Here is a 57671-nt window from a genome sequence, read left to right on the forward strand (position 1 = left end):
TCCTGAACTGCTTTGTTAGCACGTTAGCCGTGCCAGACAACGGGGACGAATATTAACGGCACATGACACGGCTGGCAAGGGGGATTGCCAAAAATTCCTCTTAAATTCACACGATTGCTGATGATATGCGCATCTGGGTGAAAAAAACGGCATCTAGGATGCCGTTGAATTGCCTTGATTAACGCGCTGCTCGCTGCAAGATCCATGCCGCGGGCTGATTTTGTAGCCAGCGGATACGCAGCGCCATCATTATAGCCGCCGATGTGAGACCGATGATAAAGCCCGTCCAGAAGCCGCTTGGCCCCATGGCGGGAACAATATAATCCGTCAGCGCCAGCACATAGCCGGTTGGTAGCCCTAAAATCCAGTACGCCGTAAAGGTAATAAAGAAAATCGAACGGGTATCTTTATAACCACGCAGTACACCGCTGCCGATAACCTGAACCGAATCCGAAATCTGATAAATTGCCGCTAGCAGCATCAAGTGCGATGCCATGGTGATAACTTCAGGGTTATCGTTGTAGAGCAGGGCAATGGGTTCGCGGAAAATTACGGTGAAAATAGCGGTACATGCCGCCATCGTCATTCCTACGGCAATACTGGTGCGCGCCGCGACTCTCGCATTTTCTGCCGAGCCTTCGCCCAAGCGGTAACCCACACGAATAGTCGCGGCCACGCCGAGTGACATTGGCAACACAAACATCAGCGAGCTGAAGTTCAGCGCAATTTGGTGTCCCGCAACGGAAACAATACCCAGCGGTGAAACCAGTAAAGCGACAACGGCAAACAGCGTCACTTCGAAAAACAGCGCTAAAGCAACCGGCATACCGATATTAATTAGGCGATGGATCGTGGCCCACTGTGGTGCTTCCATGCCTTTTTGACGTAAATCACGTAGGCTGGATGAGCGACGAACATACCAACGCATGATGAAATACATCACCCAATACACGCTGCCTGTAGCCACGCCACAGCCGACGCCACCCAGCGCTGGAGCACCTAATTTCCCGTAGATGAAAATGTAGTTAATCGGAATGTTTACCAACAGGCCGATGAAACCAATCACCATTCCCGGTTTAGTTTTCGATAGGCCTTCGCACTGATTACGCAGTACCTGGAAGAACAAATAACCCGGCGCGCCCCACATAATCGCGTGCAGATAGCCGATGGCCTTGCTCGACAAATCATGATCGATGTTATGCATCATATCGATGATATGTTTGGAATTATAAAGGACTATGATAATTAAAACCGACACGCCAAACGCCAGCCAAAAACCTTGTCGCACCTGATGTTCAATTTTATCGCGACGCCCCGCGCCGTTTAGCTGGGCGATGACCGGCGTTAAAGCCAGCAGCAAACCATGGCCAAACAAAATAGCCGGTAGCCAAATGGAGGTCCCAACGGCAACCGCCGCCATATCTGTGGCGCTAACGCCGCCTGCCATGATGGTGTCAACAAAACCCATGGCCGTTTGAGAAACCTGCGCAATGATAACGGGAATAGCCAGAGCTAATAAGCTACGCGCTTCTATCCAATACTTCTGCACGTATACACCTTTTTATTTTAAATGAGAGAGAAAACAGACAAGTAAACGCCTCTTCGCGGAAAGTCCTAAAGAGGGTAACGCGATACTCAGCATTCGATCACCGATGCGGCGTCAAACGTGATGAGTATAAACAGTGAGTGAATGATTCTACCTGCAGATACGGCACAAGAGAATGAAAAGTGTAGTTGATGAGTGGGGCATATGCTGTTTTTTGCCGGCTAGATTTGGATTTATCTATGGTTTGCGGCAAACTGCTAGATAATTGTTTTCGAAAAGACATTATTGCAGAGGCATCATTTATGTTTACCGGCATTGTTCAGGGCACCGCTCCCGTCGTGTCCATTGATGAAAAATCAAATTTTCGTACTCATGTAGTCAAATTCCCGCAGGAGTTATTGCCTGAACTTGAGCTCGGCGCATCCGTTGCTCATAACGGTTGTTGTCTGACCGTGACGAAAGTGGAAGGTGACCTTGTTAGCTTTGATTTGATGAAAGAAACGCTGCGTATCACCAATCTGGGCGATGTGACGGTGGGTAGCGTGGTGAATCTTGAGCGAGCAGCGAAGTTTAATGATGAAATCGGTGGGCATTTGATGTCGGGCCATATCATCTGTACGGCTGAAATCGTAAAAATCCTGACTTCAGAGAACAATCGCCAAATTTGGTTCAAAATGCCAAATCCTGAGCTGATGAAGTACGTATTGCATAAAGGTTTTATCGGCATCGACGGTATTAGTTTGACTATCGGAGAGGTAACGAAGAGCCGTTTTTGCGTACATTTGATCCCAGAAACACTGCAGCGCACTACGCTTGGCGTGAAGCGTCTGGGGGATAAAGTCAATATTGAGATCGATCCGCAGACTCAAGCCGTGGTTGATACGGTAGAGCGCGTGTTAGCCAGCCGTGACGCAACATTGCAAGCGGCCATGAATGTTGACTCCGTGGCTTAATATTGTAAAAAGCGCAGCCGGATGCTGTTTTCACCTCATCCGGCTTTTATCCTTATTTCAAATAGCCTTTAAACTGACGGTTTTCCATCAGCGCCACCTTTCCTTTGGTATAGAAAATCACCTGATAATTTCCCTGTGAATAGACGGACGCATCGGCATTTTTTTCATCTAATGCCGCAGGCTTACCATCAACGGTGACAATACCATCAGCACCACGCTTGACCGTTACGCCATAGCCGGTTTTGACCACAGGTTTATGTGTTGCTTGGCCATACTGTGCTTGCGCATTTTCTAGTGCCTGTTTCTCGGCCGCCGAGTTAATTGCGTTTTGTCGGCTTTGTTCGGCGATATAGCAGGCGTCTTTGCTGATCCCCTGAGACTCACATTTCGCCATGCGATCGGCTTGAGATGAGCAGGCCGCAAGCGAGCCAATTATCAGTCCTGCAACGATTACTCTTGGCATTTTCATTCTATTTACCTTACTTGTCAGGGAATAAGTCTTAATGTTAACCGTCGTCATTGCACCGCTTTTTTGCTCACCTAGGAATATATATAGATGAGTTTCATCAAGTGGGCGTTAGGGGGCGGCGAAAATACCCACTGTTTACATACTACAGTGGGCATTGTGTTAATTAGTATGAAAAACCGATGCCAACACCCGCGCCAAAATCTGACTGAGTATCTGCTGAAACGCCTGCTTTTATCACGGTATGATCGCCTGCATTGAATGAAGCACCGACGGCAACAGCGCTTTCGCTATTGAATGTACCAGCGCCTGCAGAGACCATAAATGAGTCACCAGACTTGACCTGCGGCATTGATGCAATGGCCGTTGCGCCAGCGATGCCTGCATTAGCCTCTTTGCGGTTATCATCTACCGAGTTTTTCAAGCTGCTGAAATTGCTGTTCAGCTTGTTGATAGACGCCGTGTTATCGCTTACACGCGATTGGGTTGAACGAATGGCTGAATGGGTATTTGTTGCCAAGTTCTGAATTTGCTCACCGTAGTAAACAGAATCAATGCGTTGTTGTTTGGTTAGCTTCTGAACACCGGCAGCATTCTTAGCGACACCATCACGGTTAGCTGTAATTTGTGTTGCGTGATCGGGCTGAGCAGATACAGAAGAAACTATGTTTTTAATCTGCTGCTGAGTGTCAGCCTGTTCAGCGTTGTGCTTAGCTGCAATCATTCCCTGCACGCGTGAACCGTTCTGAATGGCTTCCTTCTTCTGAATACCCGTTACAGTCGCTTTAGCCTGGTTGATTTGGTCGTGATTGCTTTTGGCATACTCGGCAACGGTTTCTAAATTAGATCCATTCTGTTCAATAGCTGCTGCGTTGGCCTTAATACCTTGCTCGTTTGCTGCAATGTGGCTTGACAGATTGAAGGTGTTTTTCAGCGCTTGATTCGCGTTGACATTGGCATGATCGGCTGATTGCTGCGCATGGTCTGCTTTATCGGTAGCTGTGTTAGCGGTCACCTGTGCGTGGTCTGCTTTGTCATTGGCGGTTGTTGCAGCGGTCTGTGCCTGGTCTGCCTTGCCATTTGCAATGTAGGCAACATCTAACGCGGTGGTAGCCTTAGTTTCTGCAAGGTTGGCTGTTTTAGTTGTGTCATCAAGCGTTGTTTTTACAGACGCTATTTCACTGGTGTTCGTTTTAATGTTGGCCGTGTTGGTGTCAACGTCTGCACCTATCACCATTGCTTCATGATGGACTGTGTCGGCATAGTTATAAGCAGAATTTGCTTTGTACATGGCCTGTGTTGCGGTGGCGTGTGCGTCATTGATTGCCAAGTCTTGACCGTTATCACGTGCGGTCTGTTCATCTGCTGTAATGAGTGGCGCGATGTGTTGCGATGCTGTGCGCACGACATTGGCGGCTGCTCTAGATTCACCACGTTTAGCTTCAATATCGGCTTTTAATTTGGCTGTTTTTAGTGCGGCAAACTGAGCTTTCAATTGCGCCTGTGTTGGCTGTGTTACAGGTGCTGCTGGGGCGACTGAAACCAATGGATGAAGCTGTTTTAACGTCGCTTCTTTGTTCCAACCTGCTGGCGTGATTGCGGTAGGTGCATCCGTTGAGAAATCGTTATACATACCATCAGAGATACCCGCGCGGCTATGTGTTTCATACACGATCAAACGGTCACGAGCGTTAAGATTTTGGTAAGCGTCACGCACCGCGGTGAAGGGGGTGCCTTGGGCAGTTGCTAACTTTATAAAGTTGTTTACGTCGGTATTTGTCGCGTTAGCTGCATGTGAGGCGGTCACTGCGGTTGCAACGAAAAAAGCTATGGAGGTGGTTTTCATCAAAGTTATCTCTAAAAAAAGTAATGTTAAATTATTGTGTCTACAGAAACGTCTTTGTGTCGCTTTACGCACATCTTAGGCGTGAATTATTATTCTGGTCTAGTGACTAAAATCACACTGTAATCGTTATCATGATAATAACCGCGCTTGCAGAAACGAATGTACGTATCTATTAGGTGCGTTAGTGGATTATTTATTTTCATTACGAATTAAGTTTTGTTTTGTAAATTGGTGTAAATATATGAATCATCGTGAGATTTGATTTTGTCGCAGAAAGCAACAATTTTGTGATGGGTGCAGAAAGTGGTAAAATCAACTTTAATTGATAATTATCAAATTTCTATAAAGGCGGTGAATGTAATGAGTGAAGCGTTTAGAGAAACATTTGAACGCATGGAGATTGAGCCAGCTTTACTTACGCTGCTGTGTCAGGTTCATAGATCAACAAGTCATAAGTGGTTAAGTGGTGATGTTAAAGAGATCCCTGCAGCGGCAGAAACGTTGATTAGGTTGCTTGAGTTTGTGCAAAAGAGGTCGCCTGAGCTTTTCTGTGAGTTTATGATTCTGCAAGATTTCCGCACACCTTCAGAGATTTACCTCAGCGATCCTGCTTGCTGGAAAAGCTACGAATTCTGCAAGCACAAAGTGACGCCAAAAGTTTTGGACTATCTTGAAAAACATCTACCTGAATAGCCATCTCAAGCGCTCCTTTCGTGGGCGCTTTTTTTTACTGAATTCTGCTGGTTCTTAAGCGTTCTATTTAAATTTTATCAAACCGCTATCATAAGAATGGTTCAACGTTTAAAGAGAATATGCTCTTACTTTTCAATCTATTGAGGTTTTTTGGCTGGCTGCGGGCTAGGTGGAATAAAGCAGGCTGGCTGTTTGGAGCGGAAATCCCAACGGGGCGGTTTTAGGCAAAACATGCCGTCAAAAACATGCCGTCATTGCGCAACATTATCAATGACGGCATGGTACAGCTTTAGTACGTTATTGAGCGGCTGGCTTTGGTTGGCGAATGCGTAGGCTACTGACAATCGCGGCACAAAGCGCGAATAGGGCACCCAGTAGCAACGATGAATGCGTACCCAGATCGCCAAACAGGTTGAACATCAGCGCCACTAACGCAGCTCCGCTGGTTTGTCCCAGTAGACGCGCAGTGCCAAGCATTCCACTGGCGCCGCCGCTGCGATGGCGCGGCGCGGAAGAGATCATGGTGTGATTGTTGGGGGATTGGAAAATACCAAAACCCGCACCGCAGAGCGCCATCCGCCAGATAATATCGATGTTAGTTGGATGGGAAGGAAGCAACGCCAGCGACAACAACCCAATAGCAAATAACATCAGCCCAATACTCCCCAGTAGCCCCGCGTTAAAGCGTTCAAGCAGTCGTCCGGCAATCGGTGCCATTATCATGGTGGCAATAGGCCAAGGCGTTAGCAGGAGCCCGGTCATCACTTCCGTTTTGCCGAGAACCGTTTGCAGGAAGAAGGGCAGTGAAACGAATGCTAGCATCTGTGCGCTGAAGGAACATATTGATGTTCCTACCGACAGCGAAAAGATTGGAATACGCAATAGATCGACGGGCAACAGCGGAAACTCTTGATTGAGCTGACGGCGCACGAAAAGTGTACCTACAATCAACATAACGACCAGTTCGCCCAACAATAAAAAGTTATTCTGGCGCTGGGCAAACCCGCTAATGGCCGAAATCAGCAGGCCGAAAGTGAGGGCGTTAAGCAACGCGCTGTAGCCATCAAACTTCGGTTTACCCACTTTGGGCGGATTTTCTGGAAGAAATTTCATGCCGCAAATAAAGGCGGCAATGCCAATCGGTACGTTAACGGCAAATAGCCACGGCCAACTACTCACGGAGAGAATTGCTGCTGCGACCGATGGCCCCGCCGCCGCCGAAACCGCGACGATTAATGCGTTAATCCCCATTCCTCGGCCGAGAAAACGTTGAGGATAAATTAGACGCACCAAAGCGACGTTCACGCTCATTACCGCCGCCGCGCCGAAGCCTTGCAGCACCCTAGCAAGGGTGAGCGTCCAGAGTGAGTCGGACATGGCGCAACCCAGTGACGTTACGCTGAACACCAACAATCCGGTGAGGTAAATTTTGCGGTAGCCGATGATATCGCCTAAGGAGGCCAGCGAGAGCAGAGAAATGGTAATCGCTAGCTGGTAGGCGTTAACAATCCAAACCGACGTTGCGGCAGAGGCGTTAAGATCGCGGGCAATAGTGGGAAGGGCGACGTTAGCAATCGCGCCATCAAGGACCGCGACGGTAATACCCAGTGCAATGGCTAAAATTGCGCCGTATCGTTGAGGCAGTGGAACGCCATCATTTATGGTTGATTTCATTCAGCAACAATCGTTAAGAGTTTATTAGTCAGTTGCGGAACTATAACTTTTATTATCACTTGAGACCACCGTCACATTTAGCTTTGTTTGTAACAAAGGATCTAGCGTGCGGAAACGGTTAACCACCTGATTAACCTGTTTAACAGGCTGTATTTCAGTAGCTGTTCCTTTTATAATGAAACATAGGTTCGATTTAATCATCTGATAGGGTAAAGAAATACAATGTCAACAGATATAGATAAACAACCCGATTCGGTCTCTTCTGTACTTAAAGTGTTTGGGATTTTACAAGCGCTCACCGAGGAGCGCGAAATAGGCATCACTGAGCTGTCACTGCGCGTCATGATGTCGAAAAGCACCGTTTACCGTTTTCTGCAAACCATGAAGTCTCTTGGCTATGTTTCGCAGGAGAGTGAATCAGAGAAATATTCGCTGACGCTTAAACTGTTCGAACTGGGCGCGCATGCTTTGCAAAATGTTGATTTGATCCGCAGCGCCGATATTGAAATGCGCGAGCTTTCGCGCTTGACGCGTGAAACTATTCACCTGGGCGCTTTGGATGAAGATGGGATCGTCTACATTCATAAAATTGACTCAATGTATAACCTGCGTATGTATTCGCGTATTGGTCGTCGCAATCCGCTGCACACGACCGCCATTGGTAAAGTGTTGCTGGCTTGGCGCGATCGTAGCGAAGCAGAAGAAATCATCAGCCAGATTGAGTTCAAGCGTAGCACCGATAAAACGATCCTTACCCCTGAAGCGTTGCTGGCAGCGCTAGACGCGGTGAAAGAGCAAGGCTTTGGTGAAGATATCGAAGAACAGGAAGAAGGGCTGCGCTGTATCGCTGTGCCTGTTTTTGATCGCTTTGGCGTGGTGATTGCGGGGCTGAGTATTTCGTTCCCAACGATCCGTTTCTCCGAAGATGCTAAACACGAATACGTTAAAATGCTGCATACCGCAGCGCGTAATATTTCTGAGCAGCTGGGTTATCACCACTATCCATTCTAAATAATCGCGTTCTAATTTATTGCGATAGATAAATATCAAAGGGAGCCAATGGCTCCCTTTTTTGCAAATAATATTCGCTAATTACTGATGTGCCAGCTCGGCTTCTTCTTCAGAGTCAAACACGCTCTTATCGGTTTGACGCAGGATCTGGCTGGTGATGGTGCCGGCCGCCATAGAACCATTCACGTTCAGCGCGGTACGGCCCATATCAATCAGGGGCTCAACGGAGATAAGCAACGCTACGAGCGTAACGGGTAACCCCATCGCGGGTAACACGATCAGCGCAGCGAAGGTTGCGCCGCCGCCAACGCCTGCAACGCCTGCCGAACTCACGGTAACAATACCCACCAGCGTCGCAATCCACAGCGGATCGAGTGGGTTAATCCCTACGGTTGGCGCAACCATCACCGCTAACATCGCAGGATAAAGCCCCGCACAGCCGTTTTGGCCAATAGTGGCACCAAAGGACGCTGAGAAGCTGGCGATAGATTCAGGCACGCCAATGCGACGGGTTTGTGCTTCCACGTTCAATGGAATACTGGCTGCGCTAGAACGGCTGGTGAAGGCGAATGTCAGAACCGGCCAGACTTTGCGGAAGAATTTCAGTGGGTTAATGCCGGTAAACGACAGCAATAAGCCGTGTACCACAAACATGATCGCCAAGCCAAGATAGGACGCAACCACGAAGCTGCCGAGTTTGATGATGTCGTGCATGTTCGAACCCGCAACCACTTTGGTCATCAGCGCCAGTACGCCGTATGGTGTCAGCTTCATAATCTGTCGAACCAGCTTCATCACCAGCGATTGCAGGGTGTCGATAGCGGTAAGAACGCGTTTACCTTTAACTTCATCATCTTTTAGCAGCTGCAGCGCCGCCGTTCCCAAGATCGCCGCAAAGATAACTACGCTGATAATAGAGGTGGGGCTCGCACCGGTTAGGTCGGCAAACGGGTTTTTAGGGATAAATGACAGCACCAGCTGAGGAACGCTTAGGTCTGAAACTTTACCCGCATAGTTGGTATTGATCGCGGCCAGACGCGCGGTTTCTTGTACACCCTGAACCAAACCTTCGGCCGTTAAGCCAAATAGATTAGTCACCAACACCCCAACTAATGCTGCGATCATCGTGGTGAACAGCAGAGTGCCGATAGAAAGGAAGCTGATTTTGCCCAGCGATGAAGCGTTATGTAGCTTAGCGACGGCGCTCAAAATTGAAACTAACACCAGCGGCATCACAATCATTTGCAGCAGTTGTACGTAGCCGTTACCGACAATGTTGAACCAGCTAATAGAGTCTTTGAGTACGGGGTTGTCTGAACCGTAAACCAGCTGTAGCCCTAAACCAAATAGGACACCCATAAATAAGCCGACTAAAACTTTTTTAGCGAGGCTCCATTTAGTACGACGCGTCTGTGCCAGCAGCAATAAAAGCGCCACAAACACCAGCACGTTAATCACGAGCGGTAGGTTCATCCCAATCTCCAAATTTCTAATATATGTTTTTATACGTTCCGGCGTGCCCTAAGGACGCCGCAGCCTCGTTGGGCCACGTGCTAACCTACGCTGAAACGTGATTGTCTTAATCAATGCTATATATGCTAACAGCACCCTACATGTGATGCTTATATCCAAAATGAATTTATTATAATTTTTGCATCGAGTTTGTGTGCTAAACAGTCAAAACGAAGGGTTTGTAACCAGTGCAGTGTGATTTCCGTCATAATTTATGACTTACATATCTGAGTAAATCGTAAAAAGGCATTAAATCACCGCCCCAATATAGTGCATAGCCCACCAGAGACATGCATAAGATCCGCTCTAACTGATTGCCTTTCTGAGAATTGAGTATCGGTAGCCGGAAACGCCAGCGAATGGGCCATAGCAAAGGCACACCGGCGGGGGTGAGCATATCGGCAAGCAGATGGCTTAGATATCCGATCACCATTGCGTGCATGGCGTCAACGGGGATCCCCATGTAGCTCGGCATTTCACAGTTCAGTAGAAAAACGCCGCCGATGACCGCAAGCAGGCTATGCGTAAAGCCGCGATGACCAAACATGCGCGCGATAGGTGACGACAACCATTTAAGGCGTTGCCCAAGAACTGATTTTGGATGATCGATATCTGGCCACAAGCAGGTGAGCAAGGCACCGGGAATGATATGCCACCAGTCTCCATGGGCGAGCGCAGGCGTCAATTCCGCTTTTTTAGCGAAAATGGCACAAGCGACAGAAAAAATAAGATGGCCTTCCGCCGTCATGATAAAACTCGCCGAGGGTACTGGTAATTTATCCAGCATATCGGAGTTTTCGCAGGAAGCAAGAGGTGACAGCGTAACAGATGACTGTTTGCTGTATAAATATACATAAAACGGAGCCTGAGGTAGGCTCCGCTTGGTTTTAACGTTGATTAAGGCTGAATATTCGCCGCAGTGAGTTCGTTGAGATTGTTTAACTTCACATCGGCTAATGCCCAGCGAGGATCGCTAATATTCTCCGGCGCGGGTACCACAATAGAGCGCATTCGAGCAGCTTTGGTGGCGATCATGCCGTTAAACGAATCTTCGAGCGTCACGCAGTTGAGGGGATCTACGCCAAGTTGCTGAGCGGCGTTAAGATAAACTTCAGGGTGCGGTTTGCTATACGGTAATGCTTCTGCCGAAACCACGGCGTCGAAATACTGGCTGATGCTAAACATGTCCAGCACTTCGTTAAGCATATAAAGCGGTGACGCCGAGGCTAAACCGATTTTCATTCCCTGCTGACGACACAGTTTTAACGCGTGTTCAACGCCGGGCAGCAACGGTTTGGTCTCACGCACCAGATCAATGACGCGGCGAATAATGCGCTCAGTCACTTCTTCTTGGCTTGCGCCTTGCCATGGCGTGCGCTGATACCAAAGTTTTACGACTAAATCGATGCGTAGGCCTAGGGTTTCAGGAACATTCGCTGCATCAACGTCGATGCCTAAGGAGGAAAATACATCGTGTTCTCCTTGAGTCCATAGTGGTTCAGAATCTATCAGTAACCCATCCATATCGAAAATTACGGCTTCAATGCGACTCACAGGCATTCCCTCATCTAGGTGGTTTAAGACCGCCTGAACCTATGTTCAGCGTCATAACTTTATTTGCTGCGGGTACTCTAACATTCACGCCGCTTTTGGTTAAGCCAGTTATACTAGACGAACCTAAAGTATCAGCAAACCTGACCAATCAATTCAATCAGTTGAGATTGCGATAACGGAAACAGCCACGTAGACTGCCGTTATTCAAGGCGATAATTACGCATCTAGCCAACGTAATTCGAGTTGCAGTGTGGCGGCAAATGAGCGCGGCCCACAAAGAGGCAGCTTGAAATATGACGGGTATTTCAAATTAAGGGGATGGCATGACCTACCAACAAGCTGGTTGGGTTGCGGTGGCAAAACGGATATTCGGGTGGATAGTTTTTATTCCAGCGCTGCTTTCAACCACGGTGTCGATACTTAACTTTCTCTATCAGCATAGCCAAAAGCAAGAAGGGCTTAATGCCGTCATGCTGGACTTCGTGCACGTGATGATTGATATGGTGAAGTTTAATACCCATTTTCTGGATGTGTTCTGGTTCAATTCACCGCAGCCGGTATTAGGGCAGGGATTTACCGGCGGTAATATCATGTTTTGGATCATCTACTGGCTGATCTTTGTGGGAATGGCACTGCAAGCCTCGGGGGCTCGCATGTCACGGCAGGTGCGTCATATTCGCGAAGGTATTGAAGACCAGCTGATTTTAGAACAGATGAAAGGGGCTGAAGGTCATTCACGTGAAGCGTTAGAAAAACGCATTGTGTTGCCGCGCCATACCATTTTCCTGCAGTTTTTCCCACTGTATATTCTGCCAATTATCGTGGCGGTGATCGGGTACTTTATTTTGAAGCTGCTCGGGTTGGTGTAACTCACGACAACGCGGGTAGGCTAATAAAAAAGCTCACTTTACGGTGAGCTTTTTTACAGGGAAGCAGAAAATCTACGCCACATCTTTCTCCATCAAACGGTCAATCGCTTGAATAGCGGTCTCCAAATGTGGCCCTGCGAACAGGTTGCACATATTCAATTGATGGTAAAGCTGGTACACAGGCTGACGCTCAATAAATGATGTCGGCAGCGGCCAAACGCTTTGATAACCGTCATAAATTTGGGCAGGCAGCAACGAAAATAGCGGCAGCATGGCTAAATCACATTCGCGGTCGCCCCAGTAGCAAGCAGGATCGAAAATCACCGGCCCTTGCGCACTGAGCCCCATATTCGCCGGCCAGAGATCGCCGTGCAGCAGTGAAGGCTGCGGCTGGTGGTTGTGTAAACGCTGCTCAACGGCGGTTACGATGCTGTCGATATCGCCGAAATGAATGCCTTTTTCCGCAGCGAGCTGCAATTGCCAGCCGATACGTTGTTCAGAAAAGAATTTGGCCCAGCGGCGCTGCCAAGTATTCGGCTGTGGGGAAGTGGAAAGGTGATTGTCGTAATCGAAACCAAATTGAGGCTGTTCGCTCCACTGATGTAAACGTGCGAGTTGCTGACCGAATAGATAGGCATTGTGGGCATCAAGTGGACGCACCGGCAAATATTCCAGTAGTAAAAAACTGGCCTCGCGCGTGGCACCAACGCCATAAACCTGCGGTGTTTTTACCGTATGGCTACGCGCCAAGCAGGCTAACTGATCCGCTTCGGCCTTAAAATCTTGTAGGAAGTCGGGGGTGTCACATTTGATAAAGACCTGATGTTCGCCATCGCTAACACACCAAGCCTGATGGACTTCGCCGCCAGGGAGTTCACGTTTTTCGCGGATGGTAAAGGCTCGGTCAAAGTGTCCGCATAATAACTGACTTACAGCTTGCCACATGGTGTACCCCCTATATACCCGTCATATTTCAAATGGCGTCTTTGCTGGTTGTGTTCATTACTCCGAACCTGATACCACCGCAATGCAACTCGAACTATTTTGGATAGCGTTCGTGAATGGAACTGGCATTATATTTCCCTTGAAATCATTCATGAGCGCGAATGTTCTAGGGCATATATATAGGTGAACATAGTTATGTGATGCTATTTTGACCGTAACCGCTGTGCTAATGAACGTAAAGTACAAAAAAGGGCAATCAGCTAATTTCTGTTAATTACTTGATCTGAAATAAAATAGGCAGCTAATGCTGCCCTTTAGATGGATTCCTTGTCGCCCAAAGCTGGGTGAAATATTCATCGCGCAAAACGGCTTCCACTTCGGGTTCTTGGCCCAATGCTACTTTTCCTAACGCCTGAGCAAGGCGCTCAACGTCGGTCTTATCCTGTAGGCTGGTGATGGCGTAGCTATTGGGTCCCAGTTCATGGGGAATACCGTCAGAATCCGCGACGGTAGTCGCAAACCCCTCCAACATGAGTTGGTTGTTGAGCTTGGCGGTTTCCGCAAGATCGGCCTGCGGATAACTGAAGGTCACTACATAGCAAGCAATAGCAGATTGACTCATGGAGTACCTCAATTGGTGCATTTAACTGAATAATCATAGCCTATAAATAGACGAAAAATGTGTGTAAAAGGGTGAATTGAGCAACAAATCGTAAAAATCAACTAGCCAAAGACCTTTTTTTCTGGCAACATCCACCACGGACCAACATACGCAGAGGATCTCGCAACGGTGAAGAAACGAATCAGTTGCATGTTGGCGGTATTGCTTTTGGCTGGGTGTGCGAAAGAGCAAACACCGCCTCAAACAGTAAAGTTAAACGTCAACAACAATGCTCGCGGTAGTTTTTTAGATGCACGAACGCCACCTGATGGAGAGTTTGGAACCTATATCCGAACGGCCTCAAACAGTTATGGCATTGATGAAACCTTAATAAAGGCCATTATTCAGGTTGAATCAGGAGGAAATCCTCACGCAGTCAGTACATCTAATGCCATCGGGCTGATGCAGTTAAAAGCTTCAACGGCAGGTAAGGATGCTTACCGCAAGAAGGGACGAGGCGGGCAACCAACGTCGCGTGAGTTAAAAGATCCTGCGGTTAATATTGATTTAGGCACTGCCTATCTCAATATCTTGCAGAATCAGCAGTTAGCCGGAATATCAAACCCTAAGACCATGCGCTATGCGATGATCGTATCGTATGCCAACGGAGCAGGGGCCATGTTGAGGACGTTCTCGCCAAACCGTAAGGTCGCGATCGACAAAATCAACAGCATGTCACCGGAAGCTTTTTATCAGCATATCCAAAAACGACATCCGGCAGCGCAGGCTCCGCGTTATCTGTGGAAGGTAAACACCGCGTATCTCGCGATGGTGCAATAAAACGCATTCAAGCAGTACATCAGGCCATGTCCTGACTGTGGTTAGCCCTTATAAGGCTGTAGGTTAACCACAGTCATCTCCCTCGTCGCCATTGAAACCACAGCAGCGTTGGCTGCATTCACTCGCCCAAATCACTGACTAATGTCAGCTCATTGGGATTCGCTCATTTGCCGCCTTGCTGTGATTCCAATGGCTTTGAGGGCTTTCGTATTGAAACCACAACTGTGTTGGCTGCATTCGCTCGCCCAACAAATCTGCCTGGAGCAGATTTGAACGCAGTTTACTGTGGCCCGAAGGGTGAAGCCCATGGATGGGCTGAATAATGTCAGCTCATTGGGACTCGCTCATTTGCCGCCTTGCTGTGATTCCAATGGCTTTGAGGGCTTTCATATTGAAACCACAGCTGTGTTGGCTGCATTCGCTCGCCAGAATAATCACTGACTAATATCAGCTCATTGGGACTCACGCATTTGCCGCCTTGCTGAGATTCTAATGGGCTTTGAGGGCGTTCATATTTTGAAACCGTAGCTGCGTTGGCGGCTTTCATGAACCAACGTTGGGATGGTCTAGCAGCAATTTTTGCGGTTTTTTGTGCTGTAAAATTCAACTTTTGTGACTTTTTTATCAAAATTCTTTATCCTTCTCTCCGCACTTATTCCGCAATCGTTTTGCTTTTTTGATAACTCATTGTTTTTAAACGTTCTTAGAACTAATGAGTGTCGCCTGCGGAATTGAACTCTGTGCTTCCTGCGCGATATGGCCTTAGGCCAGCTCATAACAGCGATCTACAAAAGTGCAGGACACATTTGGGCAGAACAGGATGTCTGCGTTGGCCCACGTTTCACAAAGAAGGTAAGTGAATTAATGAGTATTATTTCCCCTGATGCTGGTCGGGTAGCGACAGAACGCCCGTCCAAGTGGAATAAAACAGACACAGTCTGGATGTTTGGGCTTTATGCCACGGCGGTTGGTGCGGGTACGCTATTTTTGCCTATCAACGCCGGCTTGAACGGCCCGTTAGTCTTGATTTTGATGGCGATTTTGGCTTATCCATTAACCTATTTGCCGCATCGCGCACTTAGCCGCTTTGTATTATCAGGTTCAAGCCGTGACGGTGATATCACCGACGTGGTTGAAGAGCATTTCGGCATTTTGGCGGGTAAGGCCATCATGGTGCTGTATTTACTGGCCTTTTTCCCGATAGTTTTGGTGTACAGCATCTCCATTACCAATGCGTTGGAAAGCTTCTTGATAAACCAGTTCCACGTTACGCCGCCGCCGAGGATCTGGTTGAGCTTAGGCGTAGTAGCGGCGCTGAGTTTGATCCTGCGCACCGGTAAAGAGACGATTGTCGCGGCAATGGGGATTTTAGTCTTCCCATTGATTGTGTTCCTGCTGGGTATCTCTCTCTATCTGATCCCGTATTGGCACGTATCTGCATTTTTCACCGGCCTGCAGCAAACGTCGGTGAGCGACCCTCAATTATGGCGTTCACTCTGGCTGGCGGTTCCGGTGATGGTGTTCTCATTTAGCCATGCACCGATCATCTCTTCGTTCTCTTCCACCCAAAAGGGACTGTACGGCGAGGGGGCCGAGCGTCGCTGTGCGCGTATCATGCGCTATAGCTACATGATGATTTGTGTCAGCATTTTGTTCTTTGTCTTTAGCTGTGTGATGAGCCTGTCGCATGCTGAAATGTTGGCGGCACGCGATGAAAATATTACCGTGCTGTCGAGTTTGGCGAATAAATTCTCAAATCCATTAATCGCCTACTTAGGACCGGTGATGGCGATTTTGGCGATGTCGAAATCCTATTTGGGAACCTCGCTGGGCGTGACCGAAGGTGCCACCAGCTTGATTGACGGCGCGTTCCGCAGCGTGGGTAAGAAAGTGTCGTCCAATGTGACTCACAAGATCTCTGCGGTGTTGTTGTTTGCTGTAACGTGGTTGGTGACCTTCTTGAACCCAAGCGCGTTGCATATTATTGAAACCATCAGTGGACCACTGATTGCGGTTATCCTGTTCATTCTGCCAATTTATGCCATTCATAAAGTGCCAGCGATGAAAAAATACCGTTCAATCACCAATCCTTTTGTGTTGATAATGGGCCTGATTGCATTGTCAGCGCTGGTCTACAGCCTGATCTAATCTTACGAAAATGCTCAAGTGAAAAGCCGTGCTGTGAAGCGCGGCTTTTTTTGTTTTTATCGAGCCTATTCATACTTAGAAAAGCATTTCGTTTGTAATTACGGGCAAGATTCTTTATTTTTACGTGCAAATAAAACTTATTATCATTACCAATTGACCATTTTGGTCATTCCAGGAGAGCTTTATGGCACGTTCTTTCAATCGATTAGCGCTGGTATGTGCGCTGGCGGTATCTGCCCCCGTTATCGCAACGACTTATCCTCTGACCATCACAGACACATCCGGCCAGCGTATTACCTTGCAGCATGAGCCGAAGCGCATTGTGGTGCAGGATGGGCGTGACATCATGACGCTGGCATTGCTCGATCGTGCCGATCCGTTTAGCCGAATTGTGGCGTGGAACAATTTGCTGAAAAAAAGCGATCCTGAAACGCTTGCGGTGCTGAACCAAAAGTGGCCGGGAGAGGCAGATAAGATTCCTGATATGGGCTTTAGCGATAAGGGCGAGGTGAATTTAGAAAGCGTGATAGCACGTAAACCGGACTTAATGATAGCTCAACTGCGTGCCAAGCCTGCGCTAGCCGATACCGGAGTGCTGAAACAGCTGGCGGCACTGAACGTTCCCGTGGTGTTCGTGGATACCTTTTTACAGCCTATCGCCAATACGCCGAAAAGCATCCAACTGTTAGGTGAAGTACTTAATCGCGAACAGGAAGCGAAAGAATATACCGATTTTTATCAGCAGCACTTGCAGGCAATAACGTCGATAACCGCCAAAGTCACGCCAAAACCGCGCGTATTTGTTGAAGCAAAAGCGGGCGTTGGCGGGGCGCAAGCGTGCTGCTTTACCCATGCGCACGTTGGTTTTGGCGGTATGGTTGAGGCGATCGGCGCGGAGAACCTCGGGTCTGGGTTATTACCGGGCGCGACTGGTGAAATATCGATGGAGAAAATGATCAGCCTGAAGCCGGATGTTTACGTGGTTTCCGGTGCTCGCTGGAAAAATAAAGACAGTATTGCTATTCCATTCGGTTACGGTGTCACGTCGCAGCAGGTGGATGACCGTTTTGGTCAGTTGAAAGCCCGCAATGGATTCAACCAAATAAAAGCCGTGCAGGAAAACCATCTGTATGGCTTGTACCACAATTTCTATAACCATCCTTACAACATCGTAGGATTGGATTATTTAGCCAAGTTTATTTATCCGCAGCAGTTTACCGACCTTGAGCCTGCACAAACCTACCGCACCATCATTGCGAAATTTACCCAGATCCCACAGTCCGACGCTGTTTTTGGCGCAGAGGCTCCAGTGAATAAAAAATAAGTTGTAGAGTTTATGGTGTTGTTTACCAGACTCTTATTTTAGGGAGAGCACACCGATGGGGTCGTAGCGGCGCAAGCCCCGTGTATCTCGGTCGTATAAGCAAACGATGTTGGTCGAGTTTTGGTGTTTTTATCCATAACCCAATAACTACGCTATCACCTCGACGCGCGTGCAAATCTGCTCCAACAATGCCCGCTGATGACTAAAAATAATCATGCTCAGCGGGCGCTGCTGCGACTCAATGATCAGTTGCTGCCAGATATCCCGCTGAATATGAGGATCGAGCTGTGCGGTGACCTCATCGGCAATTAACACCCGCGTGCGGGGATCTAACGCTCTTAACAGCGCAATACGCGCCAGCTCGCCGCCAGAAAGTTGGTTGGGCTTACGGGTTAACCATTCTGCTTTGACGTGAAAACGAGAAAGTTGTTCAGCATCCGGGTGCCAAGCATCGCGCAATGCTTGCCCCGTGGTGCGGTAAGGGTTGAACGTCAGTTCAGGATGTTGAGGAACGAGCTGAACAGGGCAATATCCCTTGCAAGGTAACGCCGCATCGTCAAGCGTAATACTCCCTTGCTGATAAGGCTGCCAGCCGGCTAATACCCGTCCTAATGTTGTTTTTCCGTAGCCGCTAGGGGCTGAAATTCCTACCCGCTCTCCGGTCAAAACGTTGAGCGAAAAGTCATGCCATAGCTGGCGCTTATCTTGTTCTATGCTGAGCGCTGAAATACGCAACATTAAACGCGCCTCATTTTACAGGTTGCGAGATCATCAGCGGGCACGTGGGTAAATAACGGATGGTGCTCCGGCTGAGCGAGCCAGTGTTTTTGTAGCGTAGGGCTGCCGTGCCCGTTTTTTAGAGCGTCGATCGTGATGTCATCGCTGACCCGCCCTTCGTTGAGGGCGACGATACGATCGGCGAAGCGAGCGGCTAATGACAAATCGTGAGTCACCCACAAAACACCGGCGCCTTGTGCACTGAGATCGCGTAGCTGCTGCAACAGCTGGCAGGCCAGCGGCTCGTCGAGCCACGCGGTGATTTCATCGGCCAGAATATAGTGCGCGCCGCCCAATGCGGCATTACAGGCGAGCACTCGTTTGGCCATTCCACCAGATAACTGACGAGGATATTTCAGCAAAACGTCGGCTTGCAGTTGGTAATGTTTAATTTGCTGTTCGAGAGCAAGCGCACAGGTATGGCTGCCGCTCAGGTGCAGGCTGCGAGAGAGTTGAGTGCCAACGTTGAGCAGTGGATTGAGAGAGCTCACGCCCTGTGGCACATAACATAAGGTGTTACCGCGTAACTTTTGGCATTGCAGCGCATCAAGCGCTTCGCCGTTTAAGCGAATATCGCCGCGTTTGCGCAGGTTCTGCGGCAGTAGGGCTAAGGCGCTCTGCAGCAATAAACTTTTTCCTTCGCCGCTGCCGCCCACCAACGCGACCACTTCGCCACGGCGTAGCGTAAAATTAATATTGCTCAGGATGGGCGACCATCTTTTACGACCAAACCAGCTATAGCGAGCGCTTTCGATAGTCACATTGTCGAAATTCAGCATGATTGATTCCTTAGCCATAGCTGTTGAATCGCGCGAGCACATTGATCAAACAGCAAAACGATCAGCAGCAGAATCAGCCCCGGAAATACCGCCAGCCACCAGCAACCGTTGCTGAGAAAACGCAGTGCGTCAGACAACAAAATGCCTAACGAAGGCTCATGCGGCGCTAGGCCGAAGCCGAGAAAGCTAAGTGCCGCGCTGTGTAACACCGCATGCGGAAACATTAATAGCGTGCCAACAAACCATTGAGGCGCTAGAGCAGGCAAATAATGCGCTCGCCAGCAATACCAGCGGCTATTTCCTAAACGCTGGGCAAGCGTCATATAGTCGCTGGTGCGAATACGCTGTGCTTCGGCGCGCAGAATCAATGACAGCTTCGGCCAGTGGGTTAACGCCACGGCCAAAATAACGCCGTGTTTGCCACCGCCAACGGTAAAGCAGATGAGTATTAATAACAGCAGGTGCGGCAACGACAGCAGGGTATCAACGAGTAACCGCAGCATATGATCGAGCGCGGGATGCAGCAGTGTCAGGCTGGCAACCAGCATGGCGATGATCCCGCTACACAGCGCAGCGCCGATACCAATCTGCAGGCTCGTTAGCGCGCCTTGAAAGCAGCGCAACCACAGATCGCGCCCCAGATTATCAGTACCAAACCAGTGTACGGCGCTAGGCGCTTGATAGCGTGCCAGCAGATCCAATGGGATATCTGACGAGAGCAACGAAATCCCATACAGCGTGAGAGTCACCAGCACGAGGGCCGAAAGCACAAAGCGTAACAGCGACGGCGCGGGGTTATGCAGCATCATTGACGTTCCAAAATTCGATTCATTCTTGCCAACAGCACCGCGGCTAACGTATTTCCGCCAAAGACTAACAGGGTGCTGAATAATACGATGCCCATCAACAAAGGAATATCGCCGCGCAGGCCCGCATCAATTGTGGCTTGCCCCAGTCCGGGATAGGCAAAGATTTTCTCTGCCAGCAGAGAACCACCGAGTAATTCACCTACCGAGGCAAATTGAAGACACAGCGCGGGCGTCAGCGCGTGGCGAAATACCTGAATCCGTAATAGCGACCAGCCTGAATCACCTTGTGCCTGCGCGTAGCGTACGAAGTCACTGTGCATAACTTCGGCGACTTTCTCGCGGGTATGCAATGCGATCTGTCCCAAGCCCATCAGACTGAGCGCAATCATGGGCAAAATCAGGTGGCGAATGCGTTCAACGATCGTTGCATCCTGTGCGCTGCTACCCGGCTCCCAGGCACAGCATACGGGAAACCATGGCCAGTGGACGGCAAAAATAACCAGCAGTAAAAGCCCAACCCAAAAAGTGGGCAGTGATGACAACAGATAGCTGATACGGCAAATCAAGCGGTCGGGCCAACGGTTGAGATAGCGGCCCGCGCTAAAGCCTAGCAACATGCCTAAAAAACCGGATAACAACCATGCGCTGGCCAATAAGGCGAAAGAGGTGGCGAATCGCTCGCCGATCACGTCGGCTACGGGCGCATTATACAGCATCGAGTAGCCAAGATCGCCGTGCAGCACCTGTGAGAACCAGTGCCAAAAGCGCAGCCACAGCGGTTGATCTAATCCCCAACGGGCGGCAATCAACGGGTATTGCTGCGGGGGAACATGCAGCAAGTCATTGCCGATATAGGCACGAATGGGATCGATGGGGGAAAAACTGAGCAGCGTGAACGTGCCCGCCGACACCAGCGTCAGCAGGCAGGCTAAACGAAAGAGGGTATACACAGCCTGACGCAAACCGCGTAAACGCGTGAGTATCAGGCTGAGTTCGGCGAAGCGTTTTAATGGCACGTCCACTTCCAATCTTGCAGATTATTGAGAACGGACCAGCTACCGTGAATTTCAGGTGCCGCTTTACCTAAATCGACGCAGGGGTTGGCTAAGTAGGTATGCTGCACATTGAGCAACCAAGCCCAAGCCGCATCGCCTTGCACGCCCGCACCCGTTTTGCCATCCCATTCGACCTGTTGCCAGAACGGTACCGCTTTTTGCCACGTTGGCGCATCGAGCGCTTGCTGCAGGTGCTGATCGACGATCTTGTTGCTGTAATAGCCCGGATTGTAATACTCCACGCCGGCCGCTTTGCTGCTGTAATGATGATACAGCTCCATCGGATCTAAACTGCCCCAGCCAAACAGCGTTGGGTTTGCATGCATGTTGCGTTCGACGGTTTCCCAACTGCCGGACTGCAAATCCATTTTGATACCCAGTGGTTGAAGCATCGAGCGGACGGCCTGCGCCAGATCGCGGCGGGTGCTGTCGCCGCTGGTATACCACAGGGTTAATTCGGCTTTCTGACCATTTTTCACCCGCACGCCGTCACTGCCGACTTTCCAGCCCGCGTCGTCTAAAATCTGCTTGGCTTTGGCAATGTCACCGTCTTTAAACGCTGCGGCTTTGCTGTCCCAAGGTAATCCTTGAACCGCACTGTAGGCAGGGATCGCGTGGCCTTCCATCAGTTGATCGGCGAGCAGTTGGCGGTTAATGGCGTAGTTGATGGCACGACGAATGGCGATATCGGCGGTGACGTTATTGCCAATCGGATAACCATTGGCGTCTTTTTTCCCTGCCTGCGTGGTTGGGAATACGATGCCTCGATTTTCTACGCTTGATCGCACCCACAGCTTCAGGCCATTTTGTCCGCTTACCGACATAGATGGCGCAATACGCACCAAGCCAAGCTGACCGCTTTGTGCTGCCGCATAGGCACTGTCTTCATCTAAAAAGACAAAAACTAATTTATTGAAATCATTTTTGTGGCCGGCGTAATAAGGGTTTGCTTCAACGATGAGCTGTTGACCCGGCTCAAAGCTTACCAGTCGATAAGGGCCCGCACCGATAGGCTTCTGAGCGTAGGTTTTAGCATCATATTTTTCTGCGGAAACAATGCCCAGTGAGCCTAATACGTTAACGAAAGTGCTTTGCGGTGCGGAGAGCGTCATTTCTACGCTGCGCGAATCTAGCGCTTTTGCCGAAGCAAAGTTGCCCATATCGATCTTGCCGCCGCCGCGTGCGGCTTGGTTGTAAGTGAAGGCGACATCTTTGGCCGTGAGCGGTGAGCCGTCAGAGAATTTTAAGTTAGGCTTTAGCGTTAGCGTCCACGTTTTGCCATCCTCGCTGTTGGTGACTTTTTCTGTCAGCAGGTTATCCCAGCTAAGATCGGCCTTTTGTTTTAACAGTGGGCTATGTAACAGCAAGTAGCTACCGTGGCTCCAGCCAAGTAGCGGATCAAAACCTTCAGTCGGCTCTTCGCCAATGGCCAGTTTAAGCGTGTGCTGCGTGGCTGGTTGCGCGCTGGCGTGAGAAATAAGTGGCAGTGCGCCAAAAATGAAGGCGAGTGCGTAGGGCAGCGCTTTTAGTTTTAGTGGCATGTGGATTCCTGATCGTCCCATTATTTTTGTATGACATAAAACGCTGGGATTTATAGCAGACGCCTATCTGCGCAAACATGATTTGTGTCAACTCGAACCGGCAAAGTATGCACTTTTTACTTTTTTTGCATACTTTACGCATGACCAGATTTTTTTTGCGCTCATTTAGCCTACATTTCTGGCTGAAATGTTTGTGACGAGACATAATTGATTGTTATCAATATACGGAATTATCACTTGGTGGGCAGAATACAATCAGGTGAGATTTATGGCTCTGGATAAAAGGAAGAACGATGGATTGGTATCTGAAGGTTCTGAAGAACTATTTCAATTTTCGTGACCGCGCTAGACGTAGAGAGTATTGGTGGTTCGTACTGATAAACGCCATCATCACAATTCTATTGGGGTTCGTACAGGATGCATTAGGCTGGAGCAATGAGAGTGGCGAAGGCGTGCTGACCGTGGTTTACGGCCTGCTGTTAATTATTCCTTCGATTGCGGTTATGGTTCGCCGTCTCCACGATACTGACCGCAGCGGCTGGTGGGTGTTGATCGGTCTTATCCCGATCGTTGGCTGGTTTGTGTTGTTTATCTTCGCCGTCTTCGATAGCCAACCAGGCAGCAACCGTTTCGGAGCTAACCCAAAAGATGTTGCCGCGCCGACATCGTCGATTATTAGCTAGCCTGAAAAAACATGGTTTTTAGGAAGTAATGACGTTGGTTTAAGAGATCGAGATACACGGGTCTACCACACCGCGGGGCGCTCAGGCGGCTTACGCCGCTACGACCCCATCGGTGTGGTCCCCCTAAAATGTAACTTTAGCGGCGTGCATTACACATCAATTGGCTATTTTCCTCTTAATTACACTTGTCTTGTCACATTTCACGAATATATTCACATCCTGAAACAATGATGATGACTCATTAGCATCACCGTGGTTTCACTCGCTGCAGATTGTGTTTAGCCTTAGCGTCCGTTTAATTATTGAGTGAATCCGACAGGTCGTTTTGCACCTGTATCTCCAGTCATGAGCCGTTTGCTAGAGCCATTTCGCGACCACAGTGCTGAAGAGACGCTGTTTATCCGCCGTTCAATTATTGCCGCGGTGATGGTTGTGCTGCTTTTCGGCGTATTAGTGCTTAATCTGTATCACCTTCAGGTAGAAGAGCACGATCAGTATCAAACACGCTCGAACGCCAACGACATTAAAACCCTGCCCATTGCGCCGGTACGCGGGTTGATTTATGACCGCAACGGAACGCCTTTAGTAGAAAACCAAACGCTGTATCAAATTGAACTGATTCCTGGGAAAGTCGCTAACTTAGACGAAACGATCAAAGCGCTGACGCCGATAGTGGATTTAACAGCGGATGATATTAATAACTTCCACGAGGCGATGAAGTCCTCTCGACGCTTTGCTGAAGTGCCCCTCAAAGAAGCGCTGAGCGACGTTGAAGTTGCGCGCTTTTCTGTCAATGAATTTGAATTTCCCGGCGTGTCGATTAGCAGCTATCAGCAGCGTTACTATCCATACGGCGCTGAGCTAGCCCACGTTGTTGGCTATGTTTCAAAGATTAACGATCGCGATGCCAAACGGCTGAATGAGGCCGGTGAAGGTGAAAACTATGCGGCGGATCATGACATTGGCAAGCAGGGAATCGAACGTTATTACGAATCCCAACTGCACGGTACCACGGGCTCGCAGGAGGTTGAGGTCGATAGCCATGGGCGCGTGGTGCGAGAGTTAACCGAGACGCCGCCGCAGGCCGGAAAGAATATTTATCTGACGATAGATCTACCGCTTCAGCAATATATTGAGAAACTGCTGAAGGGACAGCGTGCGGCCGTGGTGGTGATGGATCCGCGCGATGGTGGTATTTTGGCGATGGTCTCTAGCCCAAGCTATGATCCGAACCCTTTTGTGAACGGTATATCGTATAAGTCTTATCAGGCTTTGCTCGATAATTCTGACTTACCATTGATTAACCGTGTTACTCAAGGGATTTACCCGCCTGCATCCACGGTTAAACCGTTCATGGCCACATCTGCGCTCTTTGCCGGTGTTATCACGCCGCAGACCACGTTTTTTGGCCAACCTACTTGGGTGCTTCCCGGCACTAATCGCCATTATCGAGACTGGCTGAAAACCGGTCATGGCATGTTAAACGTGACCAAGGCGATTGAAGAATCAGCGGATACGTTTTTCTATCAGGTGGCGTATGAAATGGGGATCGATCGCATCCATGAATGGTTGAGTAAATTTGGCTACGGGCAATATTCCGGAATCGATTTAATGGAACAGGCCAAGGGCGTTTTGCCCGATCGAGCATGGAAGCAGAAAGTCCACAAAAAAATGTGGTATCAAGGCGATACTATTTCTGTAGGCATTGGGCAAGGGTATTGGACCGCCACCCCGATTCAAATGGTTAAGGCCTTGAGTACGCTCATCAATAATGGCACAACAAAAACGCCGCATTTGATGTATTCGATGAAACAAGGGAACCATGTCGAGCGCTATCAGCAGGAAGAACATTCGCAGGTGGCCGATCCGAAATCGCCGATCTGGGGTATTGTGAAAAAAGGCATGTTTGGTATGGCAAACTATCCTAACGGCACTGGCTACAAGTATTTCCACACTGCGCCTTATGAAATTGCCGCCAAGTCAGGCACCTCTCAGGTATTTGGGCTGAAACAAGATCAAGTTTACAACGCCAAAATGATCCCGGTGAAGCTGCGCGATCATATTTTCTACACGGCGTTTGCGCCGTATTCAAACCCTAAGGTTGCGATTGCCGTCATTTTAGAAAACGGTGGTGGGAATGGTGTATCTGCAGCACCGACAACGCGTGCCATTCTGGATTATATCTTTGCTAAAACTAAACCCGTTGAACCGCCGGTATTACCTACGCTTGATGCCACGCAGTTACGCGATGCGCATTAATCATTAAAAATGGATTTCATTTCCAATTCTTTTCAAACTTGTTGATACACCTAGACAAGGTTATCAAATTATCCTTGCCTAGGGCTTTCCCATTATGCAAAACGCATGACCCAAGCATCGCTCTGGCGATCGTAATGGTTGCGGTAAAGCAGGGCGTTTTTGCCATCTAGCAGCGCGGGAACGGTGGTTTGCTCATCCCAGCCGTCAAGCTGCATGCAAAGATCGGTGTTTGATTTGCAAGGTATGCTGAGCGTATGGCTCTTCAACTGGCTATCTGGCGTTTTTGACAGTTCTGCATCTTCCACTTCAAAGATCCCGATTCGAACGAATGATTTTCCCATAACTTCTCTCCTGATTGATTCATATACGTGTGCGGTTACCAGATGGCCCGTTATTTAGCATAGAAGGGGATAGGTTTTTTTCCACAAATAAACGGAATTCATTTCCATTTTAATTTTTGGCGCAGTGTTAACTCTTTATTTTTCTGGAATTTATCTGTCACATAAAAAATACAAAATTTTTACCGAAACATAATAACCATAAATATTTCGCGGCTTCTGTCGATAACCCTTATATGTCGTGCGGAGCGGTCAAGTGTGATTTGAATGGTCATGCACAATAGGTTGGCCTATCAGAGGTCAGGAGGGGTTTAGGCAATGTATACGCAATTAAAGCGGTGGTTTGGGCATAAACATGAGCGGCCGGTAAGGCAAATAACGACAGACTTAGCGCCAACATCGGAAGCCGTGTTGATAGAAGACGTTGATGTTACTCAGAAGTCATATGGTGAATTGTTGTGTCATAGCTTTCTTTCTGGCATCGGCGCGATAGAAATTATTCGAGACTCATTGCTGCACTCTAGCCAAAGCTTGATGGAAGAATTAGTGACGGTTGATGAGCTTAACCAAAAAAATGAACAGGCTCGTCTGGGAATGGGGCGGCTTGCTGAATTGGTTAGCCTCATTGAACAGCATTCCGGTGAGAGTATTGGCTACATTGACGAATTAATTGCTGTACTCAAAGGTATTAATAACAATATCGATGCGATTAATAAGCTTTCTAAACAGACCAATCTGTTGGCGATCAACTCAGCCATCGAGGCTGCCCATGTTGGTGGACGAGGGGCTGGATTCTCCGTTATTGCGAAAGAGATCAAACAGCTCTCTTCGGAGATTCAACTTCAGGCGGGAAATATTACCGCTTTGACTCAGGATATTAACCAGCATGCGAAAAGCGTGAGTGCGAGCGTTGGGGAAAATAATCAGTCCACACACGATATTCGTCACGCGACAGAACAGGCTTGCCAGATGTTACAGCAGGTTATTGAACTTTCAGCGCATATGCAGGAAATCATTCGCTTTATCGCCACCCAACAGTTTCTGAATACGGTTAAACTCGATCACGTTATTTGGAAAGTCAAAGTTTATGAACTGATATTACAACAAGATGAAGTTGCTGAAGTTAACAGCCATACGGATTGCCGCTTAGGGAAATGGTTCTATGGCGACGCGGGGCGGGAGTTTTCGCACCTTAGCAGCTTTGCTCAGCTTGAAGCTCCACACGCCGAAGTGCATCGTTCTGGCCGAGAGGCATTGGTGGCATTTAGGGCAGGTGACGATCCGCATTTAAAGGCAAGTTTAGCCACTATGGAGCACGCCAGCACGTTGGTGATTAAGCGGATTGACGAACTCTTGCTGCAAATCGGTCCACATTAGAACAGGTGAGGGAAGTCAGCAGCGCGGGTTGCTGGCTGCCAAAAATCGTCTAGTACATTTTCAAGCGGGATACATCCGCCGCGTTGAATTCGCTGCACATTCATCTCGCGTACACATTGCTCTTCCGTATCAAAACCACCAAGGTACAAGCTTTCACAAGGGCCGCTCAGATAACAGACCATCATAACGAGTGCGTACATAACAAACCTTTATTCATTCAGCGGAATTCATTCGGGTGTTCTATTCAATTCTACCCAAGGAATTTTTTATTTTCTCGTATGATACTTAATCTAAGATAAATCTTATAACAACAGCATTTATTAAATTCTGAGCGATTAACCTACTCACTATCCTTATAAAATAACGCTGCTACAAGGCTATGCTACATCACATAAATGCCCAAAATAACAAAACAATGGGAAAACTCATTGGCCATGTTAATCCAATCAGTATGGCAGTGAAGATCCTGATTTTGAGCGAGGGGTCAGCGCAGGCTTTGAAAGTCAGTAACGCGGAGATGATTGAGCCGATCAAATATACCGTTTTTATAAAGGCCCATGCTGCTGGATACATCTAATTACCTTGGTTTATGAAGTAGCTATAAAATCAAAAAAAAACAACTCACTGCGAGTGAAGACAAATGCCTCAATCGGAACATAAAATGGGATATTGAGATATCGAAAACTAACGTTAGCTAGTGTAACAAATTATGACTGAAAAAACATCGATATCTAAACTGAAAAATACGAACGAAACTCAGCAGCGCTGTTCATTTATTTATACACGTAATAGATAAAAATCATCTCGTCCTTTTCTTATTATAATGCATAAAAAATGAATATTCATGCGCGATGCGCCCTTAAAGCCTTTTATTACCGGCGGGTTATTATATGTGGATGTTTCTATGCATCGATGAGGCTATCGCTTTTTATGACAACAGTTCTTTCTGCTTATCTGCGGATGCTGGCATTTCATCTAGCGCTGAAAGTTATGTGTTTTTAAATTCTATTTCCTGCTCTTAAAATAAAAAAAGCCCGGTATAATACCGAGCTAAAGGCTGTTAATATTTACTTTATTATTTTTTATTGATCATGGTGCTGCTCTTAGAACTGGTAAACAATCCCTAATGCTACGGTATCATCAGTGTCAATACCCGCTGAACGAGTAAAGTCGTTATCATCGATCATGTTAATTTTATAATCGACATACGTAGACATGTTTTTATTAAAGAAGTAGGTTGCACCAATATCGATAAAGTTAACCAATTTCTGATCGCCATAATCGCGAGATGCGCCATTGCTGCCTAAGTCTTTACCTTCAACATAGTTCCAGCCGACGAAAGGTTGCAAGCCGAAATCAAAGGTATAACCAGTATACATTTCTACGCCTTGCGCTTTGTTTGCGTAACCATAGGCTTCGTTATGGTCATTAGAGTTACCAAAACGAATCGCGTTATAGGATTGTGTATAGTTTGCCGCGGCATAATAACCGCTGTTTTCGTATTTCACGCCCACAGTATAAGCTTCGGCCTTATCACCATTACCCATAATATCATTATAGCGACCACCTTTACCGCCGCTGTTCTGGTCGTTGGTTCGGTCAGATTGGAAGTAGGCACCACCGAGGCTAAAACCATAGCCCAGATCGTAAGAGAGTGATAAACCGTAACCATCACCATTTTGGCTTAATACATCACGGCCATCTTTGTTTTCGGTTGGGTCGTCATTTTTACCTTGATACTGAATGCCGAAGTTTAGGCCATCGACCAAGCCGAAGAAATCACGGTTATGGTAGGTTAGCACGCCGCCAGCGCGTTGGAACATGAAGTTATCAGCGCCAACGGTGCTACCGTCAAACTCTGGCTGCATATCGGTCCAAGCCATGATGTCGTAAATAATCCCAGAATTACGCCCGTAATCCAAAGAGCCATAATCCCCGAATTTAAGGCCGGCGAAACCGAAACGGCTAAAGTTTCTATTATCTTCGCCTTCAGTATGGTTTAGGTTTGCTTGATATTCCCACATGCCATAGCCGGTCAGCATATCCGTAATTTGCGTTTCGCCACTGAAACCACCACGGACATAAGAGTGATCGCCATCGGAGTTATCATTATCTGAAATATAGTGAAGGCCATCGACTTTGAAATGTAAGTCTAGTTTATTGCCATCTTTATTATAAATTTCGGCAGCATGGGCTGCTCCTGCTAATGCCATTAATGTTGGTATTACCACTGCGAGAACTTTGCGTTTCATTTTATTTTCCTTAACCTTTATTATTGCATTGATGCCAATTGCTTTTTTTATACTCAACAATATTAACTCATTTTTATGAACTAAATAAGCTAAGTGCTGTCGATATTGTCGGCTTTGCGGATGGAGTAAAAGCGCAAAAAATGCGGAATTAAATAAAAGTTTGAATATGATAACTCTCACTTGTTTGGTTTACTTACGTTAAGATCTAGCTTTTGAACTATATCGTCAATCACCGTTAATAGTTTTATTGGCTTAAGCACCTTTTGTTAATTTGATTTCTAATCATAGGAATACTATTTTTAGGCCACTGCATGCCAATGCAGATTACGTAGTATGTCTTACTATGAATATTCATTCTTTTCATTCTTTTCATTATTTTTATTGCCGGGATTCTTCCCGGCGTTTTATTTTTATATTTAAAGATTAAAAAATATAATTCCTTTTATGCAGCCTCGTTATATTTATTAATGACCCGTACGTTATTTTATTGGATGGCATAAATATGCAACCATAGCCGCCGTTCTCTAGTCAGTTTTCAGTCAATGGTCATCAGGTACAGCAAAATATGGACCTACGAAGTTGAACAGCCCGTCATCACTATGAACTTTCACTGAGTGTGATCTGTTTGAAAAATTTGGAAATGCCTTTTCTTTAACCCGCTGTTATTTGATCTAACGTAACATCTGCCAAGTTGAGAGCAGGTAAGAATCGCTGTGTAGCCGTGTTTTTGTTTAACCCATTCTCTGTGGGTGTTAATATCGGCAGTAGTGGGTGTGAGTATTCAGGGGTGCATAGCGTTTTATGTATCACGCTGCGTACATATCTTGCAAAGTACAGCAGGATGGCGCCCATAAAACGATGATTTTAAATACAAATTGTTTTCTATATGTGGCCTGTCGTGTGGGTCACCACTGTAGATAAGGAATATAAATGCCTGTTATTACACTTCCTGACGGTAGTCAGCGCCAGTTCGACAAACCTGTATCCGTAATGGATATTGCTATGGACATCGGACCTGGCTTGGCGAAAGCCTGCATTGCGGGTCGCGTTAACGGTGAGCTGGTTGATGCTTGCGATCCGATTACACAAGACGCCAGTGTTTCCATCATTACCGCAAAAGATCAGGAAGGCTTGGAAATTATCCGCCATTCCTGCGCGCATCTTTTGGGTCATGCGATCAAACAGCTGTGGCCGAACACTAAAATGGCCATTGGCCCGGTGATCGACAATGGTTTCTACTACGATGTAGACCTTGATCATACCCTGACGCAGGAAGATCTTGAGCTGCTCGACAAGCGTATGCATGAGCTGGCAGATAAAGATTACGACGTGATTAAGAAAAAAGTGAGCTGGCAAGAAGCCCGTGACGCTTTTGAAGCACGTCAGGAACCATATAAAGTGGCGATTCTGGATGAGAACATCAGTCGCGATGACCAGCCGGGTCTGTATCACCACGAAGAATATATCGACATGTGCCGTGGACCGCACGTGCCAAATATGCGTTTCTGCCACCATTTCAAACTGCAGAAGTCGTCTGGTGCCTACTGGCGCGGCGATAGCAATAATACCGTTTTACAGCGTATCTACGGCACCGCATGGGCAGATAAAAAGCAGTTAAATGCCTATCTGCAGCGTCTGGAAGAAGCCGCAAAACGCGACCACCGCAAAATCGGCAAGCAGCTCGACCTGTATCATATGCAGGAAGAAGCGCCGGGTATGGTGTTCTGGCATAACGACGGCTGGACTATCTTCCGTGAGTTGGAAGCGTTCGTTCGCGTTAAACTGAAAGAATACGATTATCAGGAAGTAAAAGGTCCGTTCATGATGGACCGAGTACTGTGGGAAAAAACAGGGCACTGGGAGAACTATAAAGATGCAATGTTCACCACGTCTTCGGAAAACCGCGAGTACTGCATTAAACCAATGAACTGTCCAGGTCACGTTCAGATCTTCAACCAAGGTCTGAAATCTTATCGTGATTTGCCACTGCGTATGGGTGAGTTCGGTAGCTGTCATCGTAACGAGCCTTCGGGTTCACTGCATGGCCTGATGCGCGTGCGTGGATTCACTCAGGATGATGCGCATATTTTCTGTACTGAAGAGCAGATCCGCGATGAAGTAAACAGCTGTATCAAGATGGTATACGACATGTATAGCATCTTCGGCTTTGAAAAAATCGTGGTGAAACTGTCTACTCGTCCAGAAAAACGTATCGGCAGCGATGAAATCTGGGATCGTGCGGAAGAAGACTTGGCCGCAGCGCTGAAAGAAAACGGCATTCCGTTTGAATATCAGCCGGGTGAGGGCGCTTTCTACGGACCTAAGATTGAGTTTACTCTGCATGACTGTTTGGATCGTGCATGGCAATGTGGTACTGTGCAGCTCGACTTCTCGTTACCAGGCCGTTTAAACGCGTCTTACGTGGGTGAAAACAACGAACGTTTAGTTCCGGTGATGATTCACCGTGCTATTCTTGGTTCGATGGAACGCTTCATTGGTATCCTGACTGAAGAGTATGCTGGGTTCTACCCAACTTGGCTCGCACCAGTACAGGTACAGGTGATGAATATCACCGATGCACAGGCTGATTATGTCGATGAATTAACCAAAAAGCTGCAAGCTGCTGGTATTCGTGCGAAATCAGACTTGAGAAACGAGAAGATAGGCTTTAAAATCCGCGAACACACTTTACGTCGTGTCCCATACATGTTGGTTTGTGGCGACAAAGAGGTCGAATCTGGCAAAGTAGCCGTTCGTACCCGCCGCGGCAAAGACTTGGGAACCATGGATGTAAATGAAGTGATCGAAAAGCTGCAAAAAGAGATTCGCAGCCGTAGTCTTCACCAATTAGAGGAATCGAGTTATTAAAGGCGGAAAAAGAGTTCAACCGGCGCGTCCTAATCGCATCAACAGAGAAATTCGCGCCCAAGAGGTTCGCTTAACAGGCGTTGATGGCGAGCAGATTGGTATTGTCAGTCTGAATGAAGCTTTGGAAAAGGCTGAGGAAGCGGGCGTTGATTTAGTAGAAATCAGCCCAAATGCCGAGCCGCCAGTTTGTCGAATCATGGATTACGGCAAATTCCTCTATGAGAAGAGTAAGGCCACCAAAGAACAGAAGAAGAAGCAAAAGATTGTTCAGGTTAAGGAAATCAAATTCCGACCTGGAACCGACGATGGCGACTACCAGGTAAAACTCCGCAGCCTGGTTCGCTTTCTGGAAGATGGCGATAAAGCCAAAATCACTCTGCGTTTCCGTGGACGTGAAATGGCGCACCAACAGATCGGTATGGAAGTGCTTAACCGCGTGAAAGAAGATCTGAGTGAACTGGCAGTAGTCGAATCCTTCCCTACGAAGATCGAAGGCCGTCAGATGATCATGGTGCTCGCACCTAAGAAGAAACAGTAAGGCTCTCAAGTAATACTGCCAGCGATAGGTTTCGGTCTGTCGCTGGCGTTATTCGCCTCACTGATTCATGTAATTAACAATGCGAAGTGGAAATCGAAATGCCAAAGATTAAAACTGTGCGTGGCGCTGCCAAGCGCTTCAAAAAAACCGCCGGTGGTGGTTTTAAGCGTAAACATGCTAACCTGCGTCATATTTTGACCAAAAAATCTACTAAGCGTAAGCGTCATCTGCGTCCAAAAGGTCTGGTTTCCAAAGGGGATCTGGGCTTGGTCGTAGCGTGCTTGCCGTACGCATAAGTAAACATTTTTTGAATCAAGATTAAGACTTAAGGAGAGCATATGGCTCGCGTAAAACGTGGTGTAATTGCACGCGCACGTCACAAAAAAGTAATGAAGCAGGCGAAAGGCTACTACGGTGCCCGTTCGCGCGTCTATCGTGTTGCCTTCCAGGCAGTAATCAAAGCAGGCCAGTACGCTTACCGTGACCGTCGTCAACGTAAACGTCAGTTCCGTCAGCTGTGGATTGCACGTATTAACGCTGCTGCACGTCAGAACGGCATCTCTTACAGCCGTTTCATCAATGGTCTGAAAAAGGCTTCTGTTGAAATCGACCGTAAGATCCTGGCTGACATCGCTGTATTCGACAAAGTAGCGTTTGCTGCTCTGGTAGAAAAAGCGAAATCTGCTCTGGCGTAAGCCATCAGATAAAAGAGGGAGCTTGCTCCCTCTTTTGCTTTTTGTTGTTTGGCTTGTGTTTAGCTTGACATTCGGCCCGCTAAGTTTTTCAATAGAATCAGTTTTTTCACTTTTTTAAGGTAATGCAAGCATGCACGCTGCTATTTTCCGTTTCTTTTTTTACTTTAGCGCCTGAATTCAGGAGGCTTTGCGCGTAAGAAAAGAAACGAAAAATAGCGCTGAAAGCCTCCCTCGTGGAGGCTTTTTTTTTGCTTTAACATGGTTTACCGATTTAGGTTTATTCATGAGCGCACTTAAGACGATCGATACCCCCAAATGTGTGAAGTTGCGCCAGGGCAGCGTCAAGCATGAAGGGTATATACCCAGAGCATTTGAAGTGGCGGTTTCTATAGCAGCAACTTCAAGTGCGAAGGGGAGACTCTCACCATCGACAATCGGGCCTAACAGGCTGGAAGAAGAGGAAAGCAATGCCACATCTCGCAGAGTTGGTTGCCCAAGCAAAGGCAGCCGTAGAGAATGCTCAGGATATTGCCACGCTAGATAACGTGCGTGTTGAATATTTGGGTAAGAAAGGCCATTTGACGCTGCAGATGACGTCACTGCGCGAACTGCCAGCAGAAGAGCGTCCCGCTGCGGGTGCTGTGATTAACCAGGCTAAACAGGAAGTTCAGGAAGCTCTGAATGCCCGTAAATCAGATCTGGAATCGGCAGCGCTCAATGCCCGTCTGGCCGAGGAAACCATCGATGTATCTATGCCAGGTCGTCGTATGGAAAACGGTGGCCTCCACCCAGTGACCCGCACTATTGAACGTATTGAAACGTTCTTTGGCGAATTGGGTTTTGCCGTTGAAACTGGCCCAGAAATCGAAGATGACTATCACAACTTCGACGCTTTAAATATTCCTGCTCATCATCCAGCGCGCGCAGACCACGATACTTTCTGGTTCGATGCAAAACGCCTGCTGCGTACCCAAACTTCGGGTGTGCAGATCCGCACCATGAAAGAACAGCAGCCGCCAATTCGCATCATTGCGCCGGGCCGTGTCTATCGTAACGACTACGATCAGACCCACACGCCAATGTTCCATCAAATGGAAGGCCTGATTGTTGATAAAGATATTAGCTTTACCAACTTGAAAGGCACGCTGCACGATTTCCTGAATAACTTCTTTGAAGAAGACTTGCAGATTCGTTTCCGTCCTTCTTATTTCCCGTTCACCGAGCCTTCCGCCGAAGTTGACGTGATGGGCAAAAATGGCAAATGGCTGGAAGTATTAGGCTGCGGTATGGTGCATCCAAACGTGCTGCGTAACGTAGGTATCGATCCAGAAGTTTACTCTGGTTTTGCATTCGGGATGGGCATGGAGCGTTTAACCATGTTGCGCTATGGCGTAACCGATCTGCGTGCATTCTTCGAAAACGATCTGCGTTTCCTCAAACAGTTTAAGTAAGGCGGGATTATCACATGAAATTCAGTGAACTCTGGTTGCGCGAGTGGGTTAATCCTGCCATTAGCAGCGAAGCATTATCCGAACAAATTACAATGGCCGGTCTGGAAGTTGACGACGTAGAACCGGTTGCTGGCGAATTTAACGGCGTTTTTGTGGGTGAAGTGGTTGAGTGCGGCCAACATCCAAACGCAGACAAACTGCGTGTCACTAAAGTTAACGTGGGCGGTGAGCGTCTGTTAGATATCGTTTGCGGTGCACTAAACTGTCGTAAAGGCCTGAAAGTCGCTGTTGCGACTATTGGCGCGGTATTGCCTGGTGATTTTAAAATTAAAGCGGCGAAACTGCGCGGTGAGCCTTCAGAAGGGATGCTGTGCTCGTTCTCTGAGCTGGGTATTTCCGAAGATCACGACGGCATTATTGAATTGCCTGCAGATGCGCCTATCGGCACCGATATCCGTGAATACCTGAAGCTCAATGATAACGCGATTGAAATCAGCGTAACGCCTAACCGTGCAGATTGCTTAGGGATTATTGGCGTTGCACGTGATGTTGCCGTGCTGAACAAGCTAACTCTGAACGTACCTGCGATGGATGCGGTTCCAGCAGCAATTCATGACACCTTCCCAATTACGGTTGAAGCGACCGATGCGTGCCCACGCTATTTGGGCCGTGTGGTGAAAGGTATCAACGTTAAGGCCGCAACGCCATTGTGGATGCGTGAAAAACTGCGTCGTTGTGGGATCCGTTCAATCGATCCGGTGGTTGATGTAACCAACTATGTTCTGTTGGAACTGGGTCAGCCGATGCATGCGTTTGATTTAAACCGCCTAGAAGGTGGCATCGTTGTGCGCATGGCGAAAGAGGGCGAAAAGCTGACTCTGCTGGACGGCAATGAAGCCACGCTGGCGGCTGATACCTTAGTGATTGCCGATCAGCAAAAAGCACTGGCAATGGGCGGTATCTTCGGTGGCGAACACTCTGGTGTGAACGAAGAAACACAAGATGTTCTGCTGGAATGCGCATACTTCAACCCGCTGTCTATCACCGGTCGTGCACGCCGTCAGGGTCTGCATACCGATGCTTCTCACCGCTACGAACGCGGCGTGGATCCGGCATTGCAAGCCGCGGCGATGGAACGTGCGACACGTTTGCTGATTGATATCTGCGGTGGTCAAGCTGGCCCAGTCATTGATGTCACCAACGAAGCAACGCTGCCTAAGCGCGCCACGATCACGCTACGTCGTGAAAAATTGGATCGTTTAATTGGTCATCACGTTGAAGACGCACAGGTTACCGATATCCTTGAACGTTTAGGCTGTAAGGTCAGCTTTGCCAACGATACTTGGCAGGCAGTTGCACCAAGCTGGCGTTTCGATATGGAAATCGAAGAAGATTTAGTGGAAGAAGTTGCCCGTGTTTACGGTTACAACAATATTCCAAACGTGCCGGTGAAAGCTGATCTGATCATGACCGCTCATCGTGAAGCTAACTTGCCGCTTAAGCGCGTGAAAACAATGCTGGTCGATCGTGGCTATCAAGAAGCGATCACCTATAGCTTTGTTGATCCTAAGGTTCAGGCTCTGTTGCATCCGGTGGAAGAAGCGCTGATTTTGCCAAGCCCAATCTCGGTAGAAATGTCAGCGATGCGCCTGTCTCTGTGGAGCGGTTTGCTGTCTGCGGTGGTCTATAATCAAAATCGTCAACAGTCACGTGTACGTTTGTTCGAAACGGGTCTACGCTTTGTTCCTGATACTGCAGCTAATCTGGGTATCCGTCAGGATGTCATGCTGGCCGGTGTGATCGCGGGTAACCGTAATGAAGAGCACTGGAATTTGGAACGTCAGGTTGTCGATTTCTACGATCTGAAAGGTGATTTAGAAGCTATTTTAGATTTGACCGGTAAATTGGATGACGTCCAATTTAAAGCAGAAACTAACCCTGCTTTACATCCGGGACAGAGTGCGGCAATTTATTTAGCAGGCAAACGCGTTGGTTTCATTGGTGTTGTTCATCCTGATCTGGAACGTAAACTGGATCTGAATGGTCGCACCGTGGTGTTTGAAATTGAGTGGGAAGCCCTTGCAGAGCGCCGTATTCCGCAGGCTCGCGAGGTTTCACGCTATCCTGCCAACCGTCGTGATATCGCCGTTGTGGTGGCTGAAAATGTCCCTGCAGAAGATATTTTGGCAGAGTGTAAGAAAGTTGGCGTAAATCAGGTAGTTGGCGTAAACTTGTTTGACGTGTACCGTGGTAAGGGTGTTGCCGAGGGTTATAAGAGCCTCGCAATCAGTCTGGTATTGCAAGATACCACCCGTACACTGGAAGAAGAGGAGATTGCCGCTACCGTCGCAAAATGTGTAGAGGCATTAAAACAGCGATTCCAAGCATCCTTGAGGGATTGAACTTATGGCGCTTACTAAAGCTGAAATGTCTGAACACCTGTTTGAGAAGCTTGGGCTTAGCAAACGGGATGCCAAAGACCTCGTAGAAATATTTTTCGAAGAGGTTCGCCGCGCTCTGGAAAATGGTGAACAGGTTAAGTTGTCCGGTTTCGGTAACTTTGATCTGCGCGACAAAAACCAGAGACCGGGACGTAACCCGAAAACCGGGGAAGATATCCCGATTACGGCGCGCCGTGTTGTTACTTTCCGTCCGGGGCAGAAGCTCAAGAGCCGGGTCGAGAACGCGACACCGAAAGAGTAATACGCAAAACAAAAAGGCCGCCTGCGGGTGGCCTTTTTCTTATCTAACGTCCATTAACTCTGATATTGCGAGAAAATCTATAGATGAAAGTGAATGACCTCGTTAGTGTTAAAACCGATGGTGGCCCGCGCCGAATTGGTAAAATTGTTGAAGTTGAAGAATTCAGTGAAGGGGTGATGTATTTAGTTACTCTGGATGGTTATCCAAATGGCGTATGGTTTTTTAACGAAATAGATAGCCATGATGGTACATTTGTTGAGCCTTATCACGGTGATGAATAGCCGAAATTCATTATTGTACCCACACCCGATGTTTTATTAGATCACTTTAATTAGCCCTATGCCAAACGCCGACACGCCAACACTTTCATATTTCTCCCTATTGCAGCAGCGCCAGAAGCAGCACGATCGCCGAAAATTGTGGTTCCTAACGCTATTTTTGCTGTTCGCAGTGATAGTCAGCTTGTGCGCGGGCGATCTCTGGATGTGGCCCACGCAGTGGCTAAGCGAAAGTGCCCAGCTTTTTGTCTGGCAGCTCCGCTTACCACGGGTGTTAGCGGTGATGACCGTCGGTGCTGCGCTGGCTATATCTGGTGCGGTGATGCAGGCGCTGTTTGATAATCCGCTGGCTGAACCGGGGCTTTTGGGGGTCTCCAACGGCGCAGGTGTCGCGCTTGTATTAGCAGTATTACTCGGTCAGAGTTTGCTCCCCGTGTGGGTGCTCAGCACCTGTGCGATTATCGGTGCGCTGGCGATTACCGCTTTACTAATGATATTTGCACACCGCAAATCGCTGACAAATTCTAGGCTGCTGTTGATTGGTGTGGCGCTAGGTATTGCCTGTAGCGCCGTGATGACGTGGGCGGTATATTTCAGCTCCAGCTTGGATTTACGCCAACTGATGTATTGGCTGATGGGCGGATTCAGCGGCGTTGATTGGCGGCAGAAATGGCTGGTAGCCGCGCTCATTCCGGTATTCGTTTGGCTGCTGTATCAGGGAAAAGTACTTAACTTGATGTCTCTGGGCGATATCCAAGCGCGACAGCTTGGACTCTCGCTGGTGGTGTGGCGCAATTTACTGGTGGTGGCGATTGGCTGGCTAGTTGGCGTAAGCGTTGCGCTGGCGGGCGTGATTGGCTTTGTCGGATTAGTTGTGCCGCACATGCTGCGGCTGATGGGGATCACCGATCATCGTGCACTTTTACCTGCCTGTGCACTGGGTGGTGCCGGTGTGTTGCTGTTTGCCGATGTGGTGGCGCGCGTAGCACTTTTCTCCGCCGAGTTGCCGATTGGTGTGGTGACATCGTCGCTCGGTGCCCCTATTTTTATCTGGATGTTGCTGCGACCACGGAGTGTCAAAGCCTAATGGTGAATCAAAACAGAGATTTTCTTCCGCTGAACTGTCTTTCGTTAAACAACGTCTCCGCCGGGACGCGTCTATTACCTTTTAGTGCGCAGGTGAAGCGTGGGGCGCTTATTCATATCATTGGGCCGAATGGCGCAGGTAAAAGCACGTTGCTATCGCGCATCGCCGGTATTTTACCCGGTGAAGGCGCGATTATGCTTAATCAGATCGATATTGAAAAACTCACCGCGACCGAGCTGGCCCGCTATCGCGCCTATCTACATCAGCAGCAACAGCCTAGCGCAGTGATGCCTGTTTTTCAGTTTCTGGCGCTGCACCAGCCCGCAGGCTGTGATGGGGAGCTGGCTGATGGCGTGGTCGACTATCTGGCAGAAACGCTTAACTTAAGCGATAAACTGGCACGTCCACTAACCCATCTTTCTGGCGGTGAGTGGCAGCGGGTGCGTATCGCTGCCGTGTGTTTGCAGATATGGCCAACGCTCAATCCCCAAGCATCGCTTTTGTTGCTGGATGAGCCGATGAACAGTCTGGACATTAGCCAGCAGGCGGCGGTGGATCGGTTGCTCAAGCAGCTTACTCAGCTTGGGATTTGCGTCATCGTCAGTGCGCATGATTTGAACCATACCCAGAGACACGCACAGCAGGTTTGGATGCTCAAGGCTGGGGTGGTATCACAACAAGGTGCCGCAAGGGACGTGATGACGGTGCAAAATCTTTCTGCGCTGTTTGAAATAGACTTTCGTGAATTAGAAAGCGAGGGGCAACGCTGGTTTGTTTATACCCTTCATCCTTGAAGCTGCTTCGGTGTTGGCTACGCTCATCGGGATTTACTCACTTGCCGCGTTACTCGGCGATGCCTCGCCCCGTTGGTGCCAGCGCAATCGCTGTTCAAAAGTCTGGAGCCTTTTGTGAAGCAACTCCAATTATTTTGGGTATAACAGACTTAATATTAAATATAGTTAAGCAAATTAATAGCAGGGTAAGTAAATATTTAATTAACTATTACGTTAAATTTTCGATTTAATTCACTTAAATCAATATTCCTTCAACCAATCCCATACTTTTTCCCCATCATCCGCTATGTTTAGACTGCGTTTAGCTTAATGTTAATCTAAGCTTTTATACTTATTCTCAGCATAGACAAGCGCTAAGACACGCTTTGGTATTTGTAGTCGCTTTGATTAAGTGCTTCAAATTGGATGCCTCGGCATAGAACAAATATAAGGTAACGGATGAAAGAGTTTCTCCCATTTTCTGTCCCCTCAATGGGGGAGGATGAAATCGCTGCGGTTGCTGAGGTATTACGTTCAGGATGGATCACCACGGGCCCTAAATGCCAGCAGCTCGAATCTGCTTTCAGCCAGTACGTTGGTGCGAAACACGCCATTGCCGTGAGCTCTGCTACCGGCGGGATGCACGTGACGCTAATGGCGCTGGGCATTGGCGCGGGAGATGAGGTCATTACGCCATCCCAAACCTGGGTGTCGACGATCAATATTATTACTCTGCTAGGCGCAGAGCCGGTGATGGTTGACGTTGATCGGGATACCTTGATGGTTCAGCCCGCTCAGATTGAAGCGGCCATTACCGAAAAAACCAAGGCAATTATCCCGGTTCACTATGCGGGTGCCCCAGCAGATTTAACGGCGTTAAGAGAGATTGCGGCGCGACACCATATTCCACTGATCGAAGATGCGGCCCATGCGGTCGGCACGCGTTTTGGTGATGAAATGATTGGATCGCAGGGAACCGCGATTTTCTCGTTCCACGCCATTAAAAATATGACCTGTGCCGAAGGCGGCATGGTGGTAACCGATGATGATGAGCTGGCTGATAAAGTTCGTTGCTTTAAGTTTCACGGACTCGCGGTTGATGCGTTCGATCGTCAGGCTCTGGGGCGCAAACCTCAGGCCGAAGTTGTCGCCCCAGGCTATAAATATAACTTAGCGGATATCAATGCGGCGATTGCGTTAGTTCAGCTGGAAAAACTTCCTGCGATGAATGCGCGCCGCCAAGAGCTGGTTGCTCGTTATCGCAAGGCGCTTCAAGGTTCACCTTTGTTGCCGCTAACCGTTCCGGAATATCCACATCATCATGCATGGCACCTGTTTATGGTACGTGTGGATAAAGACCGGTGCGGAGTCGATCGCAATACCATGATGGAAAAGCTGAAAGAGCATGGCATCGGCACCGGCCTACATTTCCGTGCTGCGCATACCCAAAAATATTATCGGGAAAAATACCCCGAACTTTGTTTACCTAATACCGAATGGAACTCGGCAAGTTTGATGACCTTACCTCTGTTCCCTGATATGCAAGACAGCGATGTGGATCGCGTTGTGAAGGCAATATCTGACATTCTGGAGTCCTGTAGTGAGTAATAGTGAAGTGAGTAAAAATACGGATAACACAATAAAAAAAGTGTCCGTGGTTATTCCTGTCTTTAATGAGCAGGAAAGTTTGCCTATTTTAATTAAACGTACCCATGCGGCCTGTGAGTTGTTAAATAAGCCGTATGAAATTATTTTGATTGATGACGGTAGCCATGATGCTTCTGCGGAAATATTAACGCAGGCGGCTGAGATCCCAGAAAACCATATTGTTGCTGTGCTTTTAAACCGTAACTATGGTCAGCACTCGGCTATTATGGCTGGCTTCAATCAGGTTTCTGGCGATCTAATTATTACCCTCGATGCGGATTTACAAAATCCACCGGAAGAGATCCCGCGCTTGGTTGAAACGGCAGAGCAGGGCTATGACGTGGTCGGCACCGTTCGTGCCAAACGCAAAGACACCTGGTTCCGCAAAACGGCTTCGAAGATGATCAATATGATGATTCAAAAGGCCACCGGCAAATCAATGGGCGATTACGGCTGTATGCTGCGCGCCTACCGTCGCCCTATTATTGAAGCCATGCTGCATTGCCACGAACGCAGCACCTTTATTCCTATTCTGGCCAATACGTTTGCCCGTCGAACCATTGAAATTGATGTTCGCCACGATGAGCGCGAATTTGGGGAATCGAAGTACAGCTTCTTAAAACTCATCAATCTGATGTATGACCTCGTGACCTGCTTGACCACCACGCCTTTGCGCCTTTTGAGCATTGTCGGCAGCGTGATTGCGCTTTCAGGCTTCACTCTGGCGGTCTTACTTATCGCGATGCGTTTGATTTTTGGTCCAACATGGGCCGCTGAAGGGGTATTCACGCTGTTTGCCGTGCTGTTTACCTTCATCGGCGCTCAGTTCGTTGGGCTGGGATTATTAGGCGAGTACATCGGTCGTATCTACAACGATGTGCGCGCACGTCCACGCTATTTTGTGCAAAAAATTGTCTCCGCAGACGCGTTGAAGACCCATGAATCTGTTGAACAACAGGAAGAAGAGTAATGAAAGCCATTGTATTTGCTTACCATGATATCGGCTGTGCAGGACTGAAAGCGCTGAAAGATGCGGGTTATGAAATCTCTGCCGTGTTTACCCACACTGACGAACCCGGTGAGAACCATTTCTATGGTTCAGTTGCACGTGTTGCTGCCGAAATGGAACTGCCTGTTTATGCACCAGATAACGTCAATCATCCCCTGTGGATCGATCGCATTAAGGCACTGAAGCCGGACGTTATTTTCTCATTCTACTACCGCAACATGCTGTGCCAGGACATTCTGGATATCGCACCTCGCGGCAGTTGGAATCTGCATGGTTCACTGCTGCCTAAATATCGTGGTCGTGCACCGGTTAACTGGGCTCTGGTTCATGGTGAAGCGCAAACGGGCGTAACACTACATCAAATGACGCGTAAAGCGGATGCCGGCGATATCGCCGGACAGTTAGCGGTGGATATTGCTGCTGACGACACAGCACTGACGCTGCATGGAAAAATTCGCGACGCGGCGGTTACTCTGTTAGGCCAGCAGTTGCCATTAATCAAAAATGGTGGTGTAGAAACAACGGCTCAAGATGAGTCTCAGGCGACCTACTTTGGGCGTCGTACTGCCGCAGATGGCCTAATTGACTGGAATAAGTCTGCAACAGTGGTTCACAATTTGGTCCGTGCGGTAACCGAACCTTACCCTGGTGCATTTAGCTACTTAGGTGATAGAAAAATTACCGTGTGGCGTAGCCGAGTGATCGAAGATAAATCAGGCAGCAAGCCGGGTACGGTGCTGTCGGCCAAACCTCTGGTTATCGCCTGCGGTGAAAACGCGCTGGAGATCGTCACCGGGCAAAGCGATGCAGGCTTGTATGCGCAGGGTTCTCAACTTGCCAACGAGATGGGCATTGTGGCGAAAGTTCGCCTGTGGGATAAGCCGAACAGCCTGATCAAACGCCGCACGCGTGTACTGATCCTGGGCGTAAACGGCTTTATCGGTAACCATCTGACAGAACGTTTGCTGCAAGATGATAATTTCGATATCTACGGGTTGGATATTGGCTCTGATGCCATTGAGCGCTTTATTGGCAATCCGCGTTTCCACTTCGTTGAGGGCGACATCAGTATCCATAACGAGTGGATCGAATATCACATCAAAAAATGTGACGTGATCCTGCCGTTGGTCGCGATTGCTACACCGATTGAATATACCCGCAATCCATTGAAAGTGTTCGAGTTAGACTTCGAACAAAACCTGAAGATTGTGCGTGACTGCGTGAAATATCAAAAACGTATCGTGTTCCCATCCACTTCAGAAGTGTATGGCATGTGCAACGATAAAGACTTTGATGAAGATACCTCTAACCTGATTGTTGGCCCGATCAACAAACAGCGCTGGATTTACTCGGTGTCTAAGCAGCTGTTAGACCGCGTTATTTGGGCTTACGGTGCGAAGAACGAGCTTAACTTTACGCTGTTCCGTCCGTTTAACTGGATGGGACCACGTTTGGATAACCTGAATGCGGCGCGTATCGGTAGCTCACGTGCGATCACCCAGTTGATCCTGAATCTGGTTGAAGGTTCTCCGATTAAGCTGGTAGACGGCGGGGCGCAGAAGCGTTGCTTTACCGATATCAGCGACGGTATCGAAGCGCTGTTCCGCATTATTGAGAACAAAGACGACAACTGTAACGGGCAGATTATCAATATCGGTAACCCTGATAACGAAGCCAGTATTCGTGAACTGGGTGAAATGCTGTTGGATTGCTTTGAGCGTCATCCACTGCGTTCTCACTTCCCGCCATTTGCCGGTTTCAAAGAGATTGAAAGCAGCAGCTACTACGGTAAAGGCTATCAGGACGTTGAGCATCGTAAACCAAGCATCACCAATGCGAAACGCCTGCTGCATTGGGCTCCAACGGTTGAAATGCAACAAACCGTTGAAGAAACGCTGGATTACTTCCTGCGTACCGTAGATCTCAGCGGCGAGGCACAATGAAACGGGTTGGCCTGAGAATTGACGTTGATACGTTTCGCGGTACCCGTGATGGGGTGCCGCAGTTATTAACCATGCTACAAAAGCATGACGTCTTAGGGAGTTTTTTCTTTAGCGTGGGGCCAGACAATATGGGACGCCATTTATGGCGCCTACTGAAGCCGCGCTTTTTGTGGAAGATGCTTCGTTCTCAGGCCGCTTCGCTGTATGGATGGGATATTTTACTGGCCGGCACCTGCTGGCCAGGCAAATTAATTGGCAAGCCTCACGAGCTTATCATTCGTCATACCGCAACATCGGGACACGAAGTGGGGCTGCATTCATGGGACCACCACGGCTGGCAAAAGAACGTGGGTCGTTGGTCTGATGCGCGACTCAAGCGTGAGTTTGAACGCGGTTTAGCGGAAATGCAGCGCATTTTAGGCTATGCGGTAGATTGCTCTGCGGTGGCGGGCTGGCGTGCCGATCAGCGCGTTGTGGATATGAAGCAATCCTACGGCATGCGCTACAACAGCGATTGCCGCGGGACGCAGCCGTTTATTCCTCAACTCAGTAATGGTCAACACGGCACGGTGCAAATCCCCGTTACGTTACCGACTTACGATGAAGCGGTAGGGACGTTAACCACCGATGCTCAGTTTAATGATTTCATCATCGATGCGATCAAAAACGACAAAGGCACTCCGGTCTATACCATTCATGCCGAAGTGGAAGGGATCGTAAAAGCTGAGATGTTTGAGCAGCTGTTGATCCGATTAAAAGCCGAAAACATTGAATTTTGCCCGTTGTCTGTGCTGTTGCCAAACGATAGGGCGCAGCTCCCAACGGGACGTATCGTTCGTTCATCATTTGAAGGGCGGGAAGGCTGGCTTGGTTGTCAGGCTCCTGCTGTAGAAAACCCAGCGGAGACGTCTTTGTGAGAGTGATTAAAACACTGTCCGGCTTATTGTTCGCCTTGCTGTACCTGTTACCTCTGAACTGGCGTCCGCTCTGGCAGCCAGATGAAACCCGTTATGCAGAAATCAGCCGCGAGATGCTTGCCCGCGGCGATTGGACCGTGCCGCATTTACTGGGGCTTCGCTATTTTGAAAAGCCTGTTGCAGGATATTGGATTAACAACATCAGCCAATGGCTGTTTGGTGACAATAACTTTGCCGTGCGTTTTGGTCCAGTATTCTGTACCGCGCTAAGCACGCTGTTAGTCTATTGGCTGGCCATGCTGATTTGGAAAAACAGCCGCACGGCGATTTTGGCGGCGGTCATCTATTTCAGCATGTTCTTGGTATACGCGGTTGGCACCTATAGCGTGCTAGACCCGATGATCACGCTGTGGATGTCGGCGGCGATGGTGAGTTTCTATCTCACCTTGAAGGCAACTACGCCGAAAGCCAAAGTCGGTGCCTACGTGCTGCTCGGTATTGCGTGTGGCATGGGCTTTATGACCAAAGGGTTCTTAGCCTTAGCGTTACCGGTTATCAGCGTTCTGCCGATTGTTATCCAACAAAAACGTGTTAAAGAGCTGTTTTTGTTTGGGCCCATTGCGGTGGTGGTGGCTGCGATCCTGAGTGCTCCGTGGGCGTGGAGTATCTATCTACGCGAGCCTGATTTCTGGAATTACTTCTTCTGGGTTGAGCATATCCAGCGTTTCGCCGAGTCTGATGCCCAGCACAAAGCCCCGTTCTGGTACTATTTACCGGTGCTAGTGGCCGGAGTAATGCCGTGGTTAGCGTTATTGCCGGGAGCCATTCGTCACGGCTGGCGCGGTTTCCATCCGGATAGATTCTTCCTGCTCAGCTGGCTGGTAATGCCATTCCTGTTCTTTAGCATCGCGAAAGGCAAGCTGCCCACGTACATTTTGCCTTGCATGGCACCGCTGGCGTTGCTGATGGCGCATTATGCTTCCGAGCTGGTGGCAAAAGGGCAATGGCGAACGTTTAAAGTCAACGCGGTGATTAACATCTTGTTTGGCGTAGTGGGTGCGATTGCCGTATCGGTTATGGCGCTCGGCCACTTTGAGTCGCCACTGTATGGAACCGGTGAGTTCGGTGAGTTGAGCACCATCTTGATCGGCGTGGTGTGCTTTGCTGGCTGGTCGATATTTGGTGTGATTGCGCTGGTGCGAGGCGGCAAAAACTGGCTCTGGTCGGCAGTGTGTCCGTTGGTGTTAGGATTGCTTATCGCGCAGGCTATTCCCCAGAAGATCGAGAATAGCAAAAACCCTCAGGCTTTTATTGACGATATGATGCCGCAGTTAGCCAGCAGTCGCTATGTATTAAGCGATGAGGTGGGTATTGCCGCTGGGCTGGCGTGGGAACTCAAACGCAGCGATATTCTGATGTTTGATTATTCGGGTGAGTTGAGATACGGCCTAGGGTATCCTGACGCTAAAGGCCATCGCATCAATAAAAACGAATTTGCTGGGTGGTTAACCAACGCGCGCAAAGAGGGCAACGTGAGCTTGATGATCCATCTCTCCAGAGATGAAACGCTCGATCACGAAGGCTTACCTAAGGCCGATAGCGTTGAACAACGAGGTCGTTACGTCGTGTTGTTCTACAAGAAAAGCGAATAATGAGTTACTTGCTCCTTCTGCTCGCCAGCGTTTTTACCTGCGGCGGGCAACTTTGCCAAAAACAAGCGGTGGTGTGCTGGCAACAGCGCCCACCGTCTTCACGCCTAGCCACAACGTTACGCTGGTTACTCGCCGCCTGTTGCTCGCTCGGTATCGCAATGCTGCTATGGCTGCTGGTTCTACAGCGGCTGCCGCTGGGCGTTGCGTATCCGATGCTGAGTATTAACTTCGTGCTGATCACGCTGTGCGCGCACTATTGGTTTGGTGAAAAAGCGGGTGTGCGACATTGGTGTGGGGTGGCGTTAATTATGCTGGGCATTTATCTAATGAGTCGTGGACTGTGATGAAAAAAGGCTATGTTTGGGCCGCGTGCAGCATTGTTTTAGTCAGTGTGGCACAGGTGCTAATGAAGTCAGGCATGGCGGATATTCCTATTCTTTCGTCGCTAGAGATTGAGCCGCTGACTTTACTCATTGCCTATGCAACCCCCTTGCTGGTGGTGAGCCTAGGGATTTTGGGCTATGTGATGTCGATGGTGTGCTGGTTTTGCGCTCTACGCTATTTGCCGCTTAGCCGAGCGTATCCGCTTTTAAGTTTAAGCTATGCATTGGTTTACGTGGCGGCTATTGCGTTACCTTGGCTGAATGAAACCGTGAGCTGGACGAAAACGGCAGGCGTGATCGCGATATTGGCGGGCGTTTGGTTAATTACTAGCGGCAAACAGGAGACTCCCCACCCGCATGAGCAGGGAGTCGGGTCGAAAAGCGATTAGCGCAAACCGCGAGAATGGTTGTTTTTAGACCAGCTAAAGGTTTCGTCGCTAGGCACAACTTTCTGTTTTTTCTTCTCTGCGCGCACTTTCTTAGCTTCTTTATCCATTTCTAACGCAATTTCTTTCAGCATCTCATCTTTGATTTTGCCTTTTTCGGCATTGGTTAGCGGGCGATCTAAACTTTTTCTGGCCTGAGCCTGTCTTACTTGTACTCGTTGTAGTTGGCTTTCATTCAGGTCTTTTAAAGTCAGTTTTTTCATCGTGCGCACCTTGAGTCAGATTTCATTAGCGTCAGTATTACACAGACATGCGTATTTACAGTTAATAAATGCGGATATTCTAAAATTCCCGCTGACGTAGCAAAAAAATCACGCTAAATTTGCATAATTCTGACTTAGCACGTAAATATGTAGATAATTCGTACAATTTACCAATGAGAACGAACCTAGGTTATGGCTAGGTAAATAAGATAAGCAAAAGGGAAATTATGCGTCTTGGCTTTTTAGTGGTAGTGGCAAGTTTGGTGTTGGCAGGCTGTAGCCATAATGCGCCGCCGCCAAGCGGAAAATTATCTGATTCAATCGCCGTGGTGGCGCAGTTGAACGATCAGCTACGCCAATGGAACGGTGCGCCGTATCGTTACGGCGGGTTAGAGCGTAACGGCGTTGACTGCTCGGGCTTTGTCTATCGCACTTTCCGTGACCGTTTTGAAATGCAGCTGCCTCGTACTACTAAGCAGCAAACTTCACTGGGTACGAAGGTCGATCGCGATGAATTAATGCCTGGCGATCTGGTCTTTTTCAAAACCGGCAGCGGTGAAAACGGTTTGCATGTGGGTATTTACGATACCGATGAAACGTTTATTCACGCCTCAACCAGTAAGGGCGTTACCCGTTCTTCATTAGATAATGTTTATTGGCGCAAAGTCTATTGGCAGGCAAGACGCTTATAGTTTTTTAGCCATATAGTTTTTAGTTATAATCCTAATTATTTAAAGCGCCCTTAATATGGGCGTTTTTTTATACGGATATAACGCCAAGATAGCCTATTCCTGCCGCAGTTAGCGCGGCGAAATGTTATTATATTCTCTATGCAAAGAATAACCGGAATTGACGGATGACCACTTTACGCTTATTGATTTCAGACTCTTATGACCCTTGGTTTAATTTGGCGGTGGAGGAGTGCATATTTCGTCAAATGGCACCCACGCAGCGGGTGTTATTTTTGTGGCGTAATAACGACACCGTGGTGATTGGACGGGCGCAAAATCCGTGGAAAGAGTGCAATACCCGGCGCATGAGCGAGGATGGCGTGAAATTAGCCCGCCGAAGCAGTGGCGGAGGTGCGGTATTCCACGATTTAGGTAATACCTGCTTTACCTTTATGGCAGGTAAGCCCGAATACGATAAAACAATTTCAACCGGCATTATTCTTAATGCGTTGCGCAGCCTAGGTCTTGCTGCCGATGCCTCTGGCCGTAATGACTTAGTGGTCACCACCGCTGATGGCGAGCGCAAAGTATCCGGTTCAGCTTACCGTGAAACCATGGATCGCGGTTTTCATCATGGCACACTGCTGCTGAATGCCGATCTGAGCCGCTTGGCTAATTACCTGCATCCCGATCCGAAGAAGTTACAGGCAAAAGGGGTTACGTCGGTGCGTTCCCGCGTGGCCAATCTAGTAGAACTGATGCCTGATATTACCCATGAGAAAATCTGCACGGCGCTCGCCGAAGCGTTCTTCGCACACTATGGCGAGCGCGTTGAGGCTGAACATATTTCACCGCGCTATGAGCCAGATATGCCTAATTTCAGCGAACAGTTCCTGAAGCAAAGCAGTTGGGCATGGAACTTTGGTCAAGCGCCATCGTTCACGCATCAGTTGGATGAACGCTTTGTATGGGGCGGCGTTGAGCTGCACTTCGACATTGAACGCGGGCTGATTACGCGCGCTCAGATGTTTACCGACAGCTTAAACCCCGCTCCGCTAGAAATGCTTGCCCAGCGTTTGCACAACGTGGCTTATCGTAGCGATGAAATGGGTGTAGTTGTGGAACAGTTAGCGCAGGAATTCCCTGAACAGCAGGCGGAACTGCATGAACTGAAGCAGTGGCTATCGCAGCAAGTGAAATAAACCCGCCATACCCGCACAGAGTGCCGGTGTTTATATCGAGTCATGCCCTCTACACTGTAATCAAATGCGGTGAAAACAAGAGGGCACATGACTCAGTTTATTAATAGCTACCACGATGAGCTTGCGGGTTTTTATACCGAGCTAAAGCCAACGCCGCTTAAAGATGCGCGCCTGCTGTATTACAGCCAGCCGTTAGCCGATGATTTAGGCCTGAGCCCTGATTTTTTTACCGGTGAATCCGCCGCCGTTTTGCGCGGCGAGGCGCTATTACCGGGAATGAATCCTATCGCTCAGGTTTACAGTGGGCACCAATTTGGCGTTTGGGCGGGGCAGTTGGGCGATGGTCGCGGTATTTTGCTCGGCGAACAACAGCTACCCGACGGGCGCAAATATGACTGGCATCTCAAAGGTGCGGGTCTAACGCCTTATTCAAGAATGGGTGATGGCCGCGCGGTATTGCGATCGGTGATCCGCGAATTCCTTGCTTCCGAAGCACTGCACCATCTCGGCATTCCGACGACCAGAGCGCTAAGTATAGTCACCAGCCAGCAGCCAGTTTTCCGCGAACAGCCAGAGCGCGGTGCCATGCTGATGCGCATCGCGGAAAGCCACCTGCGTTTTGGCCATTTCGAGCACTTCTATTATCGCGAACAACCTGATGAAGTACGAAAACTGGCGGATTACGCGATTCGTCATCATTGGCCGCATCTGGTGGATGAAAAAGATCGCTATGCACTTTGGCTACGCGATATCGCCGAGCGAACGGCGCGGCTGATTGCGCTGTGGCAAGCGCAAGGGTTTGCGCACGGGGTGATGAATACCGACAACATGTCTATTCTGGGGCTGACCATTGATTTTGGCCCCTATGCTTTCCTCGATGATTACCACCCCGGTTTTATCTGTAACCACTCGGATTATCAGGGGCGCTATGCGTTTGATAACCAGCCTGCGGTGGCCTATTGGAATCTGCATCGCCTAGGTCAGGCGCTTTCTGGCCTGATGACTGCCGAACAAATTCGTGGCGCGCTTGATGCCTATGAGCCCGCGCTGATGGTGGCTTTTGGCGAGCAAATGCGTAACAAGCTGGGTTTCTTTAGCCGAGACAATCAAGATAACGATCTGTTGACCGAACTTCTCAGCCTGATGGCTAAAGAAGGGCGGGATTATACGCGCACATTCCGCCAGCTAAGCCACGTAGAAGTGGCCGAAAACCAAATGGCCCTGCGCGATGATTTTCTCGATCGTGACGCCTTTGATGCATGGCACCGCAAGTGGCGCTTACGTTTGCAACAGGACAGCGTGGACGACGCAACGCGCCAGACACAGATGAAATCGGTGAACCCTAAACGGATCTTACGCAACTATTTGGCACAGAACGCGATTGAAGCCGCGGAAAAGGATGACATTAGCGTGCTCACCCGTCTGCATCAGGGGCTGTTAAATCCATATGAAGACGATGCTGCGTTTGATGATTTAAGCGCGCTGCCGCCGGAATGGGGTAAGACGTTGGAGATATCGTGTTCGAGTTAGGGGGATAGGATTAAAATTTCGAGCACATAACGATATGATCATTTAGTGTAAGGTTTCGTTCGCCTGCTATCAGTTATATTTCCATGTAATCGCTGAGGTCGGCGACCGAGTCGGGTGAGCCAGCGCGCTCACCCGACACCCGCGCGCTTTTACTGAGTTGTTTGGCCGAACGGTCTCGGAGCGTACATCCTGTACGCCCTTAACCTGCCACCAGCATCCCTGCTGGCGGCTCTAAAATGCATTTCATTTAACTTTAAACGTTTAAGTCTTGGTAAGGAGAGCCACCGGTACAGGGATGTACCGGTGGAGTTTGGGGCGCCCTGGATGGGCGATACCAAACCGGAGCGGAAATGGCGTCTCGGATAAAAGCGCGCGAGTGCAGAGACCACGCGCTGGTGGTCTCTGCCCGTACGTCTTCATAAATTTAACAGGATAACGCGATATGGCCAGACGTACGGAATTTTACCCGAAAGTCTTAAGAGCTATTTACCGTCGTAAAAACACCTGCGGTTCCCCACACTCTGGATGCGGCATAACGCCCAAATCAGCATGATACCAACGGGTTAGCGTTTCACCGTTTAACACTTCCTGTGGTGTGCCTTGTGCCACCAGTTGGCCTTGATGCAGCAGCAGAATTCTATCGGCATACAGCGCGGCCAAATTCAAATCGTGCAGAATACAACAAACGCCAAGTGGTTCGCTGCGGGTAAGCGACTTCAGCAATCTTAGCGTTTGCTGTTGATGATAGAGATCGAGCGCCGAGGTAGGTTCATCTAGGAATAGCCAACGCGGTTGCGGCTCGGGCTGCCAAAGCTGGGCCAATACTCGGGCAAGTTGAACGCGCTGCTGTTCGCCGCCGGAAAGGGCGCGATAATCACGGTCGGCGAGTACATCGCAACCGGTTTGCGCCATCACGTGTTCAACCGCACGCTGATTGTGCCCGCCTTCGCGTCCTTGGTTTGGATAGGGGGAACGTCCCATCGCAACCACTTCGCGTACGCTAAACGCAAAAGCAAGATCGCTATGCTGACGCATAACGGCACGGGTGCGCGCTAACTGGCGCGGGCTCCATTCTACCAACGGCTGACCCTGTAATTCACAGTGGCCTTCGCTCGGTGGCAAGAAGCCGGTCAGCAAGCGCATCAGCGTCGATTTGCCCGCACCGTTAGGGCCGATAATCGCCACCATCTCACCGCTGTGTAAAGCGAGTGAAATCTGTTTGATCAAACGACGCTGACTCAGATGATAGCTGATGCTATGCGCCTGCAACGCTGCGGGGGTAAGACAGATTTCAGATTGCTTATCCAACGCTAAACTCCTTTTGACGTAGAATCAGCCATAAAAAGTAAGGGCCGCCGATCAAGCTGGTCAGCATGCCAACGGGCATTTCTGCGGGTGATACCAGCGTACGAGCCAGCGTATCTGCGGTTAATAATAAACAGGCGCCGCCCAATGCCGAGCAGGGAAGCAGCCAGCGGTGGTCGGCACCTAAACGCATGCGTACCAAGTGGGGGATCACCAAACCGATAAAGCCAATCACGCCGCTGACCGCCACGGCTGCGCCCACTAAGACCGCGCTCAGTAGCAGAAGCTGACGCTTGGTTTTAGGCACGTTAATCCCTAAATAGTGAGCTTCTTCATCACCAAGCTGTAAAAGATTCAAACGGCGCGCCATCAGCAGGGCGGCAAGGCTGGCAGGCAAGATCAACGAGGCTGCCGCGAGCAGTGTTCCCCATTGCGCTTGTCCTAAACTGCCCATGCTCCAGAGGGAGAACTGGCGCAGCTGCTGGTCATTACTGACATAGCTGAGAACACCCACCAAGGCGAAGCACAGCGCGTTAATGGCGATACCGGCTAACAGTAAGCGAGACAGCGAACCGTGTCCGCCACGGCTGAGGCCGTAAATGAGTAGGGAGATAAACAGGCTGCCGCCAAAGGCCGCTAGCATATGGCTATACAGTGCCAGCGTAGGCGCTAGCGTCATCGGCATCACAATCACTAGGGCAACGCACAGTGATGCGCCGCTGCTGATGCCTAATAAGGTTGGATCGGCGAGCGGATTGCGAAACAGGCCTTGCATGATGGCACCGGACACCGCCAGCGCAATGCCGACTACCGTGGCGAGTAAAACGCGCGGCAGACGAATATTCAGCCAAACCTGCCACATCGCATCATCTAGCGGTGTTTCCCACAGAGTATGAAATGAAAGGCGTAGAGCGCCTAAGTTGGCAGAGCCTAAACCCAGCGCCAGCAACAGGACGATGAGTACGCTGAATGCAATGCGTGGCGATACTTTTGTCATCTTTGTGCTCGCTCCGCCGCTTCACGCAGCGCCGCTAATGCCGCCGGTGTCTCTAAGCTAAATCCTAGCAGGGCCATATCGTCAACCACCAAAAGCTGTTTGTTTTTAGCCGCAGGGGTCAATGCCATACCGGGTAACGCCCAAACTTTATCCACGGTGCCCAAGGTTTTGAAACCATCACGGGTGATCAGAACGAGATCTGGCGCACTGGCCACGACGCCTTCTTGCGACAGCGGGCGGTAGCGAGAGAAACCTTGCATGGCATTTTGCGCGCCGCTGGCCTTGATGATCGCATCGGCGGCGGTGTCTTGACCGGCTGCCATTGGGGTCATGCCGCCGTGGCTAAGGATAAACAGCACCTTAGTTTTGAGCGGGGTACGAGGAACGGCGGCCAGCTGTTGCTCATACTTTTGCGTGACCGCTGCGCCTTGCTTTTCTAGATTAAGCGCGCTGGCGACCTGCTGAATTTTATGCGGTACGTTATCGAGTGAAGCTTCGCCGCTGACGGGAACCACTTTCACACCCACATCTGCGATTTGACGCAAAACAAGAGACGGTTCAGCCAGCTCGCTGGCTAACACCATGGTTGGTTTTAAGGAAAGAATGCCTTCAGCGTTGAGTTGGCGCATATAGCCAACGTCAGGCAGATTTTTGGCAGCGGGAAGGGTACTTGTTGTATCTCGTGCAACCAGACGGTCGCCTGCGCCCAGCGCATAAACAATTTCAGTGACGTCACCACCGACGCTAACGATGCGGTCGGCTGCGACGGCGTTCAGAGAGAATACAACCATCAGCGGTGCAGAAAGCACCGCCGCAAAGCGGCGGGCTAATGTCATGCGGCAACTCCATTTAGACGTGGCAGGCCATTAATCTGGGTGCGCCACTGTTCTTGTTCTGGCTGGCCTTCGGTACGTTGGCCGAACAGCTGTGCGATCTGGGTGCCATCTTCAGCAAACAGTTCCAGACTGGTGACAAAACCGTCTTTTGTTGGTTTACGGGTGATCCAGCTTTCTGCAATCGCAGTTTCGATTAAGTGCAGTGTGAAGCGGGCGTTAAAGATATTGATCCATTCGTGATGTGGAACCACGCGTTCGATTTGGCCGGTGAAAATCTGTACACAGCCACGGTTGCCCACGAAAACCATAATCTCGTTTTGGTCTGCTTTGGCAGTGTTCAGCAAGTGGGTCAGCGCGCTGTTATCCACGCGATATGCGAGATCGTCACCGACGGCGGCAAAGGCCTGCTGGCGAGATAGGTTGTGGCGGCCTAGCAGCTGGAAGAATTGGTGAACGTCGGTCATAGCGCGCCATTCAGCGTCGATAACCTGATTATCCACGTTGCTATTTTTGGCTTCGGAGGACGCTGGAGCGATCGCTAACGCAGGGTTTTCGTCGCTGACAAAACGGCCAATCAGATCGTTCCAAGCAGCAATGTCGGTGTTCGGCGTGGTATAGACTTTATGCAGCGCATCGCCCTGAGCATCAAAGAACTGGATGCAGTGGCGCTCGCCGTTGCGGCTCTCTTCGGTTAGCGTGAAGGCGCTGGTCCAATGCTGCAAGAATAAGCGCAGATCGATGCTGCCCGGATTGAGGATCAAGCCCGCATGGCCGTGCAGGTGTTGGTTTTCGTAGCGACCCAGTTGTTCGTGAACGGCATATTCGTTACGCGTAATGGCTTTAACTTCGCCCACGGCTTCAAGCGCCGCCAGCAAAGTGCGAGCATCGGCATGTAAACGACGTGCGTCATGGCCCACGCGGGCATGGGTTAATTCAGCCTCGCTCACGTTCAGGATAGCGGCCAGATCGCGGGCATATTTTCCACTGTTCTGCTCTTTGGCAGTCAGGTATTGCTCATAGAGTGCAGGTTTCATCTTGTCTTCCTTTATAGGGTGCTTAAATCAATCAAACGGGTTGTGCCTGTTTTATATGTGCTAAACCTCCCCCTTATTGGGGGAGGTTTTTATCGTTGCGATGCGTTCATTACCACTGATAGCTGACCAGTACCTTGCCGTTGATACCGTCCTGAATAACGCCCTGCGACGAGTAATATTCTTTGTCGAAGGCGTTACCCAGCACGACGCTGGTGGTCATGCCGTTGAACGAATCCTTACCTTTGTAGCTGACGTAGAAATCATTCACGCCGTAGCCAGCCTGCGGTGCGGTACCAGTGTTAACCTGATTGTTACGATCGGCGAAGGTGCCGACCCAGCCCACAGAGAAACCGGTATTGCTGATAGGTACATTCAGCTGGCTGGTGACGGTGTCTGGGTTGATGTTGTCGAGCCATTCGCCGGTTTTCTGATCTTTACCGCGAGTACGGTTGTAGGCCAGATTCCAACCGAACCAATCGGTTTGGTATTCCAAGGCGGCATCCCAGCCCCAGATTTTGGCGCGATCGATGTTGGTTGACGTGGTGCTGCAGTCGATACAACCAAATCCACCGTTGACGAAGCCCATATCCATGGTGACTTGCGTTTTGATGTAGTCTTTGGCTTTGGTGCCGAAGTAGCTGGACTTGAATTTCAGGGAGTCATTCGCCATCAGCACGTCATCAAAGCGCAGACCAAAACCAACTTCCTGAGTTTCATTGGTTTCTGGCTTCAGATTCGGATTTGGCTTCCAGTAGTTCGCCATGCCTGGGCCCATCTGGAAGTGCAGGGAGTCGTTATACATCTCGCCCATGGTTGGGGCGCGGAACGCTTGCGCATAGCTACCAAACACCATCAGCCAATCAGTCGGATTAATGGTCATGGCCGCACGGGATGACCATTTATCCGCGTTGACGTCGTCATAACCGTCGCTGCTGCCTTTGTAGTTGTCGTAACGGGTACCGGCAACGATATCAACAGGCAGATCGCGCAGGGTAATTTCATCCTGCAACCAACCAGAGGCAAATTTGATGTCAGCCTGTGGGAAACCGGTGGTTGCGCCGCCCGGGGTTTGTTTCTGCTTGTAGGCTTCGGTGCCGTAAGTCAGCAGGTGAGACGCAAAACTGTCAGCAAATAAACGGCTACGGTTTTCTAATTTTGCACCGTTGGTGGTTTGCTTACGTTTCTCATAAGACGTGCCGGTTGGGCTGGCGTTGATTTTGACTTCAGAGGTATAGCCGGTCAGCTTGGCATCAAGCCAATCTTGCCCAACCGGTTTTAAGCTGTAGCTCGCCTGCGCATCACGCTGAATGGTGGAGCGGTCGGTCATCACGTTACCGGTGCCCGCGTCTTCAGTCTGCGGGTTTTTAGGTTCGCGTGCGGCGTTGTTGTAGTAACGCAGATCGCCAGACAATGACTGGTTTTCATCGATGGTCCACGTGCCTTTGGTCAGCACGTTGCTGAGGGTTTCATCGTTAGGAGAGTCAAAACCGTTGCTCATGCGCAGATTGCCGCGATCGCGGGTACTGAATGAGATGATGCCGTCTAAATCATCGGTTTTACCGTAGGCGCTGGCGCCCATGCCTAGACTGTGATCCTGTGTGCCAGCGGTGCCAAACACGCGGTAACCGGTGGTTTTGCCCGGCATCAGCAG

The 57671-nt window shown here is 49.2% G+C and carries 56 protein-coding genes and 1 other annotated feature (1 of these 57 running past the window's edge); of the genes, 31 read left to right on the plus strand and 25 right to left on the minus strand.

Annotation, left to right across the window (positions count from 1 at the left end):
* Positions 1-178 precede the first annotated feature (178 nt).
* Positions 179-1549: an MATE family efflux transporter gene (locus BN1044_RS01075; protein WP_072307195.1), complete on the minus strand. Its 1371-nt coding sequence runs from the start codon at positions 1547-1549 to the stop codon at positions 179-181.
* 299 nt (positions 1550-1848) lie between these two features.
* Here BN1044_RS01075 and BN1044_RS01080 point away from each other — a divergent pair, with 299 nt between their 5' ends.
* Positions 1849-2499: a riboflavin synthase subunit alpha gene (locus BN1044_RS01080; protein ID WP_072307251.1), complete on the plus strand. Its 651-nt coding sequence runs from the start codon at positions 1849-1851 to the stop codon at positions 2497-2499.
* A gap of 52 nt (positions 2500-2551) precedes the next feature.
* Here the strand turns inward: BN1044_RS01080 and BN1044_RS01085 are convergent, their stop codons facing one another.
* Positions 2552-2968: a hypothetical protein gene (locus tag BN1044_RS01085; RefSeq protein WP_072307196.1), complete on the minus strand. Its 417-nt coding sequence runs from the start codon at positions 2966-2968 to the stop codon at positions 2552-2554.
* A gap of 163 nt (positions 2969-3131) precedes the next feature.
* Entirely contained in the window at positions 3132-4883 is a 1752-nt protein-coding gene (locus BN1044_RS23770; protein WP_254663906.1) for a YadA-like family protein, read from the minus strand.
* Between the two features lie 231 nt (positions 4884-5114).
* Here BN1044_RS23770 and BN1044_RS01095 point away from each other — a divergent pair, with 231 nt between their 5' ends.
* The gene (locus BN1044_RS01095; protein WP_139130867.1) at positions 5115-5504 is read left to right on the plus strand and encodes a hypothetical protein; all 390 of its coding nucleotides are present in this window, start codon (positions 5115-5117) and stop codon (positions 5502-5504) included.
* Between the two features lie 297 nt (positions 5505-5801).
* Here the strand turns inward: BN1044_RS01095 and BN1044_RS01100 are convergent, their stop codons facing one another.
* Positions 5802-7178, minus strand: coding sequence for an MFS transporter (locus tag BN1044_RS01100; RefSeq protein WP_072307199.1), 1377 nt, complete (start codon positions 7176-7178; stop codon positions 5802-5804).
* A gap of 222 nt (positions 7179-7400) precedes the next feature.
* Here BN1044_RS01100 and kdgR point away from each other — a divergent pair, with 222 nt between their 5' ends.
* Positions 7401-8189: a DNA-binding transcriptional regulator KdgR gene (gene kdgR, locus BN1044_RS01105; RefSeq protein ID WP_072307200.1), complete on the plus strand. Its 789-nt coding sequence runs from the start codon at positions 7401-7403 to the stop codon at positions 8187-8189.
* A gap of 81 nt (positions 8190-8270) precedes the next feature.
* Here the strand turns inward: kdgR and BN1044_RS01110 are convergent, their stop codons facing one another.
* The 3 genes from BN1044_RS01110 to hxpB form a co-directional block, all read right to left on the minus strand.
* Positions 8271-9662, minus strand: coding sequence for an L-cystine transporter (locus BN1044_RS01110; RefSeq protein WP_072307201.1), 1392 nt, complete (start codon positions 9660-9662; stop codon positions 8271-8273).
* 244 nt (positions 9663-9906) lie between these two features.
* Complete coding sequence (locus tag BN1044_RS01115; protein WP_046459581.1) at positions 9907-10449, minus strand: metal-dependent hydrolase; 543 nt, start codon at positions 10447-10449, stop codon at positions 9907-9909.
* 149 nt (positions 10450-10598) lie between these two features.
* Positions 10599-11261, minus strand: coding sequence for a hexitol phosphatase HxpB (hxpB, locus tag BN1044_RS01120; RefSeq protein ID WP_072307202.1), 663 nt, complete (start codon positions 11259-11261; stop codon positions 10599-10601).
* Between the two features lie 317 nt (positions 11262-11578).
* Between hxpB and BN1044_RS01125 the strand changes: the two genes are divergently transcribed.
* The gene (locus BN1044_RS01125; RefSeq protein WP_046459579.1) at positions 11579-12124 is read left to right on the plus strand and encodes a YniB family protein; all 546 of its coding nucleotides are present in this window, start codon (positions 11579-11581) and stop codon (positions 12122-12124) included.
* 72 nt (positions 12125-12196) lie between these two features.
* On the opposite strand, the gene BN1044_RS01130 is transcribed toward BN1044_RS01125, so the two are convergent.
* Both BN1044_RS01130 and ghoS read right to left on the minus strand, forming a co-directional pair.
* Positions 12197-13069, minus strand: coding sequence for a fructosamine kinase family protein (locus BN1044_RS01130; RefSeq protein ID WP_072307203.1), 873 nt, complete (start codon positions 13067-13069; stop codon positions 12197-12199).
* A 301-nt stretch (positions 13070-13370) separates the two neighbouring features.
* Entirely contained in the window at positions 13371-13691 is a 321-nt protein-coding gene (ghoS, locus tag BN1044_RS01135) for a type V toxin-antitoxin system endoribonuclease antitoxin GhoS (RefSeq protein WP_072307204.1), read from the minus strand.
* 168 nt (positions 13692-13859) lie between these two features.
* On the opposite strand from ghoS, the gene BN1044_RS01140 reads away from it, so the two are divergent.
* Positions 13860-14510 carry a transglycosylase SLT domain-containing protein gene (locus BN1044_RS01140; protein ID WP_072307205.1) on the plus strand — a complete coding sequence of 217 codons (651 nt, stop codon included), beginning with the start codon at positions 13860-13862 and terminating at the stop codon, positions 14508-14510.
* 325 nt (positions 14511-14835) lie between these two features.
* Here the strand turns inward: BN1044_RS01140 and BN1044_RS01145 are convergent, their stop codons facing one another.
* Positions 14836-15138, minus strand: a complete 303-nt coding sequence (locus tag BN1044_RS01145) for a hypothetical protein (RefSeq protein WP_072307206.1) — start codon at positions 15136-15138, stop codon at positions 14836-14838.
* Positions 15139-15374: 236 nt separating this feature from the next.
* Here BN1044_RS01145 and BN1044_RS01150 point away from each other — a divergent pair, with 236 nt between their 5' ends.
* Together BN1044_RS01150 and BN1044_RS01155 are read left to right on the plus strand one after the other, a co-directional pair.
* Complete coding sequence (locus BN1044_RS01150; RefSeq protein WP_072307207.1) at positions 15375-16658, plus strand: SLC5/6 family protein; 1284 nt, start codon at positions 15375-15377, stop codon at positions 16656-16658.
* Between the two features lie 184 nt (positions 16659-16842).
* Positions 16843-17982 carry an ABC transporter substrate-binding protein gene (locus BN1044_RS01155; RefSeq protein ID WP_072307208.1) on the plus strand — a complete coding sequence of 380 codons (1140 nt, stop codon included), beginning with the start codon at positions 16843-16845 and terminating at the stop codon, positions 17980-17982.
* A 147-nt stretch (positions 17983-18129) separates the two neighbouring features.
* On the opposite strand, the gene BN1044_RS01160 is transcribed toward BN1044_RS01155, so the two are convergent.
* The 5 genes from BN1044_RS01160 to BN1044_RS01180 are packed head-to-tail and all read right to left on the minus strand — an operon-like array spanning position 18130 to position 22943.
* Positions 18130-18720, minus strand: coding sequence for an ATP-binding cassette domain-containing protein (locus tag BN1044_RS01160; RefSeq protein WP_072307209.1), 591 nt, complete (start codon positions 18718-18720; stop codon positions 18130-18132).
* Complete coding sequence (locus BN1044_RS01165) at positions 18720-19538, minus strand: ATP-binding cassette domain-containing protein (protein WP_072307210.1); 819 nt, start codon at positions 19536-19538, stop codon at positions 18720-18722. The genes BN1044_RS01160 and BN1044_RS01165 overlap by 1 nt, the downstream gene beginning before the upstream one ends.
* Positions 19532-20344, minus strand: coding sequence for an ABC transporter permease (locus tag BN1044_RS01170; protein ID WP_072307252.1), 813 nt, complete (start codon positions 20342-20344; stop codon positions 19532-19534). Before BN1044_RS01170 ends, BN1044_RS01165 begins: the two co-directional genes overlap by 7 nt.
* Complete coding sequence (locus BN1044_RS01175) at positions 20344-21309, minus strand: ABC transporter permease (protein WP_072307253.1); 966 nt, start codon at positions 21307-21309, stop codon at positions 20344-20346. The genes BN1044_RS01170 and BN1044_RS01175 overlap by 1 nt, the downstream gene beginning before the upstream one ends.
* Positions 21310-21353: 44 nt before the next feature.
* The gene (locus BN1044_RS01180; RefSeq protein WP_072307211.1) at positions 21354-22943 is read right to left on the minus strand and encodes an ABC transporter substrate-binding protein; all 1590 of its coding nucleotides are present in this window, start codon (positions 22941-22943) and stop codon (positions 21354-21356) included.
* Positions 22944-23236: 293 nt separating this feature from the next.
* On the opposite strand from BN1044_RS01180, the gene BN1044_RS01185 reads away from it, so the two are divergent.
* Positions 23237-23626, plus strand: a complete 390-nt coding sequence (locus BN1044_RS01185) for a DUF805 domain-containing protein (protein WP_040045017.1) — start codon at positions 23237-23239, stop codon at positions 23624-23626.
* Positions 23627-23971: 345 nt separating this feature from the next.
* Entirely contained in the window at positions 23972-25885 is a 1914-nt protein-coding gene (mrdA, locus tag BN1044_RS01190; protein ID WP_072307212.1) for a peptidoglycan DD-transpeptidase MrdA, read from the plus strand.
* A 92-nt stretch (positions 25886-25977) separates the two neighbouring features.
* Here the strand turns inward: mrdA and BN1044_RS01195 are convergent, their stop codons facing one another.
* Positions 25978-26226: a DUF1480 family protein gene (locus tag BN1044_RS01195; protein ID WP_025801259.1), complete on the minus strand. Its 249-nt coding sequence runs from the start codon at positions 26224-26226 to the stop codon at positions 25978-25980.
* A 315-nt stretch (positions 26227-26541) separates the two neighbouring features.
* Between BN1044_RS01195 and BN1044_RS24095 the strand changes: the two genes are divergently transcribed.
* Positions 26542-27600: a methyl-accepting chemotaxis protein gene (locus BN1044_RS24095; RefSeq protein WP_072307213.1), complete on the plus strand. Its 1059-nt coding sequence runs from the start codon at positions 26542-26544 to the stop codon at positions 27598-27600.
* On the opposite strand, the gene BN1044_RS01205 is transcribed toward BN1044_RS24095, so the two are convergent.
* The 3 genes from BN1044_RS01205 to ompC all read right to left on the minus strand — a co-directional run bounded on the left by BN1044_RS01205 (position 27597) and on the right by ompC (position 29852).
* A complete protein-coding gene (locus BN1044_RS01205) occupies positions 27597-27800 on the minus strand; it encodes a DUF1482 family protein (RefSeq protein WP_072307214.1) in 204 nt (67 codons plus the stop codon). The genes BN1044_RS24095 and BN1044_RS01205 overlap by 4 nt on opposite strands.
* A gap of 187 nt (positions 27801-27987) precedes the next feature.
* The gene (locus BN1044_RS01210) at positions 27988-28173 is read right to left on the minus strand and encodes a GhoT/OrtT family toxin (RefSeq protein WP_072307215.1); all 186 of its coding nucleotides are present in this window, start codon (positions 28171-28173) and stop codon (positions 27988-27990) included.
* Positions 28174-28703: 530 nt separating this feature from the next.
* Positions 28704-29852, minus strand: a complete 1149-nt coding sequence (ompC, locus tag BN1044_RS01215) for a porin OmpC (RefSeq protein ID WP_072307216.1) — start codon at positions 29850-29852, stop codon at positions 28704-28706.
* Positions 29853-30782: 930 nt separating this feature from the next.
* Here ompC and thrS point away from each other — a divergent pair.
* The 18 genes from thrS (at position 30783) to arnF (ending at position 48185) form a co-directional block, all read left to right on the plus strand.
* Positions 30783-32720, plus strand: coding sequence for a threonine--tRNA ligase (thrS, locus tag BN1044_RS01220; protein WP_072307217.1), 1938 nt, complete (start codon positions 30783-30785; stop codon positions 32718-32720).
* Positions 32716-33258 (plus strand): translation initiation factor IF-3, encoded by a 543-nt coding sequence (gene infC, locus BN1044_RS01225; protein ID WP_025801265.1) that lies wholly within the window; start codon positions 32716-32718, stop codon positions 33256-33258. The genes thrS and infC overlap by 5 nt, the downstream gene beginning before the upstream one ends.
* A 98-nt stretch (positions 33259-33356) precedes the next feature.
* Positions 33357-33554, plus strand: coding sequence for a 50S ribosomal protein L35 (rpmI, locus tag BN1044_RS01230; protein WP_025801266.1), 198 nt, complete (start codon positions 33357-33359; stop codon positions 33552-33554).
* Positions 33555-33596: 42 nt separating this feature from the next.
* Positions 33597-33953 (plus strand): 50S ribosomal protein L20, encoded by a 357-nt coding sequence (gene rplT / locus BN1044_RS01235; protein ID WP_004089950.1) that lies wholly within the window; start codon positions 33597-33599, stop codon positions 33951-33953.
* A gap of 125 nt (positions 33954-34078) precedes the next feature.
* Positions 34079-34203 (plus strand) — a sequence feature (Phe leader region).
* The gene (gene pheM, locus BN1044_RS23260) at positions 34084-34128 is read left to right on the plus strand and encodes a pheST operon leader peptide PheM (protein WP_121626058.1); all 45 of its coding nucleotides are present in this window, start codon (positions 34084-34086) and stop codon (positions 34126-34128) included. It overlaps the preceding feature by 45 nt.
* 217 nt (positions 34204-34420) lie before the next feature.
* Positions 34421-35404, plus strand: a complete 984-nt coding sequence (gene pheS, locus BN1044_RS01240; RefSeq protein WP_025801267.1) for a phenylalanine--tRNA ligase subunit alpha — start codon at positions 34421-34423, stop codon at positions 35402-35404.
* A 14-nt stretch (positions 35405-35418) separates the two neighbouring features.
* On the plus strand, positions 35419-37806 hold the full coding sequence (gene pheT, locus BN1044_RS01245) for a phenylalanine--tRNA ligase subunit beta (protein WP_072307218.1): 2388 nt from the start codon (positions 35419-35421) through the stop codon (positions 37804-37806).
* Between the two features lie 4 nt (positions 37807-37810).
* The gene (ihfA, locus tag BN1044_RS01250) at positions 37811-38107 is read left to right on the plus strand and encodes an integration host factor subunit alpha (protein WP_004089944.1); all 297 of its coding nucleotides are present in this window, start codon (positions 37811-37813) and stop codon (positions 38105-38107) included.
* Positions 38108-38190: 83 nt separating this feature from the next.
* The gene (dsrB, locus tag BN1044_RS01255) at positions 38191-38388 is read left to right on the plus strand and encodes a protein DsrB (RefSeq protein WP_072307219.1); all 198 of its coding nucleotides are present in this window, start codon (positions 38191-38193) and stop codon (positions 38386-38388) included.
* Positions 38389-38446: 58 nt separating this feature from the next.
* Positions 38447-39472: a vitamin B12 ABC transporter permease BtuC gene (gene btuC / locus BN1044_RS01260; protein WP_072307220.1), complete on the plus strand. Its 1026-nt coding sequence runs from the start codon at positions 38447-38449 to the stop codon at positions 39470-39472.
* On the plus strand, positions 39472-40266 hold the full coding sequence (btuD, locus tag BN1044_RS01265) for a vitamin B12 ABC transporter ATP-binding protein BtuD (RefSeq protein ID WP_072307221.1): 795 nt from the start codon (positions 39472-39474) through the stop codon (positions 40264-40266). The genes btuC and btuD overlap by 1 nt, the downstream gene beginning before the upstream one ends.
* A 438-nt stretch (positions 40267-40704) precedes the next feature.
* A complete protein-coding gene (gene arnB, locus BN1044_RS01270; protein WP_072307222.1) occupies positions 40705-41853 on the plus strand; it encodes a UDP-4-amino-4-deoxy-L-arabinose aminotransferase in 1149 nt (382 codons plus the stop codon).
* Positions 41846-42862, plus strand: a complete 1017-nt coding sequence (gene arnC / locus BN1044_RS01275; RefSeq protein WP_072307223.1) for an undecaprenyl-phosphate 4-deoxy-4-formamido-L-arabinose transferase — start codon at positions 41846-41848, stop codon at positions 42860-42862. The genes arnB and arnC overlap by 8 nt, the downstream gene beginning before the upstream one ends.
* On the plus strand, positions 42862-44844 hold the full coding sequence (gene arnA, locus BN1044_RS01280) for a bifunctional UDP-4-amino-4-deoxy-L-arabinose formyltransferase/UDP-glucuronic acid oxidase ArnA (RefSeq protein ID WP_072307224.1): 1983 nt from the start codon (positions 42862-42864) through the stop codon (positions 44842-44844). Before arnC ends, arnA begins: the two co-directional genes overlap by 1 nt.
* Entirely contained in the window at positions 44841-45761 is a 921-nt protein-coding gene (gene arnD, locus BN1044_RS01285; protein WP_072307225.1) for a 4-deoxy-4-formamido-L-arabinose-phosphoundecaprenol deformylase, read from the plus strand. Before arnA ends, arnD begins: the two co-directional genes overlap by 4 nt.
* On the plus strand, positions 45758-47413 hold the full coding sequence (gene arnT, locus BN1044_RS01290) for a lipid IV(A) 4-amino-4-deoxy-L-arabinosyltransferase (RefSeq protein ID WP_072307226.1): 1656 nt from the start codon (positions 45758-45760) through the stop codon (positions 47411-47413). Before arnD ends, arnT begins: the two co-directional genes overlap by 4 nt.
* Positions 47410-47757, plus strand: coding sequence for a 4-amino-4-deoxy-L-arabinose-phosphoundecaprenol flippase subunit ArnE (arnE, locus tag BN1044_RS01295; protein WP_175421578.1), 348 nt, complete (start codon positions 47410-47412; stop codon positions 47755-47757). Before arnT ends, arnE begins: the two co-directional genes overlap by 4 nt.
* Positions 47757-48185: a 4-amino-4-deoxy-L-arabinose-phosphoundecaprenol flippase subunit ArnF gene (gene arnF, locus BN1044_RS01300; protein WP_072307228.1), complete on the plus strand. Its 429-nt coding sequence runs from the start codon at positions 47757-47759 to the stop codon at positions 48183-48185. Before arnE ends, arnF begins: the two co-directional genes overlap by 1 nt.
* Here the strand turns inward: arnF and BN1044_RS01305 are convergent.
* A complete protein-coding gene (locus tag BN1044_RS01305) occupies positions 48182-48445 on the minus strand; it encodes a YjbD family protein (RefSeq protein ID WP_040045005.1) in 264 nt (87 codons plus the stop codon). The two genes, arnF and BN1044_RS01305, sit on opposite strands and share 4 nt — an antisense overlap.
* Positions 48446-48672: 227 nt before the next feature.
* Between BN1044_RS01305 and BN1044_RS01310 the strand changes: the two genes are divergently transcribed.
* The 3 genes from BN1044_RS01310 to BN1044_RS01320 all read left to right on the plus strand — a co-directional run bounded on the left by BN1044_RS01310 (position 48673) and on the right by BN1044_RS01320 (position 51848).
* On the plus strand, positions 48673-49137 hold the full coding sequence (locus BN1044_RS01310; RefSeq protein ID WP_072307229.1) for an NlpC/P60 family protein: 465 nt from the start codon (positions 48673-48675) through the stop codon (positions 49135-49137).
* Positions 49138-49301: 164 nt separating this feature from the next.
* Complete coding sequence (locus BN1044_RS01315; protein WP_072307230.1) at positions 49302-50318, plus strand: lipoate--protein ligase; 1017 nt, start codon at positions 49302-49304, stop codon at positions 50316-50318.
* An 87-nt stretch (positions 50319-50405) separates the two neighbouring features.
* Positions 50406-51848, plus strand: a complete 1443-nt coding sequence (locus tag BN1044_RS01320; protein WP_072307231.1) for a protein adenylyltransferase SelO — start codon at positions 50406-50408, stop codon at positions 51846-51848.
* A gap of 486 nt (positions 51849-52334) precedes the next feature.
* Here BN1044_RS01320 and BN1044_RS01325 read toward each other — a convergent pair whose 3' ends face one another.
* The 5 genes from BN1044_RS01325 to BN1044_RS01345 form a co-directional block, all read right to left on the minus strand.
* Positions 52335-53156 carry a heme ABC transporter ATP-binding protein gene (locus tag BN1044_RS01325; protein ID WP_072307232.1) on the minus strand — a complete coding sequence of 274 codons (822 nt, stop codon included), beginning with the start codon at positions 53154-53156 and terminating at the stop codon, positions 52335-52337.
* On the minus strand, positions 53149-54150 hold the full coding sequence (locus tag BN1044_RS01330) for a FecCD family ABC transporter permease (protein ID WP_072307233.1): 1002 nt from the start codon (positions 54148-54150) through the stop codon (positions 53149-53151). The genes BN1044_RS01325 and BN1044_RS01330 overlap by 8 nt, the downstream gene beginning before the upstream one ends.
* Positions 54147-54986 carry a heme/hemin ABC transporter substrate-binding protein gene (locus tag BN1044_RS01335; protein ID WP_072307234.1) on the minus strand — a complete coding sequence of 280 codons (840 nt, stop codon included), beginning with the start codon at positions 54984-54986 and terminating at the stop codon, positions 54147-54149. The genes BN1044_RS01330 and BN1044_RS01335 overlap by 4 nt, the downstream gene beginning before the upstream one ends.
* The gene (locus BN1044_RS01340; RefSeq protein WP_072307235.1) at positions 54983-56020 is read right to left on the minus strand and encodes a hemin-degrading factor; all 1038 of its coding nucleotides are present in this window, start codon (positions 56018-56020) and stop codon (positions 54983-54985) included. The genes BN1044_RS01335 and BN1044_RS01340 overlap by 4 nt, the downstream gene beginning before the upstream one ends.
* Before the next feature lie 109 nt (positions 56021-56129).
* A protein-coding gene (locus BN1044_RS01345) for a TonB-dependent hemoglobin/transferrin/lactoferrin family receptor (RefSeq protein ID WP_072307236.1) crosses the window boundary here: on the minus strand, positions 56130-57671 show its 3' portion. 576 nt of this gene lie beyond the right edge of the window; 1542 of the gene's 2118 nt are visible here — the last part of the coding sequence; the start codon falls outside the window, past its right edge — the gene reads right to left on this strand; its stop codon occupies positions 56130-56132.

This window comes from Hafnia alvei (assembly GCF_900095695.1).
GTDB classification, from domain to species: domain Bacteria; phylum Pseudomonadota; class Gammaproteobacteria; order Enterobacterales; family Enterobacteriaceae; genus Hafnia; species Hafnia alvei_B.

Coding starts and splice junctions, on each gene's coding strand:
- BN1044_RS01080 (WP_072307251.1), top strand. CDS start 1,849: ATGTTTACCGGCATTGTTCAGGGCACCGCTCCCGTCGTGTCCATTGAT.
- BN1044_RS01085 (WP_072307196.1), bottom strand. CDS start 2,968: ATGAAAATGCCAAGAGTAATCGTTGCAGGACTGATAATTGGCTCGCTT.
- BN1044_RS01100 (WP_072307199.1), bottom strand. CDS start 7,178: ATGAAATCAACCATAAATGATGGCGTTCCACTGCCTCAACGATACGGC.
- kdgR (WP_072307200.1), top strand. CDS start 7,401: ATGTCAACAGATATAGATAAACAACCCGATTCGGTCTCTTCTGTACTT.
- BN1044_RS01110 (WP_072307201.1), bottom strand. CDS start 9,662: ATGAACCTACCGCTCGTGATTAACGTGCTGGTGTTTGTGGCGCTTTTA.
- BN1044_RS01115 (WP_046459581.1), bottom strand. CDS start 10,449: ATGACGGCGGAAGGCCATCTTATTTTTTCTGTCGCTTGTGCCATTTTC.
- hxpB (WP_072307202.1), bottom strand. CDS start 11,261: ATGCCTGTGAGTCGCATTGAAGCCGTAATTTTCGATATGGATGGGTTA.
- BN1044_RS01125 (WP_046459579.1), top strand. CDS start 11,579: ATGACCTACCAACAAGCTGGTTGGGTTGCGGTGGCAAAACGGATATTC.
- BN1044_RS01130 (WP_072307203.1), bottom strand. CDS start 13,069: ATGTGGCAAGCTGTAAGTCAGTTATTATGCGGACACTTTGACCGAGCC.
- ghoS (WP_072307204.1), bottom strand. CDS start 13,691: ATGAGTCAATCTGCTATTGCTTGCTATGTAGTGACCTTCAGTTATCCG.
- BN1044_RS01150 (WP_072307207.1), top strand. CDS start 15,375: ATGAGTATTATTTCCCCTGATGCTGGTCGGGTAGCGACAGAACGCCCG.
- BN1044_RS01155 (WP_072307208.1), top strand. CDS start 16,843: ATGGCACGTTCTTTCAATCGATTAGCGCTGGTATGTGCGCTGGCGGTA.
- BN1044_RS01160 (WP_072307209.1), bottom strand. CDS start 18,720: ATGTTGCGTATTTCAGCGCTCAGCATAGAACAAGATAAGCGCCAGCTA.
- BN1044_RS01165 (WP_072307210.1), bottom strand. CDS start 19,538: ATGCTGAATTTCGACAATGTGACTATCGAAAGCGCTCGCTATAGCTGG.
- BN1044_RS01170 (WP_072307252.1), bottom strand. CDS start 20,344: ATGCTGCATAACCCCGCGCCGTCGCTGTTACGCTTTGTGCTTTCGGCC.
- BN1044_RS01180 (WP_072307211.1), bottom strand. CDS start 22,943: ATGCCACTAAAACTAAAAGCGCTGCCCTACGCACTCGCCTTCATTTTT.
- BN1044_RS01185 (WP_040045017.1), top strand. CDS start 23,237: ATGGATTGGTATCTGAAGGTTCTGAAGAACTATTTCAATTTTCGTGAC.
- mrdA (WP_072307212.1), top strand. CDS start 23,972: ATGAGCCGTTTGCTAGAGCCATTTCGCGACCACAGTGCTGAAGAGACG.
- BN1044_RS01195 (WP_025801259.1), bottom strand. CDS start 26,226: ATGGGAAAATCATTCGTTCGAATCGGGATCTTTGAAGTGGAAGATGCA.
- BN1044_RS24095 (WP_072307213.1), top strand. CDS start 26,542: ATGTATACGCAATTAAAGCGGTGGTTTGGGCATAAACATGAGCGGCCG.
- BN1044_RS01205 (WP_072307214.1), bottom strand. CDS start 27,800: ATGTACGCACTCGTTATGATGGTCTGTTATCTGAGCGGCCCTTGTGAA.
- BN1044_RS01210 (WP_072307215.1), bottom strand. CDS start 28,173: ATGTATCCAGCAGCATGGGCCTTTATAAAAACGGTATATTTGATCGGC.
- ompC (WP_072307216.1), bottom strand. CDS start 29,852: ATGAAACGCAAAGTTCTCGCAGTGGTAATACCAACATTAATGGCATTA.
- thrS (WP_072307217.1), top strand. CDS start 30,783: ATGCCTGTTATTACACTTCCTGACGGTAGTCAGCGCCAGTTCGACAAA.
- rpmI (WP_025801266.1), top strand. CDS start 33,357: ATGCCAAAGATTAAAACTGTGCGTGGCGCTGCCAAGCGCTTCAAAAAA.
- rplT (WP_004089950.1), top strand. CDS start 33,597: ATGGCTCGCGTAAAACGTGGTGTAATTGCACGCGCACGTCACAAAAAA.
- pheS (WP_025801267.1), top strand. CDS start 34,421: ATGCCACATCTCGCAGAGTTGGTTGCCCAAGCAAAGGCAGCCGTAGAG.
- pheT (WP_072307218.1), top strand. CDS start 35,419: ATGAAATTCAGTGAACTCTGGTTGCGCGAGTGGGTTAATCCTGCCATT.
- ihfA (WP_004089944.1), top strand. CDS start 37,811: ATGGCGCTTACTAAAGCTGAAATGTCTGAACACCTGTTTGAGAAGCTT.
- dsrB (WP_072307219.1), top strand. CDS start 38,191: ATGAAAGTGAATGACCTCGTTAGTGTTAAAACCGATGGTGGCCCGCGC.
- btuC (WP_072307220.1), top strand. CDS start 38,447: ATGCCAAACGCCGACACGCCAACACTTTCATATTTCTCCCTATTGCAG.
- btuD (WP_072307221.1), top strand. CDS start 39,472: ATGGTGAATCAAAACAGAGATTTTCTTCCGCTGAACTGTCTTTCGTTA.
- arnB (WP_072307222.1), top strand. CDS start 40,705: ATGAAAGAGTTTCTCCCATTTTCTGTCCCCTCAATGGGGGAGGATGAA.
- arnA (WP_072307224.1), top strand. CDS start 42,862: ATGAAAGCCATTGTATTTGCTTACCATGATATCGGCTGTGCAGGACTG.
- arnD (WP_072307225.1), top strand. CDS start 44,841: ATGAAACGGGTTGGCCTGAGAATTGACGTTGATACGTTTCGCGGTACC.
- arnF (WP_072307228.1), top strand. CDS start 47,757: ATGAAAAAAGGCTATGTTTGGGCCGCGTGCAGCATTGTTTTAGTCAGT.
- BN1044_RS01305 (WP_040045005.1), bottom strand. CDS start 48,445: ATGAAAAAACTGACTTTAAAAGACCTGAATGAAAGCCAACTACAACGA.
- BN1044_RS01310 (WP_072307229.1), top strand. CDS start 48,673: ATGCGTCTTGGCTTTTTAGTGGTAGTGGCAAGTTTGGTGTTGGCAGGC.
- BN1044_RS01315 (WP_072307230.1), top strand. CDS start 49,302: ATGACCACTTTACGCTTATTGATTTCAGACTCTTATGACCCTTGGTTT.
- BN1044_RS01320 (WP_072307231.1), top strand. CDS start 50,406: ATGACTCAGTTTATTAATAGCTACCACGATGAGCTTGCGGGTTTTTAT.
- BN1044_RS01330 (WP_072307233.1), bottom strand. CDS start 54,150: ATGACAAAAGTATCGCCACGCATTGCATTCAGCGTACTCATCGTCCTG.
- BN1044_RS01335 (WP_072307234.1), bottom strand. CDS start 54,986: ATGACATTAGCCCGCCGCTTTGCGGCGGTGCTTTCTGCACCGCTGATG.
- BN1044_RS01340 (WP_072307235.1), bottom strand. CDS start 56,020: ATGAAACCTGCACTCTATGAGCAATACCTGACTGCCAAAGAGCAGAAC.